We start from the raw sequence: 56,610 nt of genomic DNA on the forward strand, positions 1-56,610 counted from the left end.
CAGGCACGCCCCGCGTCATACTCCTTCATCTTGGAATCCGGTTCCAGCGAGCTGTGGTCGAAACTGCCTTGGACGGTGCCCGGCTCGATCAACGAAACGCGGACGTTGAAGCCGCGGATTTCGTGGTCGAGCGACTCCGAATAGCCTTCGAGTGCGTACTTGCTCGCTGCGTAATGCGCCGAGTACGGTGCCGGCACGAACCCCAGCGCCGAACTGAGGTTGACGATGCGCCCCTCTCCCCGACGACGCATTGAAGGCAGCACGGCGTTGGTCATCCGCATGACACCGAACAGGTTAACGTCGAACAAGCTCTGAACCTGAGCGACGGAGGACTCTTCGGCCCCACCAAACATACCTAGGCCGGCGTTGTTGACGAGAACGTCGATACGTCCGGTATTTGAGAGCACCGTCGAAACGAGCGAAGCCACAGAGGCTTCGTTGGTCACGTCACAAGCCAGCATCGAGAATTGGCCCGAGCTCTCGCTACTCGGCTTGCGGCTCGTGCCGAAGACTGTGAAGCCGGCTCGTGCCAAGGCTGCGGCACTCGCAAGACCGATGCCGGACGAGGCTCCCGTTACCAGAGCGGTCTTTTTGGAATTTGAGGTCATCGCTGTCTCCGAACCCCTGAGATTTTACCAGTGGTGCATCATTGCAGTACGATCACTTATACACATTACAATCGTAATACAATGGCGCAGATTGCAAGGAGTGGCGATGCGTTACAAAAACGGCGGAAGGACAGCTCCGAATGCGGCATTGTGGAGATTGCAGCGCAGGAGTTCCCAGCCGATAGCATCGCTGTCGCGGGACTCGTCGGCGTCACGAGCGACGCTGGCCTGACGAATGGGCTTCTATCCCCAATTCAAGCCGAAGGTGGCGCTGATCGAAGAGCGTCGGGACGACGATGAACGTATAATCGACTCAGTTGGACGAACGCTATCAGCAGATGGAATTGAAGTGGTCATCACCGCCCACCTGTCACCTCAGCACCCAACTGGATGTGCTTCACCCCACAGTTCCATAATAGAACTTACGCAATATTTTTTAAGTATCTGACATATAACGATAAAATGTGCTTATCTTTTATCGGGCTGTCGGTGCCTGACGCGCCGAGCGACGCGCTGAATCTGCGATTGATGGTCGTCGATCGAGCGCCAGCATCGAGCAGTTCGGAAACACTCCAATCCCGCTTCTTGTGATGGCGTCCTGGACCAGGCCCGGTTCTCCGTCGATCAACCCTCAAGGGGTCGGCTAGCAAGCTGCCGCCGCTCCGTCTTCGCCTCCGCGGTGATCGCGACCGTACCTGTTCCTTTGAGGAGCCATCAGCGGGAATTGGCCCGCTTCCGATGGAGCACCTCAACATGGCACACGATCTTTCCCTCGCACGGTCCCACGCCTTCCACCTCTGCAACGATCTGATGGTCCCCATCACTCTCTTCAAGTCCGGCGACGAATTCGGCGTTCTTCCGTCCGACGAACTCGATGACGAAGACGATCTTGAGATCGTCCACGAATATCTCCCCCGCGGGTCTCATTGAGACCCGCCTGTGGCTGCCGCTGGCGACCTGTCGGCCGCAAGGGAAGCTTCGCCGCAGCATATTGCTGCAACTTTTGTCAGTTGCATGCAGCGCCCTTGCACCCTTCGCTCTTCGCGGCGGGTGGAAGGTGGCCCGCAAAATGCGGGAAGCAAGAAGGGACAGCCGCTGCGCGGCAGGAGAAGAAAATGAACCGAGAAGAATTAGAGGCGCTGCGCGCGAAGGTGAGTTGCGAAGCCGTTCTTGAACGGGCCGGATACCAACTCGATGTGAAGAAAAGCACGCGACGTGCCATCAAATACCGACAGGGCGGCAATATCATCATCGTCACGCATGAGGGACGAGGCTGGTTCGATCCGCTCGGCGATGAAAAGGGCGACGTCTTCGCTCTGGTCATGTTTCTGGATAGGAGCCCTTTCCCGCCCGCGGCGGAAGCCGTCGCATCGCTAATCGGTTTTCGACTTTCCCGGCCGGAATGGAAAAGCCAGCGGACGTCAGCGCCAGTGGAAGACATTGTCCAACGCTGGCGGTACCGGCGCACGCCTTCGCCCGGGACCAGCGCCTGGCGCTATCTGTGTTGGGAGCGCTCAATCCCGTCTGTCATTGCCCGGCAGGCCATCCGGGAGGGTCTTCTTCGGGAAGGACCTTTTGGCAGCATGTGGGCGGCGCATCTCGACAGCAACAGTCGGGTCGTCGGCTGGGAAGAACGAGGACCCGAATGGCGCGGGTTTTCGACCGGGGGCTCGAAGGTTCTTTTCCGTTTGGGACAGGGCGATGCCTCTCGTCTCTGCGTCACCGAGGCGGCGATCGATGCAATGAGCCTCGCAGCGCTCGAAGGCTTGCGGGCAGGAACTCTTTATCTCAGTACAGGCGGCGGGTGGTCTCCGGCGACCGATGCGGCAATCTCCGAACTTGCTGTACGGCCGGGCCTGACACTGGTCGCCGCAACGGATGCGAACTCACAGGGTGACGTCTATGCAGGGAGATTGCGTGCGCTCGCCGAAGCGTCCGGGTGCGACTGGCAGAGGCTACGGCCTTCGGCGGACGACTGGAACGAGGTTCTGAAAGTCAAGGAAAAGGAGAGACGGGAGAGGAAATGGAGAAGAAGTTGAGGCCTGCCGCATGCGCGCCGGCCGCATCAAGGGAGGCTTCGCCCGGCATGCGCCGGCCCTTGACCCGGCCGGACACGAGGCCGGCAACGAAGGAGGGGTCATGAAGGACTGAAGAGAATGGTGAGGTCGAGACGACATCGCTGCCTTCGGTCCCCAAACCCCGAAAGGACCAGGCTGATGACCTCGATATCCCTCCCCCGCAAAGTGTTTCAAGGTGTAGCCAAACGCGCCGACATGTTCCGAATGTTCGACCGGCACGCCGAGCGCCCAGATCGTTCAGATGGTGATCAGTCTGCCACCTATGCCGGCGAATGGTTCGAGATCGACGAGACCTCCTACTCCTACATGCTCGACATCCTGCCGCCGCTGTGGATGCGGGGGCCGATCTTTGCGATGCGCGAGTTCATGACCGGCTCCGTGACCTCGGTCTTCTACGCGATCCGGGTCGATGACGCCGTCCGCTATTTTCACACCTACTGCGACCTCTCCGATCCGAATTCGGTAGAGGCGATGCGTTCCTCGATCCTCGACCGCGAAACCCGGCCGGTTCGGGCGATGAGCCGCGAAGAACGGCTCGAGCATATCTGGAGCACTACTGCGGTCGACTATCGCGGATACGCGGGCGACCGCTGGCCGAAGCCCATGCAGGGCCATCGCACGATCATCCTCTATGGAGGGAAGGAAGGGACGTTCCTCAAACTCCTTGACACGCTGAGCGACGACGAGATCGCCGCCAAGCTGCCGGTGCATCTGCGCCATCTCCCTTCACCCCTGGCCGCTTAAGCCAGACCAATCCCCGCAATTGGGCAATGCAGCCGGTCGAGGTCTCGACCGGACGGTTGCGCACGCCCTCGTTTCAAAGGAGCTTTCCCATGAGTAATGACCCCTTTACCTTCGACATGTTCGGCAGCTCGGCCATGTCCTCCGGCCTGGGGCTCGGTGTTACCGCGTTTGGCGGTTTCTCACCTGATGCTGCCAATGATGACGACCCGGAGCCCACTCCGCCCGCGCCCGCGTCCGCCCTGCCGCCCGTTGCCACGCCTGTCCGCCGGGCAGGAATTCGGTCAAACTTCTATCTTGATGGTGATCGAAATCTTGGTGCGTCCTGGAAGGATCGCGCTCGCGCCAACGTCGCGGCGATCCTCGTTGCTGAAGGCATTGCCAAGCAGGACCGGCCAGCAACGCCCAAGGAGCAGGCGCAGTTGGTCCGGTTCACCGGCTTCGGCTCCGGCGAGCTCGCCAACGGCATGTTCCGTCGGCCGGGCGAGGTTGATTTTTGGCAGGGCTGGGACGATCTCGGCTCATCGCTCGAGACTGCCGTCTCCGAAGCCGACTACGCGTCGCTCGCCCGCTGCACCCAGTATGCTCATTTCACGCCCGAGTTCATCATCCGGGCGATCTGGGCCGGTATTGGGAGACTCGGTTGGCGCGGCGGCCGCGTCCTGGAGCCGGGAATCGGCACGGGCCTCTTTCCTGCCCTGATGCCGCAGCCCTACCGCGATGCCACCTATGTCACCGGGATCGAGCTCGATCCAGTCACCGCCCGTATCGTCGGTCTCCTTCAGCCGAAGGCCCGGATCATCAACGGCGACTTCGCCCGCACCGATCTGGCGGCGATCTACGATCTCGCCATCGGCAATCCGCCCTTCTCTGACCGCACTGTCCGCTCGGACCGCGCCTATCGGGCGCTCGGTTTCCGGCTGCACGACTACTTCATCGCCCGGTCGATCGATCTCCTGAAGCCCGGCGCGCTTGCCGCCTTCGTCACTTCACACGGGACGATGGACAAGGCCGATATGACGGCGCGTGAGCATATTGCCAAATCCGCCGATCTAGTCGCCGCGATCCGCCTGCCCGAGGGCAGCTTCCGCCGCGACGCCGGCACGGATGTCGTCGTCGACATCCTCTTCTTCCGCAAGCGCAAACTCGGCGAGCCGGAGGGCGATCAGCTGTGGCTCGATGTCGATCAGGTCCGGCCCGCCACCGATGATGAAGGGGCCGTCCGCGTGAACCGGTGGTTCGCCCGATACCCCGACTTTGTGCTCGGTACCCACGCGCTGACCTCCGGACCGTTCGGCGAGACCTATACGTGCCGCCCCCGCAATGGCGAGGATCTGGAAGCAGCCCTCGCCGCTGCCATCGATCTCCTGCCGGCCGATCTCTATGACGGTGAGCCGACGCCCATCGATATCGACCTGGAGGACGAGTTGGGCGAGATCGTCGATCTGCAGCCGAAGGGCGGGCCCGTTCGCGAGGGCAGCTTCTTCCTCGACCGCTCGAAGGGCCTGATGCAGATGCTGGACGGCACGGCCGTCCCCGTTATGGTCCGCAAGGGCCGCTCGAGCGACGGCATCTCGGAAAAGCACGTCCGGATCATCAGCAAACTCATCCCGATCCGCGAAGCCGTGCGCGAGGTATTGAAGGCTCAGGAGAGCGACCGGCCCTGGCGCGATCTTCAGGTGCGGCTGCGCATCGCCTGGTCGAGCTTCGTCCGCGATTTCGGGCCGGTCAACCACACCACTGTCTCGATCCAGGAGGATGCGGAAACCGGCGAGGTCAAGGAAACCCATCGCCAGCCGAACCTTGCCCCTTTTCGCGACGATCCCGATTGCTGGCTGGTCGCTTCGATCGAGGATTACGATCTGGAGACTGACACGGCAAAACCTGGTCCGATCTTTGCCGAGCGCGTGATTGCGCCGCCCGCAGCGCCGACCATCACATCTCCCGCCGATGCGCTCGCCGTTGTGCTGAATGAACGCGGGCATGTCGATATCGACCATGTCGCCGAGCTGCTGCACAGCGATCGAGTGGCGGTGATCGACGAGCTGGGCGACGCCGTCTTCCGCGATCCGACAGATGGGTCCTGGAAAACGGCAGACGGATATCTCTCCGGCGCTGTCCGCACCAAGCTCGCTGCCGCGCAGGCTGCCGCCGAACTTGATCCGACCTATGAGCGCAATGTCCGCGCCCTGACCGATGTTCAGCCGGCCGATCTTCGCCCCTCCGACATCACCGCGCGTCTCGGCGCGCCATGGATCCCGGCTTCCGATGTCGTCGCCTTCGTGAAGGAGAAGATGGAGGCGGACATCCGCATCCACCATATGCCCGAACTTGGGTCATGGACGGTAGAGGCGCGTCAGCTGGGCTACAGCGCCGCTGGCACATCCGAATGGGGCACCAGTCGCCGCCACGCCGGCGATCTGCTCGCCGATGCGCTGAACAGCCGGGTCCCGCAGATTTTTGATGTGTTCAAGGATGCCGATGGCGAGCGTCGGGTCTTGAACGTCGTCGATACCGAAGCCGCCCGTGATAAGCTGCAGAGGATCAAGCAGTCTTTCCAGGATTGGGTCTGGACCGATCCCGACCGCACTGATCGGTTGGCGCGGGACTATAATGACCGCTTCAACAATATCGCGCCGCGCAAATTCGACGGCTCCCATCTCAAACTCCCCGGCGCCTCTGGCGCCTTTGTTCTGTATGGGCACCAGAAACGCGGGATCTGGCGGATCATCGCCGATGGCTCGACCTATCTCGCCCATGCCGTCGGCGCCGGCAAGACGATGACCATGGCCGCTGCCATCATGGAACAGCGCCGGCTTGGCCTGATCGCCAAGGCGATGCTGGTCGTGCCGGGCCATTGCCTGGCGCAGGCCGCCCGCGAATTTCTGGCCCTCTATCCGAATGCCCGTATTCTCGTCGCCGACGAAACCAATTTCACCAAGGACAAGCGCGCCCGGTTCCTGTCACGCGCGGCGACGGCAACCTGGGACGCGATCATCATCACGCATTCGGCCTTCCGGTTTATCGCCGTCCCAACTGCCTTCGAGCAGGAGATGATCCAGGACGAGCTGCAGCTTTACGAAGACTTGCTGACCAAGGTCGATAGCGAGGACCGCGTCTCACGCAAGCGGCTCGAGCGGCTGAAAGAAGGATTGCGGGAACGGCTTGAAGGCCTCGCCACCCGCAAGGACGATCTGCTGACGATCTCGGAAATCGGCGTCGATCAGATCGTTGTCGACGAGGCGCAGGAGTTCCGAAAGCTCTCCTTCGCCACCAATATGTCTACGCTGAAGGGCATCGACCCGAACGGTTCGCAGCGCGCCTGGGATCTCTACGTCAAATCTCGCTACATCGAAACGCGGAACCCCGGCCGGGCACTGGTTCTGGCATCCGGCACGCCGATCACCAACACGCTCGGAGAAATGTTCTCCATCCAGCGGCTGCTCGGCCAAGAGGCACTTGCCGAGCGCGGGCTGCACGAGTTCGATGCCTGGGCATCCTGCTTCGGCGATACGACGACCGAACTCGAAATCCAGCCATCCGGCAAGTACAAGCCGGTCAGCCGCTTCGCCTCCTTCGTCAACGTCCCCGAACTCATCGCCATGTTCCGCTCCTTCGCCGATGTGGTCATGTCGGACGATCTCCGGCAATATGTGAAAGTCCCGAACATCTCGACTGGCCGACGTCAGATCCTGACGGCCAAGCCGACGGCTTTGTTCAAGAGCTACCAGCAGACACTCGATGGCCGGATAAAGGCGATCGAACAGCGCGAGGGCCCAGCCAAGCCCGGTGACGACATCCTGCTCTCGGTCATCACTGATGGCCGCCATGCGGCGATCGACCTGCGCTTCGTCATGCCGGCTGCCGAGAACGAGGCGGACAACAAGCTCAATCTGCTCGTCCGCAATGCCCACCGGATCTGGAAGGAAACCAGCAAAGCGATCTATCGCCGCCCCGACGGCAAGGAGTTTGATCTCCCGGGCGCCGCCCAGATGATCTTTTCGGATCTCGGCACGATCAATGTCGAGAAGTCCCGCGGTTTCTCGGCGTATCGCTTCATCCGCGACGAGCTGATCCGGCTCGGTGTTCCGGCCGCGCAGATCGCCTTCATGCAGGATTACAAAAAGACCGATGCCAAGCAGAGGTTGTTCGGCGACGTCCGCGCCGGCAAAGTGCGGTTCCTGATCGGGAGTTCCGAAACCATGGGCACTGGCGTCAATGCTCAGTTGAGACTCAAGGCGCTCCATCACCTCGATGTGCCATGGCTGCCATCGCAGATCGAACAGCGTGAGGGCCGGATCGTGCGGCAGGGCAATCAGCATGATGAGGTCGATATCTTCGCCTATGCCACGGAGGGCTCGCTCGACGCCTCGATGTGGCAGAACAACGAGCGCAAGGCCCGGTTCATCGCCGCAGCACTTTCGGGCGACACCTCGATCCGGCGGCTCGAAGACGTTGGTGAAGGCGCTGCCAACCAGTTCGCTATGGCAAAGGCCATCGCATCGGGCGACGAGCGGCTGATGCAGAAGGCGGGACTGGAGGCCGATATTGCTCGGCTTGATCGCCTCAGGGCTGCCCATGAGGATGATCAATATGCCGTTCGCCGGCAGATGCGCGACGCTGAACGCGAGATCGAGGTCTCGATTCGGCGCATTGGCGAAATCGGCGTGGACATCTCCCGCCTACAGCCGACCACCGGTGATGCCTTCACCATGACGGTGCTCGGGCAGGTTCACACCGAGCGCAAAGAGGCCGGTCGCGCGCTGATGAAGGAGATCCTCACACTTCTACAGCTTCAGCAGGAGGGGGAGGTTCATCTGGCGACGATCGGCGGCTTCGATCTCCTCTATGAGGGCGAGCGGTTCGGCAAGGGCGACGGCTATCGCTACGAAACACTGCTTCAGCGTACCGGCGCCGACTGCGAGATCGATCTGGCGATCACGGTCACGCCGCTCGGTGCCATCTCGCGACTTGAGCATGGCCTTGATGGCTTCGAAGAGGAGCTGCGTCAGTATCGTCGGCGTCTCGAAGAGGCCGAGCGCCGCTTGAGTTCGTACCAGTCGCGCATCGGCGGTGCATTCCAGTTTGGCGATGAGCTCGGCGCTAAAAGGAAGCAACTTCGCGACGTCGAGGAGCAACTGGCGACCTCCGCTATCGCCGATGCAGAACCGATTGCTGCATGAGAACGAAAGCCTGGCCCGACGGCCCGGGCTCCGGTCCCGTCGCTGCAATGATGAGGTCGAGACTTGTAATTTCTCGACCTAATCCATATCTGAAAATCACTTCCCGTTCAGATGATGTCCTGCCGCCGCTATCGCTGTGGTTTTCGACGTGGTCCGGGATCAGCAAAAGGGCGCTCCCCTCACGGGTCGAGCGCCCTTTTGCGTTTTCGTTTCCTGGTAAGGTCCTGCGTGCCATTCGCGCCGCAGCATTCGCCGCCCCGCCTTTCAACATAGAAACGGAGGAGAAGGAGGAGGAAAAGGAAAAGAACCGATCGCTGATCGGTCCTCCTGCCGACGCGGTTGCTCAACCGCCACCTGTGCCATCCCGGCCACTCGTCCTTCGCAGGGCTGTGAGCCCCGCTTGTCCTTCGCAGCAGGGATGCTCGGTCGCAGTTGCGTCAGTCCGGCCGATCGGCGGTCCGGGAGATGTCTTCGAGAAAAATGAAGACAGGAAGGGCTGGCAGGGCGCCGGTCCGGAATTCTCCCGAAAGGAATGACACCATGCAGATTGTGAAGGTTGACCCCCGCGCGCTGAAGGAAAATCCCGACCGGATGCGCCAGTCGAAGTCTTCGCCGCAAGCCGATGCGCTGATGCTGGCCACGATCAAGGCCGTCGGCATCGTCCAGCCACCTGTGGTCGCGCCGGAACCGGATGGTGGCAATGGCTACATCATCGACGCCGGCCACCGCCGGGTCCGACTTGCCATTGCTGCCGGCCTTGAAGAAATCGACATCCTTGTCGTGGATGCGGCTAACGACAACGGCGCGATGCGCTCGATGGTCGAAAACAGCGTCCGCGAACCGCTCAATCCTGTCGATCAGTGGCGCGGCATCGAACGTCTCGTGGCTCTTGGCTGGACCGAGGAAGCGATTGCGGTCGCGCTTGCCCTCCCGGTCCGCCAGATCCGCAAGCTGCGCCTCCTTGCGAATGTCCTGCCGGCCATGCTCGAGCAGATGGCGCTCGGCGACATGCCAAACGAGCAGCAGCTGCGGGTGATTGCGGCCGCCGGCAAGGTCGACCAGAAGGAAGTCTGGAAGGCGCATAAACCGAAGAAGGGGGACACTGCGCCTTGGTGGCAGATCGCCAATGCCCTGACCAAAAAGCGCATGTACGCCAAGGATGCAAGCTTTGGCGACGATCTGGCTCAGGCCTATGGCATCGAGTGGGTGGAGGATCTCTTTGCACCGGCTGACCAGGATGGTCGCTACACCACCAATGTCGAGGGCTTCATGGGTGCCCAGCACGAATGGATGACGAGCAACCTGCCGAAACGCGGCGCGATCGTTGAGATCAACAGCTGGGGCCAACCGGAACTGCCGAAGAAGGCAAGCCAGGTTTACGGCAAGCCGTCAAAGTCCGACCACACAGCGATCTATCTCGATCGCGACGGCAAGGTGCAGACGGTGCATTACCGGATGCCAGAGGCGGCAAAGCCCAAGGGGATTGCTGGCGACGAACCGGTCACTGGCGGCGATGACGCCGATACGATCGTCACGTCGAAGGCCCGGCCGGATGTGACCCAGAAGGGCCATGATATGATCGGTGATTTCCGCACTGACGCCCTGCACGACGCCCTCGGCCGCGCGCCGATCGAGGATGACATGTTGATGGCGCTGCTGGTGCTGGCCTTCGCCGGCCAGAATGTCCGCGTCGAGTCCGGTGCGGACGGGACCTTCTATGGTGGGAAACGCTTCTCGCGGCATGTCGTGGGCTTGTTCGATAAGCATGGCAAGCTCGCCTTCGATCAGGATACGCTCCGGGTCGCCGTCCGCTCCGTGCTGATCGACGTTCTCTCGTGCCGCCGCGGAATGTCGAACAGCGGCATGATCTCGCGCATCGCCGGCGATGCGATCGGCGCCGACGAATTCCTTCCGAACATGGGTTCGGAGGATTTTCTCTTGTGCTTGTCGCGCCAGGCGCTGGAAGCGTCTTGCACTGAGGCGTCGATCCAGCCGCGGCAGAAGGTGCGCGAAACCCGTGCAGCACTCATCGAGCACTTTGCAACTCAGCACTTCGTCCATCCCGCCGGCCGCTTCGCCCCGCCGGCCGACGAGCTGCTCGACTGGATCCGCGCAGGTGCTGCCACGGACGTCATCGGCTCGGCCGGGCATGAAGATGACGACGGTGATGGTGCGAGCGTCGATGAAGAACAGGATGGGCCGGCCGATGAAGATGCAGAACAGGTCGACCTGCAGGGCGTCAACGTCGACGCCGACGACGAGCATGATCAGGATTTTGATCAGAGGGCTGCCGCATGATCGCCGTCCTCCACTCGCACATGAAAGCGCCCACCCCCGATGTTTCGGGGGTGGAGTTTGCCACCAGTGCGGACGGCCTGCCCGTCGCCCGCATCGATGACCTGGTCCTTGCCATGGTCACATCACCCAGCGGCTTCGCGTTCCTTGCGAGCGCAGTCTTTGTCCGCAGGCCGCTGGCAGATCTGACGCGCGCCGACTTCATCGGGCATGATGGACGGGTGGCTGACGAAGCCGAATTCCGGGCGCGCGTCGCCGAGACCGCGGCGCATAAACGCGATCTGGCCAAGCTAAACCGCGTACAGACCCGGATGTCGGCCAGTACGCCCTGGGGCGGATCGCAGATGGCGGTCATCTATGCCGAGGGCGTCGTCGCCCATAGCACGGCCGGCCACGGTGGCTTTCACCTCTCTTCCGACCGTAATGCAAGGGTTCATCTCCTGCTGCGGAAAGAGACGCCCTGGTATGAGGAAGATTGTGAGTGGGCAATCGTGGCGATCAGCTTTCCGGAGCTGTTCACCGGCTACGAGCGCTCTTTGGCCGAAAGGACCGTCCGCAATACATGGCCGGATGCCTGGGAAGTGATCCAAGGCTGCGTGCTGGCCGAGGGTGAAAGCTGGGCGAAGGATCGCCGGGCGTTCGATAAGCGCCATGCGGCCGACTTCGTCGTCACTTCCGCGATCTTCTCCAATCAACACGCAGGTATGACCGAGGTCGTGGCGGTCGTCGGCGGTGACCGACGATCTGGCGATGAACGCCGCTTTCTGGTGCCAAGCGACGAGTATGCCGGCCGCGGCCGGTTTGGCTTCGTCATCGATCCGTCCCGTCATGTTGAATATCACGGGCCATCCTCCTTCATTGGCTGGCGAAGCCGAGGGAGCGGGTTATGATCAACACCTTCGCTTTGGGGCCTCTGGCTAAGGCAGTCAGTGCACGGCGCGAGACCCAGCGGCATCTCGATTGTCTGAGCCGGCAGATTACGGCGCGCGCTGGACGGCAGGCGATAACAGTGAAGGTGCGGAGCCGGGCGCGTCGCCGAAGCGGTCCACGGCACTACCATCGGGAGCTTGTCGAGCGGCTTGTCTTCGAAAGGTGGGGCGAACTCGACGGACTCATCAGCAGGCTGGCGGCGCAAGAGCAAGTCATCGACGAACTCGAGCATTGCGATCACCCTCTCGCGCAATAGTCACCAGGACGGTCGGTCCGGACTCAGTGTGGAGGCAGGCCAGTCTGGCGAACATGGCGATGTCGTCCCTTTACGGTTTGCTCGTGTTGTCGGCTCCGTGCCGGACTGCCCTTCTTCTCGCTGCGGTCTGAACCGGCGGCCGGTCGTTTCAAGGCCGCTGTCGCGCCGCGGAGCGGCCGATCCAGCCTCTCTGCGCCAGGGCAGGCTCGCGGTCTGCTCAGGTCGAGACCTGCTGGCCCGCAAACCTGTCCTGCTGGTTCAGCCGGATCGGACCTGTGAAGCCGCCCGTCCTTTGCCGGTTCTGGTCGTCCGCATCGAAGGGCAGACCGGCACGGGGCCGGAACCGCTTCGGAAGCCACGGAAGGAACAGACATGGCCAAGCCCTCAACCCCCAACCGCTCCTATCCCCGGTCGTCGCAATCCCGCCGCGGCACCACCCTCGAAATGGTCCGCCTCTCCTGCCCCGACGCCACGCAGGCGCAGAAGATCGCCGAAAGCTTCGGCACGGCCATCGTCGACAGCGATGGCATCCGCAGCCTCCACGAGCGGCTGATCGTCGAGACCGCTGAAAGCCTCTCCGAAGGCCTTGGCGAAAAGGCCATGCAGATCCACCTCCAGCGCATCGTCGGAGCCTTCGTCGGGTCCGCGCATGGCGCCGGACAGTTCTACTCCCGCGCCGTCACCGAGGCGCGCGACGCAACCGCCAAGGCATCCAATGATCTCCGCGACGAGGATCTCGACGGTCCGGTCGGCTATGACAGCGCCGCCCAACGCAAGCGGGAGTTTGCGGCCGACATGGGTGTCCAGTCCCACGCGCTGCGCATGGCGGCCGAAGGGGCTGTAGCCGCCTACGAACAGGTTGTCTGCGAGACCTGGAAGCCATTCGACCGGCCGGTCGAGAACCCGGGCGCATCGCTCGACCGCAAGGCGGCCGAAGCACAGATGGCCGCTCTCGGATGACACCATCGGCGGGGCAACGCCCCGCCCTCATTCTTTCCCCCAGAGGCCGGCGCCTGCAGTGCTGGCCTTTTCTTGTGTCGAAAATGAAGGCTGAAGACGTGCCTGTCCCGGCCCGTCCCGCTCGGCGGTCCTGCAGGAGCCGGGCGCCCATGCAACGGCTATGCCGTCCTCCACGCTGTTGCGGCCGTTCCGGTGCATGGCCACACCATCGGCCCCTGACTTCGGACTTCCGTGACGGACCGCGATAGGCGCGGTCTCTGAAGAAGGAGAAAGAAGTCATGGCCAGGAAAGCGGAATCTGAGCGTATCGACATCTACACGCGGATCACAGATCGGATCGTCGAGGATCTGGAGTCGGGCGTGCGTCCCTGGATGAAGCCATGGAACGGCGCCAATGCCAATGGGCGGATCACCCGGCCGGTGCGACACAACGGCCTCCCCTATTCCGGCATGAACGTGCTCCTCCTGTGGTCGGAGCAGATGTCACGGGGTTTTTCCGTCTCGATGTGGATGACCTTCAAGCAGGCCCTGGAACTGGGCGGGTCCGTGCGGAAAGGCGAAACAGGCTCGACGGTCGTTTTCGCCAGCCGCTTCACCAAGTCGGTGGCTGACGGGAGCGGCAACGATGTCGATCGGGAAATCCCGTTCCTGAAGGCATACTCGGTGTTCAATATCGAGCAGATCGATGGTTTGCCCGACACCTATTATGCCCCGCCGGTAAAGGTGCGGGATCCCATCGAGCGAATTGAAAGCGCTGATCGCTTCTTCCGCAATACCGGCGCGGTGATCAGGCACGGCGGCAACCAGGCCTACTACTCGCCGGTTATGGACTATATCCAGATGCCGCCCTTCGAGGCGTTTCGCGACGCTTCCGCATACGCGGCCGTCCTCAGCCATGAGGCCACGCACTGGACCGCGGCTGAACATCGGGTCGGACGTGATCTATCTCGATATGCCAAGGACCGGACGGATCGCGCCCGCGAAGAACTCATCGCGGAACTCGGCAGTTGCTTCCTTTGCGCCGATCTTGGCATCGCGCCGGAGCTCGAGCCACGGCCGGATCACGCATCCTACCTGCAGTCGTGGCTATCGGTCCTTGCCAACGACAAGCGGGCCATCTTCCAGGCGGCGGCCCATGCGCAGCGGGCGGTGAGCTTCCTGCATTCCTTGCAGCCGGAAGCGGAGTTGAAGGCTGCAGCCTGACACTCAGGCGCGGTCGGCACCACCGGTGGCGGTCGCGTGATCCATGTCGCGCTGGTCTTGAAGACCTTGTGCAATATCAGCATCCAGCCTTCCCCAGATCGACGGTTTTGCAGCGTCGGGTTTTGGTTTGCGGGATGGTTTGCGCTCAATGATGAACGGCTTGGTCTGCTGACGCATTGTTCCTCCAGGCTGCGATTCGCGTGTGCACGATATCGCACGGCGCATAGCGGGCAAGTCGGCCAATGTTTACAGGGTAGCGTTTCCCCAACTGAAGCATGCGGCGACGGCGGTGCGAGTGCGGCGATGGAACGGATGCCATTCGTGCCCAGGGCAAATGCGGCGGAATGCCATTGCCATATCCCTTCACGTCAGAGTTTCCGGCAACCCATCTGCGGGCTCGATGAGGCATGTCTGACCGGAGACCGGCTGCGCCTCGATCGTCTTCCCGCAACGACAAGGCACAGATTTCTTACCCCGGAAGGCTTCGCCTTCCTCCTCTCCCACTAACAAATCTGCGACTTGTCGCCCTCCATTTCATTGCGGCCCAATCGCCACCCCACCGCGCAAGCGCGATGGGGACCCCGGCTGGGTGCGGTCCGATCGTCCCCGGTCTTTGCGACTGCCATCGAGGCCGCGATGGGCGCGGCCCGAACACAGAAAAGGAATACGACAATGGCTACCATCGGCACCTTCACCTCCACCGAGAACGGCTTCACCGGCTCCATTCGCACGCTCGCCCTCAACGTCAAGGCACGCATCGCCCGGGTCGAGAACCCCTCCGACAACGGCCCGCAGTTCCGCGTCTATGCCGGAAGCGTTGAGCTCGGCGCCGCCTGGCAGAAGACCTCCGAGCAGGGCCGCGACTACCTCTCGGTCAAGCTCGACGATCCGAGCTTCCCGGCTCCGATCTACGCAACGCTCGCCGAAGTAGAAGGCGAGGATGGCCTCCAGCTCATCTGGTCCCGCCCGAACCGCGACTGATCAGGATCACAGGGCTCCGCCACCGGCGGGGCCTTCTCCTCTCCGGAGAACCAAAGCCGGACCCGGCATCGAGCCAGGTCCGGCTTTTTTTGTGGCATACGGAGAGGTGGGAAGCTGCTCAGAATGCACGATGGTGCCAAGCGGCAATGCCGGCCTCAAGGATGAGCGGTTCCTCCAATTTGCTCCACCCGCCTGAAAGGCGGCTTCCGCAAATCGGCTCCCCCACTCCCCGGCTCTGCCGGTCGCATACGCGGTCCTTGACCCCGCCATCACCTCTCGGACCCGCCGGTCATCTTTCACAAACGTCAAGGAGACGAAGATGACCTACGAACTCGAAATCCAGATCGAAGAACTGCGGGTCGAGCTGCGCAACGCTGTCGATGACGCCGAGCGTCGCCAGATCCAGGCCGAGCTTGAAATGGCTCAGGCAGAGCTGATTGTCGCGGACGCCGAGCTGGACGGCCTTGCAGAAGTCGAACCGCCTTGCTGAGGCGGTTTCCATCGTCCGCGGTCTTCGAAGTCGAGCTGCCGCAATTCTCCTGTCGATCCCATTTCATCGACATTGGGAATGATGCGGATCGTGCGTCCTGCCGCAACCTGATGCCTGCAGAATTTTCCCCGCCTTCGGCTCCTCGCGGCCCAAAATTCAGCCGTCCCCAGGTCCTCCGCTGCGCTCCGGCCGTTACCGGTGCGGCACTCCTTTCCGATCCGCATTTCATCCCCGCGACGAAACGCAATCGACAGGAGAAATCATATGCAACAGCTCGCTAAATTCTTGACAGCAACCGGCCGTCGGCTTGGCACCCTCGCAAAGGTCATCGGTCACCTTTTTCGCAAGGGCAAGCTCGGTCTGAAGGTCGCGATCAAGATCCCGTTTTTTATCGAGATCGAGATCAGCTACGAAGTCGACGACAAGCGACCCGAGTAAGGCGCCATCAGGGCCGCTTCGGCGGCCCATAATCTCTACCGTCCACGGTCAAATATACGCTAGTTGGCTACTTTGAGACCTTGGGCGCTGGGACGATAGCCCTTGGCTCGCTTTTGACGGGTGAGGGTGAGGAACAGGTTGACCGCATCTTCTTCCCGCTCGAAATGATGGTTCATGCACTGCCCCCGTCGACCGATCCGCCCCCATGAGCGGATCAGGCAGGCTTCCCCGAACAGTGTGCCGGTGATCTCCATCGCGTAGTAGCGAGCCATGTTTTTCGTGGCATCGGTGCGTTCGACATAGAGATGATAGGGCTGAGCGATCATGCCCGTAGAATCTGAAAATTCGCGATCGACGTCCAACGACACTTATGAATCGGTGAATGCGTATCGATTCATTTCAGTGAAGTTTTTCCGGGCGAGACGTCTTCGTCGTGCGGCTCTAGTCGCGGGGCGACCGGAGCCCGCACGCGGTCTCCGCCCCTCCGGGTGACGATCCTCTCGCAAGCTTCCAGTCGCACGGCATCATGTTTCCTTTGGCTTCAGTCGATGCGTCATGCCCGATAAAATCGACGACCAACAATCAATCCCATTACAGTGCAGGCTCACCTGTGACATGGAAGCTCTGAGCTCGCGCGCTGCGGGACGTGATGAGAGAAATTCCGTCACGAATGCCTGCATCGATGCTGCCTTTGCTGTGGGGGGTAGAAAGGCAAGAAGAAAACTGAAGCTCCTCAGATGAACTGCCCTGACGATCTTCATGCCAGCGGGTGTTTCGTATCCGACGAACCCGACACGATTGATGGCAGGCCTCACAGTCATCGGCACTCCGTCGTGCGCTTCTTCCTCAGTTAGGTGGCTTGGATATGTCATCTCCAGGAAGAGCTTGACGCTCCGCCCGATCGACTGGTTTTTCCCCATTATGTAGGGCAGGAGCGGCTGAAAAAGCGCCGCATCGGAACTGCTCATACGCGCTGAGTTGTACGACATCTTCAGAAGCCATCGCTTCAACAAGTGGTAGTCGTATTCCAGTTTCACCTCCTCGCCGCGCTCGCGGATCAAACTGAATTCACGATCAAACACCCGGCAGATGTAGTTATCTAGGCTCGACAGCTCTCCGTTGTTGCAGGTCGCACAAACATCGCGAATGGTTGGCTCGTTGGATAATGCCTTGCCCAAACGCGCTATCCAGAATTTTTGCTCTCCCCCATCAAGAAGAGCAGCCACCCGTCGATGCAGGCTCGCCGGCCAAAGGTGTTCCCTGGTTCGCTTTGCATCCGTCGGTCCGCAGAATGCACATTCCCATTCGCTCACTGTTCCCCCCAAATATTGGACTGCGCACGACGTAGTCTGCCTATCGGGCGCGTTGCATCAACCGCTAGAAATATGCTCATCATATCTGTCTAGTTGCAAAGCGTCTGCTGCTCTCACCCTGGAGCGAGTCGCATTGCATCGTTTCGCACAGGTTCAATAAATGAAGTCGAAGACACTGACCGGCGAAAATGCCGTAAAGCTGATTGAAAGCCAACTTGCTCAGCATGCCGGCGGCGTGTTGGAAGCGTTGGCGAGGTTCGAGCCTCACGCGACCGTCAGATCCTGGTTCGAAACAATCAGGGCGATTGAGGAGCTCATTAATCTGCCCGGAGAAATGGATGATGAGGTACTTGCTTCAGCGCTGTTCGGTCTAAATCTTGAACCTCACAAGTTCGGTCCACGTAGGCTAAAATTCGTTCTTCACTACCTCGGCTATTATTATGGAGCCGCATTCGAGCAACGGCAGACGTTGCTCCTACTGCAGCTTTCGCGGATGCAGAACAGCTTCGCGATGGCGGGACACATCCCCGCTGCGATTGGCCTGTCGTCGGTAGCGCACGCAGTCGGTTACCTACAGTCCCGGCGTCGTCACTTGATGAGCTTGCTCTACATAATTCCCCAGGCATGCAGGGGGACGGTCCGCATGCCCCATCCCGATGCGCTAGCCTGGATGCTGCCACAGGCCGAGATCAGCGGGACGACGATCACCGGGCTCTTGCAGCAACGGGCGATGAGCGAGCTTCATGATGACTTCAAGCTCTACGTCGAGCCGCACGGGTTCACCGCTTCCCACCATTATCATAGCCTCGACGACATGTCCCTTGAGGCCGAACGAGTGCCTATCATCGACCTAGCCTCCGACGCCGCGCCCGTAGAATATGAGCCTGTCCCGTCGGATCGCGTTTTCAGTGCCGCTGAGTTGCGCAACGACATCGCATTGATGGAGGCAGCCTTCGCTGAGTTCAAACTTGAGGATACCGCTTTCGCCGGCCTGGCGAGCGTGGTTCGCGACCTCTCCTGGCAAGTTGAGGACGATTTCTGGGTAACGATATCACCGCAAGATCTGGATGCACTCGCGGACAAGCATCGTGTCTCGCATCCACATAGACGTCTGCTGACAGCATCGAGCCCAACATTCGTTTCTGCGCTCAACTGCTATGCTGCTTTCGTTCCCTTCGAGGGGGCACTGCGCAGCTCCGTCACGTCGCTAAGCCGGTTCCTCTACAATTTCAAAAATGTCTGCCTCTACAGCAAACGCCGATTTCAGATCCGTTCCGGCTTTATCTTCGAAGAGCGCATCAAGGAAGAGCTTGCGAAGCAGGGGTTCGTGGTCCATCCGATCAAACGGATCGACCGAAAAGAGTTTGACGTTGTCGCAACTCGCGACGGCATCGTTTTCAATATCCAGTGCAAGAACAATCTGGTAGATCCGTCGTGGATCGATCTCGACCCCGCACGCTTCATCCGCACAAACCGGACGTTGGAACGCTACTATGAGCGGGCGATCATCAAAGAACGCTTGCGAGAAGAACTGCTCAAAAATCGCCTTGGCATGGACAGGGTAGAGCCGTTCGTGATCACCCGGTTCCCAATCGTAACGAGTAACCCGCGTATCTCCTCTCTGTCCCGCATTCGCGAGTTTTCCATCAAGGCGGATGCGATATTGAACGCCAATCCCGTCACCTAGCCACACCAACCGCGCCGCGCACCTGTCCACGGCCTTGCCAGCTTCGCAGCGATCAGCATCCCACCGATGGACTGCCCATTCCGGAGAACAATGCGAAGTTTGCGGCCATATCGATCAGCGTCGCGATCGGCTGGTGCCAGCGTGAACGGTCCAGCATTCAAAAGGGCAAACAACATCTGTTTCGCGGCCATGCCACTCCGTCGCTCGGACTCGCATCGCGGCGGGCTGAGTTCGGGCGCATCCACATCCGCTATTCGAATTTTCTGGCGCTTAAACCAGAACGTATCACCGTCGACCACACAGTTTACCCGCCGTCCTTCGCCGCAAATCGTAAAGTCAGCTGACAGGTCGTCTGCATTCGCGGGTGCAACGCAAGTGCCAAAAGCCGTCGCAACTATCGCCAAGAGCATCGCAGTTCTCCCGACGATGCCATAGCGCCGAATGCGCGCTGTTTTTGAGTTCATTGCGGGTCTGCCTCGCGCGGTTCGAGTGACGCATTTGACGATGTGGAAAAGCGATGGAAGCGGTTTTGCCCTACGCAACTTTCCATATCGTTGCGCCGGAACCAGATTGCGCGGCCGCAGCGTAGCGGTGCATTGCCAGCGGTGAACACGATCTGCTCATCCGCCCTCATGCGTAGCACCTCATGGGGCTGGATGAGTGGCCGGGCTGCCAGCTGTTTCGACCGTGTCCGCGACGAGCCGCGTGACTGAAAGTTGCGGCTGACCTGATCGATCTCGACCGTCGTCATGCCACAGCGACGTGAGATGTAGTCTGCCGTTTCCGGATCGTTGATGGCCGCGAAACTGATCCAGCTTGCGCTCTCGAACCACTTGCTGGAAGCATCGCGTCCGCCATAGGTTTCGCGCAGCTGGCCGATCGACTGGTAGATCATCGTCAGCGTGATGCCATACTTGCGCCCGGCGTCACGCGCGGTCTCCAGAATGCGCATGTAGCCGAGCCGGGCGACTTCATCGAGCAGGAACAGCGCTCGTCCCTCCATGGCGCCATTTCGATTATAGATCGCGTTCAGGAATGAGCCGATCACGACACGCGCCAATCCGCTATGGGTCTCCAGCGTCTTCAAGTCGATGTTGATGAACACATCCGTCGTGCCCGATGCGATGTCCTCGGTTCGAAATGTCGAGCCCGAGACGAGCGCCGCATAGTTCTGGTAAGAAAGCCAGTGTGTTTCCTTGATGGCGTTGGCGTAGACGCCGGAGAATGTTTCCGGCGTCATGTTGACGAATGCGGCGACGTTCTCTTTCACGAAGTCCGATTCCGAGTTGTCGTAGATATCCTGCAGGCGCTGTCGGAGCTTCGGCTCGGGCTCCGATAGATTGCTGCGCACCTGGCGCAGCGTCTGCTGTTCCTTCGGCGTATGTCCAGACAGGCAAACGTCGGCTATAATCGCCGTCAGGAGCTGCAGGCCCGAGGCACGGAAGAAGTCGTCGCGCACTCCGTTCGCGCGACCGCTATCGCTCATGATCCATGATGCGACCGAGGCGATATCCTCCTCTTTGGTACCGCCATACTGACCGACCCAGTCGAGGGCGTTGAAGCCGGTCGCGGGCATACGCGGATCGAGGATCCTGACTCGCCGGCCCGCTTCTTCACGATGTTTCGATACCATGGGCGCGACCTCGTTGGAGGGATCGAGCACGATGAGCGATCCGCCCCACTTCAACGCTGTCGGGATCGTCACCGAGGTCGTTTTGTAACCGCCCGATCCGGCGAACACGATGCCATGCGACGAACCGAACGATCCGTCGAAGCAGAGCAGCGGGGACTTGCCGCCGGCGCCCCATGTCTCGCTGTTATCGGCACGGAACGAAACGCCGGCGACAGTGTCGCGATCGACACGATACCGCTCGCCGACCACGATACCGCCCGCGTCCGAGAAGAGCTTCTGCGCTTCGGCAAGTTTCATCCAGTCGGCCTCGCCATACAGGGCACGCTTGCCGATGATGCGTTTTGGCGTTGCCCGGGCGAAGGCGGCGTTGCCGATCATCGCCACGCGCAGTGCGAAGCAGCCGGACATCAGCGCAGCGGCCGCGCCGATCATGGTAGAAGGATCGAGATAGGATAGCGCGGATTTCCCCGAGGGCACCTGGGACGATAGCGCTGCAAGCCGGATGCCTTCGCGGACGCAAGCTGTCAGGATGACGGCCGCGTTTCCAATTGCAGCGCCAGCGCCTGCAGAGCGAATGCTTGCCGACCCCGCCGTTGCAAACAGAAACGTTAAGCCCAGAGCTGCGGCCGTCACGAATGGCGCCGCGACACCTGCCCGTCCCAAGGTGAGCTTTGCCGCCTCGGTCTTTCCAAATCCGGAAAGCCACGTCTCCATCCCTGTCATCGCGAACACGGTGGCTACCATCATGACCGCGGGCAGAATCACGAGAATGATCCTATTCACCTTCATTGCCGAACGCCTCCGCCCCGATCGCTGTCAGTCGGGATCGCTCGCTATCGTCGGACTTCAGCCGCTTTCGCAGGTCGATCAAAGCGCCGAGCAGAAGCGCTCGCTTCTCGAAGCGAAGGCCGGCTTTGACGATCAGGCCGCCAAGCTCGATCTTGTCACGCGTGTCCTTCTTCCTGGCATCGGATGTTGCGTTCCTGCTCATCCTGTCAAGCCTCAGTAGTGCCGCCCGAAGTCGCGACAGATGCGAGCGCCTCGGACTGCCCGCTGCCCGGGCTGCTTTCCCCTGCCCCTTTCCGTCCGCTCGTGCCGGCCTTGCCTCCGCGAAAGCGTTTCGCCAGTTCCTCGAACGCCACTTGCAACTCGGTCTCCTCTATTTCGATTTCGCCAAGGCCTGCCCGCAGTGCGATGCGACCGATACGCTCGGCCTCTCTCGTTTCCGCGTGCTTGAGCTGCTCCTGGAGTTTGGCGATTTCTTCGCGGATCTTGGAGGATGGTTTCTTCATCTCTGGATTGTCCCTGTTGCTGCATGTTGTGGTTCACGCAGCCAGAGTCGTTCAGATCGGCGTGCCGATCTACTAACAGAAATGCGAGTAGGCGGAGCCTACGCTTTTGAGCATCATCCCGACCGTTCGCAAGGACGGATCCGAAGGGCGCAATTATACGTCGCTGATGCGACGCTCTGCTTCTCGGCCCTGGCGGGGCCTTCTGCTCCTCACGAACACATTGATTTTGTTCAATCGCAGGAGCGACTTCAGTCATGGCCGTCCCGCATTTCTCAGTCAGCATCGTTGCGCGCGGCTCCGGCCGCAGCGCCCTGCTGTCGGCGGCCTATCGGCACTGCGCCAAAATGGACTACGAGCGGGAAGCCCGGACGATCGATTACACGCGCAAGCAGGGGCTCCTGCATGAGGAGTTTGTCATTCCCGGTGATGCACCGGAATGGCTGCAATCATTGATTGCCGATCGCTCTGTGTCGGGAGCATCGGAAGCCTTCTGGAATAAGGTCGAGGATTTCGAGAAGCGATCGGACGCGCAGCTTGCCAAGGACATAACAATCGCACTGCCGATAGAGCTTTCAGCCGAGCAGAACATCGAACTCGTCAGGGACTTCGTAGCACGACACATTACGGCCCAGGGCATGGTGGCTGACTGGGTCTTTCACGACGCGCCGGGCAATCCGCATATCCACCTGATGACGACGCTGCGACCGCTGACCGAGGACGGGTTCGGGTCGAAGAAGGTGGCGGTCACAGGACCAGACGGTAAAGCGCTGCGCAATGACAGCGGCAAGATCGTCTACGCGCTTTGGGCCGGTGGGCTCGATGACTTCAAAGTGTTTCGCGATGGCTGGTTTGCCTGCCAGAACCGGCATCTGGCACTTGCCGGTCTCGATATCAGGATCGATGGCCGGTCCTTCGAGAAGCAGGGCATCGAGCTGACGCCGACCATCCATCTCGGCGTCGGGACGAAGGCGATCGAGCGGAAAGCAGCGGGTGCGGAGGAGAATGCTGCGCTCGAACGGTTGGAGCTGCAGGAGGCGCGGCGGGCAGAGAATGCCCGCAGGATCCAGCGGAATCCGGCAATCGTGCTCGACCTGATTACGCGGGAGAGGAGTGTCTTCGATGCGCGCGACGTCGCCAAGATCCTGCATCGCTATATCGATGATGCCGGTCTCTTCCAAAGCCTGATGGCGCGCATCCTGCAGAGTCCGGAAACCCTCCGGCTCGATCGCGAACGTCTGGACTTCGTGACCGGGGTCCGTGCGCCGGCAAAATACACGACACGCGAACTGATCCGCCTCGAAGCCGAGATGGCCAACCGGGCAATCTGGCTCTCGCAGCGGTCGTCGCATAGCGTCCGGAAACCAGTGCTCGAGGCGACGTTCGCGCGCCACGAACGGCTGTCCGACGAGCAGAAGGCCGCCATCGAACACGTTGCCGGTGGTGAGCGGATCGCCGCCGTGATTGGCCGCGCCGGCGCGGGCAAGACCACGATGATGAAGGCGGCGCGCGAGGCATGGGAGGCGGCCGGCTACCGTGTCGTCGGTGGCGCCCTCGCCGGCAAGGCGGCAGAAGGTCTGGAGAAGGAAGCGGGTATTGTCTCGCGCACGTTGTCGTCCTGGGAGCTCAGCTGGAGCCAAGGTCGCGGGACGCTCGACGAGAAGACCGTTTTCGTTCTTGACGAGGCCGGCATGGTTTCGTCGCGGCAGATGGCGATGTTCGTCGAGACCGTCACCAGAGCCGGCGCCAAGCTCGTGCTTGTCGGCGATCCGGAACAGCTTCAGCCGATCGAAGCGGGTGCTGCCTTCCGCGCCATTGCCGATCGCATCGGCTATGCGGAACTCGAAACGATTTACCGTCAGCATGAGCAATGGATGCGCGACGCATCGCTTGATCTCGCGCGCGGCAATGTCGGCAAAGCCGTCGCAGCCTATCAATCCAATGGCAAGGTGATTGGCTCAGAGCTGAAGGCCGATGCGGTCACCAACCTTATCGCCGACTGGAACAGGGAGTACGATCCTGCCAAGTCCACGTTGATCCTGGCGCACCTGCGCCGTGACGTCCGCATGTTGAATGAACTGGCGCGCGCCAAGCTCATCGAGCGCGGCATCATTGAGCAGGGTTTCGTGTTCAAGACCGCCGATGGCAACCGCAACTTTGCAGCCGGTGACCAGATTGTCTTCCTGAAGAACGAGGGCTCGATCGGCGTCAAGAACGGCATGCTGGGCAAGGTGGTGGAAGCAGCACCCGGTCGCATCGTCGCTGTCATCGGCGAGGCTGAGCACCTGCGCCAGGTTATCGTCGAGCAGCGCTTCTACAACAATGTCGATCATGGTTATGCCACCACGGTGCACAAGAGCCAGGGTGCGACCGTTGACCGGGTCAAGGTGCTCGCGTCCCTGTCTCTCGATCGTCATCTTACCTATGTCGCTATGACGCGTCACCGCGAGGATCTCGGCGTCTACTATGGCCGCCGATCCTTCGCCAAGGCCGGCGGTCTGGTCGAGATCCTGTCGCGCAGGAAGACCAAGGAAACGACGCTCGATTATGCCGGCGGCAGCATATACCGCGAGGCACTCCGCTTTGCCGAAGCGCGGGGGCTCCACCTCGTCAACGTCGTCAGGACCGTCGCACGTGATCGTCTCGAATGGACAGTCCGGCAGAAACAGAAGCTCGTCGATCTCGCCGGCCGGCTCGCGGCCCTCGGTACCAGGCTCGGCTTCGCAACCTCGACAGCCAGCACAATTCGAACGTCAGCAAAGGAGGCCAAACCCATGGTGGCCGGTATCACGACCTTCCCGAAATCGATCGATCAGGCAGTCGAGGACAAGCTTGCATCCGATCCGGCATTGAAGAAGCAGTGGGAGGAAGTCTCGATGCGCTTCCACCACGTTTACGCGCAGCCCGAAGCGGCGTTCAAGGCGGCGAATGTCGATGCGATGTTGAGTGATCCGGCGACCGCGGCGAAGACGCTTTCACGGATCACTGCAGAGCCGGAGGCCTTCGGCTCCTTGAAAGGCAAGACCGGTGTGTTCGCGAGCCGTGCCGACAAATCGGACCGCGAGCGGGCGCTCAGGAATGTGACGCCGCTCGCTGACAGTATCAGCGACTATCTTCGCCAGCGCGGCGATGCAGAGCGGCGAAACCACGCCGAGGAGCTGGCAGTACGCAGGCAGGTCGCGCTGGAGATCCCCGCTCTGTCGTCCAATGCGAAAAGCGTGCTGGAACGGGTGCGTGATGCCATCGACCGGAACGACCTGCCCTCGGGTCTCGAGTCCGCGCTCGCCGATAAAATGGTGAAGGCTGAACTCGAAGGTTTCGCCAAGGCAGTCACCGAACGCTTCGGGGAAAGAACGTTCCTGCCCCTCGCAGCGAAGAACACCACCGGCGAGGCTTTCCAACGGGTGACGTCGGGCATGAACGCCGCTCAGAAAAGTGAGGTGCAACAGGCCTGGAACACGATGCGGACGGTGCAGCAACTGTCTGCCCACGAGCGCAGCGTGACGGCACTCAAACAGACTCAAGCGCTGCGGCAGACACGGTCTCAGGGGCTCACTCTCAAATGAAAATGCGTCATCGACATAGAGTGCTACGGCGCATGAAACGGCTCGTCTGGTTCTATCGGATAAGCAGCGTCAGCCTTTTTACACTTGGCTTCATCGTGCTGCTCGGAAGTCAGGGCTTCAGGGTCAATCTGACGCCGAGCGAGCCGCTGGGTCTGTGGCGGATCGTCGAGCCCGATCGTCCGATCCTGGTCGGCGATCTGGTCTTCATTTGCCCACCGAACACCGACGCGATGCGCAAGGCGCGGGCGCGTGGATATCTGCGCTCCGGCCTCTGCGCCGGCCGCGTCGCGCCGCTGATCAAGACGGTTGTGGCGACGTCCGGACAGGTGATCGAGATCCATGACGATGTCCGCATCGATGGTCGGCTACTCCCTCACTCGCGCGTTGCGCGGACGGACGGCCAGAGGCGTGAGATGGTGCACTACGATGGTGGTGTCGTTCCGCCTGGCGCGGTCTTTCTCCATTCCGAGTTCCCAGGTTCGTTCGACAGCCGGTACTTCGGTCCTCTGCCCATGGATGGGATTCTCGGACTGGCGCGAGAGGTCTGGACATATGCGCCGTGAGCTCTTCCGAACGGGTGTCCTTGTCGCGCTATCGACGAGCGCCGGATGGATCGGTTGGAGTGGTCATGTGCTTCTCTTGCCCGTCGCAGGGGCCTTTCCCATGCTTTGGTCGTTGGCACGCACGCGCCTGCAGGCAACGGCGATCTCTGCGGCCTACTTCCTCGCCGCATCGCGAGGATTGCCGCAGGGTGTGGCGAGCTTCTATTCATCGGATATCTGGCCCGGTCTCTTGCTATGGCTGGTCGCCTCCTCCGCTTTCGTGGCCGTTCATGCCGCGCTCTGGAACGGTCGCAAGGGATGGCAGAAGCCGCTTCGCTATCTGGCTGCTTGCGTCGTAATGGCGATCCCACCTTTCGGTATTTTGGGATGGGCGCATTCGATCACCGCCGCGGGCGTTCTATTTCCGGGCTGGGGATGGTGGGGTCTGGCAGTGATGGCAGCCGGCCTCGGCGTCATGACGACGGGATATCGGCCGGCTGCAGCCATGGCCATGACAGGCCTCTGGCTCTGGTCCGCCGCTGGGTGGACGACACCGATCCTACCGACGTCATGGACCGGTGTCGATCTTGAAATGGGAGTGTCACTCGGCCGCGAAGCGGGCCTCCAGCGGCAACAGGACCTGATTGATGTCGTTCGCGCCCGACCGCCCGGCACGACGATCGTGTTGCCGGAAAATGCTCTCGGTTTCTGGACGCCGACGGTTGCTCGCTTCTGGCAGAAAGGGCTCATCGGGACCGATATCACGGTCATCGCTGGAGCCGCACTCATCGATGGTCGCGGCTACGACAACGTGCTCGTGACGATATCCGCTGAGAAGACGGAGATTCTCTACCGGGAGCGAATGCCGGTGCCCGGATCGATGTGGCAGCCGTGGAGAGCCTGGATTGGTGGTGGTGATGATTCTGGCGCGCGGGCACATTTCTTCGCCAATCCCGTCGTAGAGGTCGCCACCGCAAAAGTCGCGCCGCTGATCTGCTACGAACAACTCCTCGTCTGGCCGGTTTTGCAATCGGCATTCCACCGCCCCGACGTTATCATTGCTGTCGGAAACGGCTGGTGGACCGCGGGGACGTCGATCATCGAAATTCAACGGGCGAGCAGCGAGGCCTGGGCCCGCCTGTTTGATCTTCCTCTCGTTATCTCATTCAACATTTGAAACATGGAGCTCGCATGCTGGATGCTGCGTTGATCAAGGAATGTGCCGATCCTTCGTTGAAGCCTGCAATCGTCGAGCAGTTCGTCCAGGCGGTCGGTTCGGACGATCCGCTTGCCATCACGGTGAAGTCCGGAGGCCGTCTGATCCTCGTTCCCAAACCGAAAACACCCGAGGAAGCGATCGAGATCGTCCGAGAGAACATTGCCGGCTCTATCGTGCGGGTTGGTCTCACCCAGATCCCGGCGGGCATAGGAGTGAAGGATGCGTCGGAGCTGAAAGTAGATCTTGTCGAACCCTGCGCCAATCTGCGGACGGGTACGGCAATGTTTGCCAAGATCCTCCGCATCGTTGCGAAGTGGTACGGAAATCCGACGAGCGAGGAGGTATTCCCGCAGCTGTTCGAGGATGCGATCCATGCCTGGCGGACGGGCAAGTTCGAGGGTGAGAGCGTGTTCCAAGCTGAGGATCCGGGTGGCGCGGTCGCGCAGCGTTCGGAGGTGGAGGTTGAGAATGCTGACAAAGCCGAGGATGATGCCCCCTCTGAAATGCCGGAGGAAACGCCGGTCAAACCCGACGACGCCGGCATCCGGATCGATCTGACGAGGATCGGGGGCCAGAAATAGTGGCCGCACGGGGTCTCCGCCGTTCGAATGAGCGCTGTTCTCAGATTGCCGGGAGAGAATAGCGAGTGAGAACCGCCTCATCGCCCTCGATGCTGATCTCGATCACCTCGTTCAGGAGTACTTCGCCGCCGGCCACCTCCTCCAGGATGAGTGTGAACAGGTCGCGCTGCAAAGCCGGAACAACTTGAGGCACGATGATGATCAGTCCGGCATGGATTTCTTCATTACCGTAGAGTTTTCTGAAATCACGCGCGTTGTTGGTGACAAAGGTGTAGTCCTCCGCAACAATGCGGGGCATCAGATCCCAATCCTTTTCGCCGCTCAATCCCAGCCAGTTCACATGGAAGCCATCGTGGCCGTTATCCTGAGCAACGGCCACGAGAGAGGTGTGCAGGCATTCATCAATCAGGAACTTCACGATATCAGCTGCCGGAAGTTTTGCTGGCGGCTTTCGGAAGTGAGAGACGCTTTGCCGATTTCACGGTTGCGCCAAGGTCCGAAAGCTTGCGAGGCCGGCCTCGTGCCGGGTGAGCGGCAGTCCAGATTTCCGCGAGTTCAACCATACGCGAGGTGAGCGAAGGATACCCCTCGACAATTTCCTCGGTGGTCGCACCCTGAGCCTTCATAACGGCGATCGTCCTGACTGGAACGCGGGTCTTGCTGAAAACCGGTTCGCCGCCAAGAACACCCTTTACGCTTTCGATAACCCTTTCTGCTTCCCGAAGTGCCTCCGCACGTGCCGCAAGCTGTTGGCGTGCGCGGGCAACATCCACGATCAGATAGTCGTCCGCTCGAACAGTGTCGGCATCCGGATTCTGGTCAATCGTGTCGAAGAGCCGCTGGCGACGCTCGGCCGACAGAATCGAGCCAACCCCATACCAAAGCTTAAGCCGCAGCAGGTCATCGTCAGATAGTGCTCGCCCCTCATCTTCGGCAAGGCGTCGGGCGATGATCCGTTTGTCGATTGCGTTGTGCACCGATTTCACGGCGATCTCGCTGACGGCAGCTGCTTCCGCAGGCGTGTAGGCGCGTACCAACTGAGTCATAATCATTCTCCTTGTGGAGAATATATAATAGCTTTGGTGTGGGAAGTGAAGTGGGCCTTCCACGATCTGTGAAACAAGCAGACTGAGGGTATCCAACTCGCGGGGAAAAGCGTTTTCTTTCAAGTCTCTTTTTCGGGCGTGACCAGTTCGACGTGGCTCACACCAAGCGCCTGGGCAATCTCATATATAGTGATGACAGAGGGGTTGCGCTTCCCTCGTTCAAGGCCACTGAGATATTGCTGGCTATAGCCGGAGCGCGCTTCCACATCCTCCTGTGTCAGGCCTTTTTCCCGACGGAGGCGGGCAAAATTCCGGCCGACCAGCTTGCGCATATCCATGCGCGGAAGATCGACGTTTACATACTTTAAGTTTATCAACTATAGTATGTAATTGAGATTTAAACCGATTTGCCTTCGCGGATACCTCATTCCAAAGAAGGTTTACACCGGCAGCATATAGGCGGTAATTGGACCGATAATGTTCAAAGCAAGTGCAGACGGGCCTGTGTCTGATACCAAACTCATATTGCGCCCACTTATCGGATTGATGAGTGACCAGCCGCCCGAAGAGATAGAACGCCACGTCGTGCGCGAGATCGAAAAACATCGTCGTTTGCGCGATGGCGCCGTGATGCTCGAAGCGGAGGTCGATGCCGCAGCTGACCCGGAGACGGCTCGCGAGGCAAGTCAGGCCTATATCACGGCGATGATCGCCGTCCACGCGCAGCAGACGGTCGTATCGACGCTTCTCGATATCTTGGGCTACATACCGGACATGCCGAAATCAAAGGGCCACTGAGCTAGATCAGACCAAACTCCTTGGCCATAGCTGTTGCCTGCGGCAAGCTCGTCGCTCCCAACGCCGACTTCGCGTTACGGAGGAAGAACGCGACATTGGCGTATGTAGTGTTCTCGATGATAGCAATGGCCTTCATCGATTTGCCCTCTGCAGACCAGCGCAGGCAGGTCAGTTCGTCGGACTTCATGCGAATGGGAGTGTGATGGGTCGGCTTCGCTCCCAGACCTTCAAGCCTCGAGTGCAGTTGCGCGACCGCAGAAGCAGCAAGAACCGGGTTCAGCGTTTGCCCCAGGGCAAAGTCAGCTTCTTCAGAAGCCAGGGTGAGCATTGCCATCCGACCAAAGCCGGTCTTGATCGGAATCGTAATCCCGGAGCGGATCCCGAACTCCCCGGCTTCTCCGTAGAAGTTCCTGCGCTCCTTGCTCATCCTGAGCGATGCTTCGTTGGACCAGGCGAATGCCTCAAGCTGATCGCGTGCGCTCCGCACGACGGGATCGATCAGAGCGTAGGATTTCTCGAAGTACCGCTGCTGCCACTCGACTTCATAGTTTGAGATCGCCGTCTGCGTCTCCGCCTGAAGATTGAGATAGGCATAGGCGCCAAATCCCGCTTCACGGCTTAACTTTTCCAAGGTCGCTTTCACCGTGGCTTCGTCGTGCGCCAGGGCGACCTGTTCGGTCAAACGCTCAAACCATTGGTTCAATTCATGGCCTCCTTTGAGTGAGGGTATGAACGCAACAAGGTTGCAGTCATAAGTGGCAGTACCCTTTGTCGAGGGCGCGGTAGCTCCGAAACGGAGGCGAAGCACACAATTGTGCCCGCCTAAAGGTGAGTATTAAGAGAAAGAAATTGCCCACGCAAGATTGTATTATGTCATCGCGATTCAATTACATAGGTGATGACCAATTTGCGCCAAGGTCTGTTCTACTGCCGATATGAACTGGGGAAAATGATATCTTGATCGACCAACACGTTGAATTTGTAGCCGGGCCGGATCTTGATGGTTGGCTGCACATTCAGATTTTTTGAGATCGTCTGTTCCGCCACACGGCCGAACGATTCGGCAAAATTCCGCCGCGCTGCATCTGACGCCGTATCCTGCGTGGCCAACGTCGAACTCTCCGGCATCGACATATCGATCCCCGTGCCGATGATGGCAACGAGCGCGGCAGAGCCGAACGTGCGCCAGAGATGGCGATCAACCTTATCCTTGAAGCCGCCATACCCCTCGGCATCCGTGCCGGACATGCCGCCGATCTGAAGCGTCGAGCCGTTGGGAAAGATTATGTCGGTCCAAACGACCAGCACGCGCTCCTGCCCGAACGACACCTTGGAATCGTAGCGACCGAACAGCTTCGCTCCCTGCGGGATGAGCAGCCGGTGGCCGGTAGCGCTGTCATAGACATTCTGGCTAACCTGTGCCGAAATCCTCCCTGGAAGATCAGAGTTCAAGCCGGTGATCATCGTCGCCGGGATCACCGATCCCCGCTTCAACTCATAAGGCGACAGCTGCGGAACGACCTGGTTCGGCAGATAGCCAAGATCCTTGATGTCCTGGTTGAAAAAATCCTCCTTCGATGTCTGGCCATTTTGATCGACGTTCTGTCCGAGCAAACCGGACTTCATCGCGGCGCTGTAGAGATCGGATGCACTGTTCGTCGTGGCATTGAGCGGTTGACGCGCGTCGGCTCTGGTTTCGGAGGCGCTCTTCTGCACCTCAGACACATCCACTTTCAGTGGAGAATCGAGTGCTGTCGCCCGTGCCTGGAGGCTTGCCATCCGCTGACGCTGCGCTTCGCGGAGAAATTGTTCGTCCTGTTCCCGCTTTAGCCGGGCCTTCCACTCGGCTTCCGGTTCGAGTTGTGAGCGCCGTTCCGTCCGGACCTCATTCTGCCGCTCCACGACGGCCTCTCTCACCGGCTCGCGCTCTACAACGACGGGGGTCGGCTGAAACACTTCGCGTTGCTCCGGTTCGCCTATGATCCCGTCCGACACGCCTCGTTTCAGCTGATCGCCAAACGTTGTCGCCGGCGACGTCGAGGTGCTGTCGAGCTCGTTCCCACGGTTGGAGGAGAGACCACGCCACGACAGGCCGACGATGACGACGCCGAAGAACAGAACGATGATGACGATCGCGACGATGATCGGCAGGCGATTGAGGCGTCGCATACTCTGTTGATCATCAGCATTGCCCGTCGTTCCGAGCTGAAGTGATTGAACCATGTTCTCCCCTCCCCTCAGTTACGCTGCATGATCGAAAGCGGACTGGCGGGCGTCGCGCCCACTGACGTTGCCGTGTAGGCCCGGCCGAGCGCGATAGCCGGCGTGCTAATCCGTGCAAGGACCTGCCCGTCGAAGCTGTCGATCGACCACGCAACCTCGACCGGCTTCTGATCCTTGCCGATTTTTCCATCGGCGATGACCGTGTATCCCCATCCCTTCAGCGCAGCCTCAAGAGCAGCCGCATATTCAGAGGTGTCCTTGTCGATTTTGAGCGTTGTGGTACCGGCTGGCCCGGCCTGTTCGGCGAGGCGACTTGCCATGTCGCCGGCGATGGCGCTCGCGGTGGCGCCAGTGACGGCAATCGGCGTGGAACTCGTGGTCAGTGTTTCATCCGCAGTCTGGCAGCCGGAAAGGAAGGTGGTCATGATGATGGCAGCAAGGATTTTTCTCATCGGTCAACCTCCGCGCCGGATCGTGATTTTCTGCTGGCGCCAGCCGACTCCAGAGACGAGCACGGCCTTATCGACGGTGTAGTCGACGATCATCATGTCGTTCTTCATGCGATAGTTGACGATACGGTTCTGGCCGCCGCTGACGACGAACAGCACCGGCGCGTCCTGTCCGGAGATGGACCGAGGAAACTGGATGTAGGTTTTGGCGCCGTCGGAATAGACGCGCTTTGGCCGCCATGAGGCGCTACCGCTGATCGAGTAGGAAAAATTCAGCTTGTCGGGGGCGGTCCCCGGAATGCCTCCGGTCTCAAGCCGGGCATTGATGTCGGCCAGTTTGGTCGACACATCCTCCGGATATTCAAACCCGATGCGGGCCATGTACTGGCTGGGATGGGATTTGAGTTGGACATGATAGGTTCGCCGCGAGGTCGTGACGACCATCGATGTGACGAGGCCGGCCTCCGACGGCTTGACGATTAGGTGGATCGCCTGCCCGCCAGTTGCACCCGACGTCGCTGGCTCGACCTTCCAGCGGACCGTGTCCCCGACGAGCACATCACGGACGATCTCGCCGCCCTGCAGCTCGATATCGCAGACCTGAAGTGGCGAGCACACCACGGAGGGCTGGGTCTCGCCAAACAGAAAGATGACTTTGCCGTCTGGCCCGGTCGTCACCAGACCCGGCGTCCCCCGCCATTTCCGCGAGATGTTGGTCCCCTTCACCTCGTTCGACGTCATGCTCTGCGCGACTGCGCAATCCGCAAGGACGAGTCCGGCCATGCAGCCGGCGGCCGCGATCAATCCTGTTCTGTACATGTGATTTCCCCTGCCCTTAAAGCTGTGCGGTCCAGTCGAAGTCCTGGACATAAAGACCGATCGGGTTGAGGCGGATAATCGCCTCGTCCTGCGGCGCGGTCAGCGCGACCGTCGCGATGCCGCGGAACCGCCTCGTGCCGGTCTCCTTGCCCTTACGGTCGCGCTCGTATTCGGTCCAGTCGATCTGATAGGTCTGGTTGGATAGCGCCACGATGTTGTTGACCTCGATGGCAACGGTCGACGTCTTCGCCTTTTCGAACGGCGAGTTGCCGCGAAACCAGGCGTTGATTTTCTGGGTCGAAGGATCGGACGTCCTGAGCAGCGCATAGGTCCGGTCGATGTATTGCTTCTGCACCACCGCGTCGGGCGTGATGGACTTCAAGCTGGTGATGAAGTTGCCGAGTGTCGCGCGGACGACGCGGGCATCGGCATATTCGATCTGCTGGGGGAAGCCTGCCGTCACCGATGTGCCGAGCTTGTCGACCTCGACGATATAGGGCACCAGCTTGACCTGCGTGCTGAGATACATGGCGTAGGTGAAGCCGATCACGGCCATCGACAATCCGAGAATGCCGACGATCCGCCATGCGCGCGCGGCTTGGACATAGGATCCATATCGTTCCGTCCACTCCTGCCGCGCGGCAAGGTAAGGGCTATCGGGCGGCCGGTTTGCTGCCATCGCTTTTTGCCTTCCTGTTGATTACTTGTCGTTTCGTTCCGGTGGCGTCTTCGGCCCGCTTTGTCCGGTTCGGCTCTGATCGAGCTTGGCGTTGGCGAGCCCCATGATCGAGCCGGCGTAAGCGCCGGGCGAACCGATCGCCTTTTCCTTGGCGGCTGAGCCAGCTGCTTTTCCGGCCGATCCGATCCCGGCTCCCATGCCGCGAAGTGCCGCGCCCGCAAAAGAGGATCCGGCCGCTCGTGCGGATTGTGCTGCCGCGGCTCCGGCTCCGAAGGCGCCGGCGGCTAGAGAGGCTGCTCCAAGTGCAAATGATGCGGCCTGCCCACCGTGACGGATGGTTTCCATTCCACCTGTGACCGATGCCCCTTGCACCACGCCTTGAATGATGTTCGGGACATACATGGCGATAATGAAGACCACGACCGCGATCCCGGCGATCGCCAATGCGGTCTGAAACTGGTCCCCGACGTCGGGCCGGTTCGCCAGACCGATCAAGACCTCGGAGCCGATCCGCGAAATCATGACCAGAGCCATGAGCTTCATGCCGACCGAGAACGCATAGACGAGGTAGCGGATTGCGAAGTCTTTGGTGAAGGACGAACCTCCCAATCCGAGCATGATCATTCCCGCGAGCAGACCGAGATACATCTCGACCATCACAGATACAAAGATCGCAGCAACGAGCGAGAAAGCGATCACCGTAACGACCATTGCAAACGCGGCCGAGATTGCGAGGGCGTTGTCCTCGAACAGCCCGAACTGCACCTTCTCTGACATCTTGGTCGCGACGGTCAGACCTGCATTGAACACATCGGCTGGCGAAGCCGTGCCTCCACCGGCGCCGATCTGAAACAGGCTATCGACGACCGCCTTCGCGAACGTCGGACCCTGCGCGAGAACGAATGCGAAGAAGCCCACGAACATGATGCGCCGGACGAGTTCAGCGAACCAGCTGTCAAGGGACGCGGCCTGAAGCGCCAGCCAGACGGCAGCAATACCGATTTCGATCCCTGCGAGGATCCAGAACAAAGATCTCGCCGCATCCATGACGGTGGTCTCCCAACCCTTGGCTGCAGTTGTGATCTCGTTCTGGAGGGCTGTCAGGACCGACCCCTCCTGCGCTATCGCCGGCTGGAACGACACGACGATCAATGCGACGAGCACCGCAATGCCCCTGATTTTTTTGAGCTCAGAGGTCATGCGATCACCACTCGATCTTCATCTTCTCGCCGCCCGACGTCGGATACTCCTTCGTCGACCCAAAGAACCTTTCGTGCCGTTCTTTTGCGTTCTGTCTCTCCGAGATCAGGAACCAGAGGCCCGTCCCTCCAACAAAGATCACTGCGGCGAGGATGGCCAAGATCAGTTTCGTTCTCACCATTCCACCTTCATCTTCTCACCGCCGGATGTTGATGGCGCAGTTGATTTGAAGAATTGCTCACGGCGCGCTTGCGCGAGGTCCTTGTCCGTCTGCTCGGTCTGAAGCCACGTCCCCATCATCGTCATTTGCTGGGAAACCAGTCCTCGCAGCTTCTGCATCTGGGAAACCTGCTGGGCTGCGATCTGGTGTCCGACCTGGAGCGCCTTCATTTGGCCGTCGGCCGACTCCGACATGGATCGCAGTGAACTCATCGTGCCTTCTTCCGTGTCGAACTGATCCGCTGTCAGGCTCGCCGCCTTCAGAGTGCTGCCGATCGTGTCCCGGTTCGTATCCGACCAGGACTGGTAGGTGCTTGAGAAGGATTCAGCATTGGGCAGATTGGTTTTCAGGTCCGCATAGCTTTTGAACCGCTGCTGCAGGACATCGTCCGCATTGCCCATCGAAAACGAGATACTCTGCCCCTGATCGACAATGCTGCGTAGACGGTTGAGATCGCTTTCGACCTGACCCCAGATATGGTCGGGGAGCTGCGCCGTGTTCTGCAGCATGTTTTCGTAGATCTTCAACTGGTTCTGGATTTGCTCCGCCAACTGACCGATTTGGGTCAGCTGGTTGTCGACCTGCAGGCCGGAGCTTTTGAGAAGGTCGATGAGCTGAGCATTGTTGGCAAGCTGCGTCCATTCGGTAGCAGCGCCCGTTGCAGATCCCGCGTGGGCGGGAGCAACCGGTGACAGCGCGATTGCCGCGGTCATCGTTCCGACGATCCAGCTATTGGACGTTGAGGTGCGACGTGGCATCGTGAACTCCTCTCGATTCAAGCCAATGGGTAGGCCAGTTCTTGCCGTGTTCCGCCTTCAGGGCGCGGATCCGCTTCAGGTCTTCCTTTCCGGATGCGCCCACAAAGCTCAGAGCCACCGGCCCGAGCGACATATCGAAGAGCCGCCGTCCGTCTGGCGTGGCGACGTAATATTCGCGCTTGGGGATGGCACCCGAGACGATCTCGATCTGGCGCTCGTTGAACCCGATCCGCTCATAAAACTCGCGCGTGCCCGGCTCGCGTGCAGCGCCATTCGGCAAGCAGATCTTGGTCGGGCAGGATTCCTTCAGCACGTCGATAATGCCAGAGCGCTCTGCATCGGAGATCGATTGCGTCGCCAAGACGACGGCACAATTGGCCTTGCGGAGAACCTTCAGCCACTCCCGGATCTTGTCGCGAAATACCGGATGTCCAAGCATCAGCCAGGCCTCGTCGAGGAGGATCAGGCTCGGCGAGCCGTCGAGCCGCTTTTCGATCCGGTGGAAGAGATAGGTTAGGACGGGCACCAGATTACGCTCGCCCATGTTCATGAGCTGCTCGATTTCGAAGCATTGAAACGCCCGGAGCGTCAGGCCGTCCTCTTCCGCGTCGAGAAGCTGACCCATCGGGCCATCGACAGTATAGTGATGGAGCGCATCCTTGATCTCGCGCAGCTGCACGCCGCTGACAAAGTCCGACAGCGACTTTCCAGGTGCCGTCGCCATCAGCCCGATTTGGCGGGAGATCGCATTACGGTGATCAGGCGTGATGGTGACGCCTTGAAGCGCGACGAGCATTTCAATCCACTCGGTCGCCCAGGCTCGATCGCCATCTGTCGAAAGATCGAACAGAGGGCAGAACGCCAGTGCTCTCCCCTCCCCGTTCTGATCGTTGCCGATCTCGTAGTGATCGCCGCCGGCAGCAAGCGTCAGGGGGAGGAGCGAGTTGCCCTTGTCGAAGGCAAAGATCTGGGCGAACTCGTATCGGCGGAACTGCGCGGCAATCAGAGCGAGAAGGGTTGATTTGCCCGAGCCCGTCGGTCCAAAGATCAGGGTGTGGCCGACATCGTCGACATGTAGGTTGAGGCGAAACGGGGTTGATCCCGAGGCCACCTGCATCAGCGGAGGAGAGTTCGGCGGATAGAACGGGCACGGCGCCACCGGATTGCCTGACCATACCGAGTTCAACGGAACGAGGTCCGCCAGATTGCTTGTGTTGATCAGCGGCTCACGGATGTTGGCGTACCAATTCCCGGGGAGGCTTCCGAGAAAGGCATCGGTCGCGTTCAGGGTCTCGACGCGCGATCCGAACCCCTCGACCTGGACGAGCCGGCGGATGGCCTCGGCCTTTTCCTGCAGAGCTTCTCGGTCCTCATCAAACAGGATGACGACCGGGGTGTAATAGCCGTAGGCGACAAGCTGGGACGAAGCCTGTGCGATGGCGTCCTCGGTCTCGGCGACCATCGTCATGGCATCCTGATCGACCGATCTGCTCTGGGTCTGGAAGAGCTGATCGAAGAATGGCCGAACCTTCTGCTGCCATTTCTTTCGCGTGCGCTCGAGCTTCTGGCGCGCCTCTTCCGCATCCAGAAAGATGAACCGCGACGACCAGCGGTAGGTCAGCGGCATCAGGTCGAGATTGTTGAGGATGCCGGGCCAGCTTTCGGCCGGCAGGCCATCGATCGCGACCACGGCGAGGAACCGGTTCTCGACCTTCGGCGTCAGGCCATGCTCGAGCTCCGCCGTCGCCAGCCAGTCTAGATACATCGGGACTTCGGGCAAGCGAACGGGATGGCTCTCCCCGGTAATGCAAAAGCGGACGAACTGTAGGAGATCGTCATAGCGTGCGACCCGCTCCCCTCCCCTCTCGCGGACTTCGCGGGTCTGCATGCGAGCAATCGACAGCGTGTTGGCGAGGTACTGTTCGATTTCCCGGATCGCATTGCGGAACACAAACAGGACAGTGTCCGCATAGGATTTCTTCCGGCTCTCCTCGTCCGAGTAGATGTATTTGCTGAGCGCGGTCTTCTTCGACTCGAGCGGCCGGTAGGTGAGAATGATGGCGTGCTTGCTCTCGAAATGGCCCTGCTCGCGCCGGAAGTGCGTCCTGCGCTCGGCATCGATCGCGCGAGTGACAGGGTCTGGAAAATGGCACTGGTCTGGGGACGGATAATCAACCGTCGGCACCCGGATCGCCTCGACCTGGATCATCCAGCCGGTCCCCAGGCGCGAGAGGATCGCATTAATCTGCCGGGAAAGCTCATTGCGTTCGAGGTCGGTGGCGCTTTCGGCGTCCGGGCCGGCAAAATACCAGCCGGCCATCAGGCTGCCGTCCTTCAGGAGGAGAACGCCGTTATCGACCAAGCCGGCGTAGGGAACGAGATCGGCGAACGAGGGTCCGGTCGTGCGGAAACGTTTGAGGGCAGCCATCAGGTCTCCTCTAGTATTTGCGCCACGGCGCGGCCGTTGGACGGTAGCGGGGCTTGTAGGAAATGTGACGGGCATAGACCTGCCGCATAAGCGGATCGGACTTGGCCATCATGCGGAGTACACCAACGATGACGATCCAGACCGCAACGCCAAAGAGAGCGGAATACACCGTCAGCACGACGAAGATCAGGATCACGGCCGCAAGCCCAGTAATCAGCACCAGCTCGCGGTCGGCGCCCATCAGGAGGTTCGGACGCGACAGCGCGCGATGAATGCGATTGCGGCGGAGGCTCATCAAGCCCCCTCCCCTTCGCCGCTCGATTTGAGGCGTGTGACCTGCTCCGGGGGCAGGCCGATCGACGCACCGGTGGCGCCAAACAGACCGACGATTGTCGTCGCACCGAGCAGAATGCCTGCGACCAGGACCACGTACATCAGCCTACGAGCGAAATCGTTGAGCTCGCCACCAAAGATCAACATGCCGCCGGCGATCGCGACAGCGGCCAGAGCAATGTAGCCTGCGACCGGACCCGTGATAGATTCCTGGATCTGCTCGAGCGGTCCCTCCCACGGAAGACTTCCGCCGGAACTGGCGAATGCAGGCGAAGCAGCGACGATCGCTGCGACAGCGATAACGGCAAGTGTCAGGAATGATCTCTTATGCGGCATCGCGGCTCTCCTCTGCGTAGGGTTCCGTTTGGTACTGGCCGCCTGCGAAGCGGGTGACGTGAAGGATTTCGCTGATCCGCCGGCCCTTGGCCGTTCGCACGATCGAGATGATCAGATCGACGGCGTCTCCGATGACAGCCTGCATCGGCTGATGGCTGGCCTCGGCGGTCAGCTGCTCGAGGCGCTGTAGTGCAGAGCGTGCGCTGTTGGAGTGGATCGTTGCGACTCCTCCGGGGTGTCCCGTATTCCAAGCCTTCAGCATGGTGAGCGCTGCGCCGTCGCGGACCTCGCCGACGATGATCCGATCCGGTCGGAGGCGCATCGTGCTCTTCAGGAGACGCGACATGTCGACCGCGTCGCTGGTGTGCAGGCTGACTGCGTTATCCGCAGCGCACTGGATCTCAGCGGTGTCTTCAAGAATGACGAGCCGATCGTCGGGAGAGCTCGATACAATCTCCGCGAGGATTGCGTTGGTGAGGGTGGTTTTGCCCGAGCCCGTGCCACCGGCGACGAGAATGTTGAGCTTAGAAGCTATTGCGCTTCGGATGATCTCGGCATGCTTTGCCGTCATCACATTGCTCGATACGTAGTCATCCAGAGGAATAAGGCGAGACGCGCGACGACGGATCGTGAAGGATGGTGCAGACACCACCGGGGGCAGCAATCCCTCGAAACGATGCCCGCCGATTGGAAGTTCGCCCGAAACGATCGGACGATCATCATCGACCTCCGAGTTCAAGACATGGGCGACGCTCCCGATGACGGTCTCGGCCGCAGAGCGTGTCATCTCGCCAGCTGCGGCCATGCCGTGGCCGAGCCTTTCGATGAACAGGCGACCATCAGGATTGAGCATGATTTCGACGACGCTTGGGTCTTCAAGTGCGATGCACAGATGATCTCCCAGTGCGTTTTGCAGCTTACTGACGAGACGGGGGAGTGAGCGGTTTTCGGTGCTAAGCATGATCAGGCCGCTTCCTTCTGATGGTGAGAGAAACTCGACGAGTAGATGCTGGGGCGAAGTCGATCGAAGCTCACCCAGTCTGCGGGGAGCAGGCCGGCGACGCTCTTCGTTTCGTTGATCTGGGCAGGTGGGCCGAGGCGTCTTAGCGGCCAACCGGCCCGACGGAGGATGCGCTCAAGCCTGACATCCGTTGCGGTTACAATTTCTCGGTAGCCATTCAGGATGCTCCACTCGATGATGCCGGCGAACATGGCGAGTGTTGCTGAGTGGAGGCCCGCTTGCTCCCGCTCGGCAGCCGCGTTCGTATCCACGCAAAATCGGGAACTTTCGATCATCCGATGGTGAGTGGCGAGACCGTCCATCTCCAGGAGTTGAGGAAAAACCTTCTCCAGCATCGTGCCGCCGGTCGCCGGCAAGAGCCGAGCGCATCCAATCACTGCGTCAGAACGGTCGATGCATAGGACGTATGTCGGGCTTAAATTGTCGAAGCTGTCTATTTCGAGACCTGATGTGCAACGAACTGTCCATGCCAAGCGACCGCGGAAAATGCGGGCGCGGAGCCTGTGCATTTCGTGGATGAGGCGGCGCTCAACTTCGCTCTTTGGGTTCTTGATGGCGACGACGCGCATCGAGCAAATCTCCCTTGCGTTGGTGACGCATGGAGGTTTGCCGGGGCCGAGAAGTTCGATCTACTGCCAAAAGTGTTAGCGAGTGATTCTCGCCGAGGCATGAGTTTTTGTGCATCGGACCGCGCTCAGGCCATCGAATTCACTAGCAAAAGTGTTAGTTGGCCAATTGGGCCGACACTGCGAAACGACAGGCAAAATCCTGAAATGGTTTGATAAAGTGGCGATTTGAAGTGTCCGCCGAATTCCCCGCTTGTGCATGTTAAGGTCTTGTTAACCCTATTTCTCTTGCGGCAGGGTTAGAATCGTGGCTTAGCTTGAGACGGTAATAGCGCGTCTGACGCCGATAAACCGTCTGAGAACAGAGGCTAATGTGAACGTGATCGACCGGCACATCCTAAAGGCATCAACTTCTGCCCATATCACACAGCGGGCGGAAGCGCTGTCTGCCCGCTTGCGTGCAGTTGGAGAACGCGCATTCCCGCCAACGGCGCAGAAAACTCTTCGGTCATTTTCATCAGGCGAAGTCGCGGAGATCGTCGGCGTTTCGGACGGCTACCTGCGTCAGCTATCGATCGACGGTCTAGGTCCAACGCCGGATCTTGGAAATGGCGGACGGCGGTCTTACTCGCTCGAGCAGATCAACGAGCTGCGGCAGTATCTCGCAATCGCTCGCCCTAAAGAAGCGACAAGGTTTTTTCCACGTCGGCGCGATGGTGAAAAGCTGCAGGTCATTACGGTTGCCAATTTCAAAGGCGGGTCCGCAAAGACCACCACTTCGCTTTATTTGGCTCAAGGGCTCGCGCTGCAGGGTTATCGCGTCTTGGCGATCGACCTCGATCCGCAGGCTTCACTCTCGGCCATGTTCGGTTACCAGCCTGAGTTTGATGTCGCTGAGAACACGACCCTCTATGGCGCGCTTCGTTATGACGATCAGCGCGTCACGATGAAGGATGTCGTCCGCCCAACATATTTTACAGGGATCAGCATCGTTCCTGGCAATCTCGAACTCATGGAATTCGAGCATCAAACCCCGCGCTTTATGCTGCAAAATCGTGGTCGGCCAGAGGATTTGTTCTTTAGACGGGTCGCCGGCGCAATAGCCCAAGTTGAAGACGATTTTGATGTCGTCGTCGTCGATTGCCCGCCTCAGTTGGGCTTTCTGACCATGGGCGCTCTGAACGCTGCAACGGGCATGATCGTCACCGTCCACCCACAGATGGTCGATGTCGCATCGATGAGCCAGTTCCTGCTGATGACCTCGGACCTCGTGTCCGTCATTGAGGAGGCCGGCGGGCGCCTTGATTATGATTTCCTGCGGTTTCTCGTGACCCGTCACGATCCACGCGACGTTCCGGAGCAAGAGATCGTTGGACTGATGCGCGATGTGTTCGCATCGGACGTCATGGCGGCAACCGCGTGGAAATCGACCGCGATAGCGAATGCTGGGTTGACCAAACAATCACTTTACGAGCTGACGAGAGGCGCCGTTGGACGCTCTACTTACGATCGTGCAATGGAATCGATCAATGCCGTCAACCACGAGATTGTCGAGCTCCTGAACGAGGTCTGGCAGCGATGATCTCCATGGCTATCCAAAAAGAGCAGACACTTAACATGTCGTCAGCTGACTACATCTCGGATCATAAGGCCGGCCGTGATGGGGAGGTCCATGCATGAGCAAGCGAACACAGTCAATCCGATCTCTTTTTGCAGGTGGCACCGAAGATGCGTCCGCCGACGAAGCTCGACAGCCCATTCAGCGTGTTGCTTCAGGTGCGGTCCGGTCGCTCAAAGACACATTTTCTGAAGTCGAACGCGATTACGAGGAACTGAAGCAGCAGGTCGCGAATGGTGCCCTGCCCGTTGAACTCGATCCCGGCTTACTAGACCCCTCCCCCTTTGCTGACCGCTTTGTCGATCAGGATCTGACGGCAGTCGAGGCGCTGAAGATTTCACTGACAGAACACGGGCAGGAAATCCCTATCCTTGTGCGAGTTCACCCCACTGCACCCGGGCGTTATCAGATTGCCTATGGCCATCGCCGGGCGCGCGCTGCGTCAGAACTCGGCATTGCGGTGAAAGCCTATGTCCGCGAGCTGGATGACGATCGTCTAGTCGTTGCCCAGGGTGTGGAGAATTCGGCGCGCGAAGACCTGACGTTTATCGAGCGGGCAATGTTCGCCTTGAAGCTTGAGGACAGCGGCATCCAGCGCTCGCTGATCCAGACAGCACTCTCTGTCGACCGCCAGGAAGCCCAGAAGCTTCTGAGTGTCGCTCGCGGTGTGCCTCGCTCGCTGATTGATGCAATCGGGCGCGCACCAAAGATCGGACGGCCGAGGTGGCTCGATTTGGTCGAGAGCCTCAAGGTAGCCGGCGCCGAGAAGAAAGCGCGCAAGGCAACGGAAGACAAAGCTTTCGCCCACAAGGATACCGATGATCGCTTTTCGGTCGTACTGAGAGCTGCGAAGACAGGCGAACTTGGAAGCTTGGCAACGCCTGAAGCTCCGGCCGTTGCTCAGTCATCCGATGGCAAACAGATCGCGACCTTGTCGTTGACGGGGAAGCTTTGCAAAATTCAGATCAATCGAGAACAGGACGAAGCCTTTGCATCCTATTTGATGGAAAGGCTTCCTGAACTCTATGCCAATTTCAGGAGCAATGCTCCGTCAACAGAGGACTAAGTCGGAAGGCAGGCGCAAAAGAAAAAGGCCCCCAAACGTTGCCGTCATGGAAGCCTCTCTCATAGGTCTAAGCAGCCTGAGAATCGCATTTCCATGAATCGCAGTCAAGAGTCTTTGGCACCGTTTTGGTGAGCGGATTTCTTTTGCCTTTTGAAAGGTGAAGGAAAATGCAGGTTGGAAATGTGACGACGCCCTTTGGGCGGCGGCCGATGACGCTCGCCCTGGTGAAATCGCAGATGCGGGCCGCCCAGGTCAAACCGGGCAAGTCAGTCGATAAGTGGAAAGTCTTCAGGGACGCTTGCGATGCGCGCTCACTGCTGGGCCTGCGTGACCGCGCCCTTGCAGTCCTTAACGCTCTCCTAACATTCTATCCAGAGGCGGCTTTGAGCGAAGGGAGAAATCTGATTGTCTTTCCGTCGAATGCCCAGCTGACGGCTAGGGCGAACGGGATCGCGGGATCAACGCTCCGAGAGAACCTCGCACATCTTATCGACGCAGGCCTTATCCAACGCTGTGACAGCCCCAATGGTAAGCGCTACGCCCGTAAGGGCACTGATGGAGCTATAGAGACAGCCTACGGCTTTAGCCTTTCGCCACTTCTTGCACGCTCTGAAGAACTCGCTCTGCTGGCTCAGCGGGTCGTGGCGGCTCAGCGGCATCTGAAGATTGTCAAAGAACGCATCACGATCGCCCGGCGCGACGTCCGCAAGTTGATTACGGCTGCTGTTGAAGACGGCGTCTTTGGCGACTGGGGGAAAGTGGAAGCCGTCCACATTGCCTTGATGGACCGACTTCGCATCACCAAGACCGCCGAGGATTACGAGCGCTTGCTTGAAGAGTTGGAACTTCTGCGCGAAGAGGTCATCAACCGATTGGAAGTTCAGGGTATTCAGCAAAAATCCGACACCAATGATGCCGATATCCGGCAGCACATACAGAATTCAAATACCGAATCTATCAATGAACTTGAACCTCGCTCTGAAGATGAGCAGGGCGGAAAGCCGAATCCGGATATTGGACGTAACATCGAGCCGATAAAAGCTTTCCCATTGGGCATGGTGCTTCGTGCCTGCCCGGAGATCGCGATGTATGGCCCCGGAGGCAATATCCAGAACTGGCGCGATCTGATGGCCGCCGCCGTTGTGGTGCGATCTATGCTCGGGGTGAGCCCGTCAGCCTATCAGGACGCTTGCGAGGTCATGGGGCCTGAAAATGCCGCCGCCACGATGGCGGCGATCCTCGAACGCACCGGCCATATTTCGTCGGCTGGAGGCTATCTGAGGGATCTTACGGGGAGGGCACGTCGCGGCGAGTTTTCGCTCGGTCCCGTACTGATGGCATTGTTGCGTGCGCACGGACAGGAGGCTAAGCGAGCGTGAATGTTTCATTCGCCTTTAGAATGGTGAAATTGAGGTGCGTAGTCAGCTGACTACAAGCTAAGTGGTTGATTTTCAGTATGTCGCGCCTGGCATTCCTATCTTGATCCACTACTCCCTGCGGCTTTTCGCGTGCGTCGCTTTGACAGTTAGACGCTCGCTCAGCAAGATTAGCGCTGTCCGCTCCGAAGGCGGCTGCGTCTCGGAGCGGATGCGCTTTCGATGAAGTCGGAGGCTTCGATGTCTCTGCTCTCATCCTTCGATTGGCGTGCGAACACGAGGCTTCTGCCGTCCCGTCTAGTTTGTCGAATGAGAGTTTCGAGGTGCTGCGTCGTTGCTCCGCGTGTCCCAATGTAGCCAGATCGGATTAGGTCCACGAAGGCATCCGCGCGCAGATAATGGCCCCTGAGGTCGCTATACCGGATGCGGAGACCGTCTTTGGGACCATTCAATTCGCCCCGTTCTAATAGGTGTTTGAAATGACCGAGGCTGAGAATAATGCTCGAGGCCGCGGTCGAGGCATAACGCTTAACCAACTTCAGGAAGAACGCGCCGCTGTTCAAACGGTACGGCCCATCAGGTGCAAAATCCTTGTCGAAATCTGTCATACGGGCTACTTCGTCAATGAACTGAGAATTGATAGGCACGCGCCATTGCTTCTCGTCGTTCTCCTCGAAGGTATAATTGTCGATTGTTCGAGTTCGCTTACCGCGTGGTTGCTGGTCCATCATTTTGTATTGGACCATGACAATCGAGTCCTGCAGACGGTTCTGATAAATCAGATCGACGCCGAGAAGCGTTTCGAGCGGCTGCTTGTTGGCTGTGATGACCTCAAGTCGCTCGCCATTTTGCGTGAATATGGCACGGCCGGTGATGTCACTTTCACTGAGTATCCAGCCTTCCACGAAGCGGGCATCGTGCTCGATTACTACGTCCTCGCGGAGCCGAACTCGCGCAAGAGCAGTTTCTCGGGGCAGGTAGATTTCACTGGCGCCGTTCGTTGCGCCGAAGGCCTTCAGTGCGAGTTCCACGGCGTCCTGCTGGGAGCCCCGGGCATCTTCATATCGGGTGGGTTTGGTCATTGGCGCCAGGATAAGCTGGAGCACTGAATAGTTTCTCGGGTCGCTCGCGATACGTCGGATAACGCCGTCTCCCAATTTTGGGCCGGCTCGTTTCAGTTGGTGCTCGTCTGCACCGAATGCGGAAGCTGAAGCCTGGAGTGACGTGCCTACAAATTCGCCTAGCAATGACTCTAATGACGAAGGCGAGATGGTTCCGATGTGATCAAAGGATACGCGAGAGTCGAAGGTGGAAACCGTCTGTATCGAACGGATATATCCAAGCCGTAGCGAGGCCAACGCTCCAGCTACGGTGACGAGCACCAATCCACCACGCTTCCCTTGCCTGGCAACCTCGTGCGGGAAGGTCAGAGAGAATTTCCGGCCGCCCCAGCGGGTCTCGGCAATATTCTGCCACTCGTCCTCGCTTAAAGTCAGAAGGCTAATACCCTTAGAGCAGAGTAGGGCAGCATCTTTTTCGTCTAGCATTCAGGACATCCCCTTCGGCCGCCTCACTTCGCGTTACTCGCCGTCTATGACAGAAGGTCCACCGGGGCGGCCATCTCAATCATGGTTTTGGTACGCTATTTGGCAGAGCGTATTAGGGGCCATCGACCGGTATCACTTCAATGCTTTCTGGATTCGGGTCCACGCTGGTATCCGATCGAGCCGGTAATTCTTAAGCGGTGGTATTTTTGCGTGGCGATCAAACCTGTGAAGAACCCTGAGAATGAGTATCGCAGGATTAAACGCTGCCATCAGAACGCCGCCTATTACGCCTCGATTAGACTCGACGAACGCGTTCAGGTAGGTGCGCTCCATCGCCAGGTCGACTGTCCAGCCGCCTTTGGAAAAGGTAAAAGTTGTCGAGACGGACAGTGCGGCGGGATGCACGATTTCGCATAGTTTCGAATAGAGCTCGCGGGCGCCGTCAATCTTCATCTCTTCGAGGAACCGAAGATATTCAGCAGACTGCCTGGCTTTGTGGCTAATCGGTACTTCTTCTGCTTTCGAGACTTTACGCGCGTGGCTGTAGTGGATGAGTGCATCCTCGATATCTGAAGATGTTAGAAAACTGTCGGCCTTGCCCTTCAGGGCTGCAATCACTGGCTTGTGAATCTCAGCCAGTGTTATCGGGACGACTCCTAAACTATGCCCAGAATCTGCAGCTGCCTCAACCAAGCTGCGCGTCGCAGCTGCCCAACCAAACAGATTGCCTGCTTCATACTCGCGCATCGATGAATCGACCCATCGTGATGCGCGTATGATCGATGAAACAGAAGCCATGTGAGCTCGATCCAGCATCTCTTCCCAATAAATGCGGGCTCCTTTCTCAAGCCCATCATCTTCAGTTAGCATCATCTGCTCGTATTGATGATTGTCCATGAAGCTGTATTGGTCGCGCAAAAGATAAGGCGCGATCGCGTTGCCAAGGCTTCCGTAAATCACACCGGCTTCGCCGAAGAGCGACTTCATCTTGGTTTGATCTGGGAATAGCTGCATATTCGGAAGACTGTCCTTTCCAACCGTACAGAGCCGTAAAAGGCCTATAACATCCGAGTCGCGCGACCGCTGCGCCGAGATGCATTGTTGTAGTAGCTGGATGCCTGTTGAACCGAACGATGCCGTGACTGCTCCATGGCCTCGGGAAGGGGGATGCCGCGATTGGCGGCTTCCGTAAGATACCCGGATCGCAACCCATGCGCCGAAAACTCCCCCGCCTCCAACCCCGCCATCTCCGCCCGCTGTTTGACGATCGCGTTGACCGACTGCGGATCCAGCGGGCGCTTCGATACCGTGCCCCATCGCCCGATCCCCCGAAACACACAACCGTCATCAATCTTGGCCGCCGCGAGCCAGGCTTTCAACGCATCGACCGGCCGGCCAGTGAGATAGACGACATCATCCTGCTCACCGGTGGTCGTCTTTGTGCGGCCGAGATGGATGGCGAGAGAGGGGAGGGGAGGGCCGTCCGCAACTTTGATTGGCGCCTCGACGCTCAGTTGCTCGATACGAAGCCGTGCGATCTCGCTGCGCCGGCGGCCGCCGGACGCGAAGGCGACCATCAGGATTGCCCGGTCCCGCACATCGCGCAAACTGTCGGTGGCACACGTCGCCAGCAGTTTGGCCAGCACATCGCCAGTGACCGCCTTGGTGCTCTTCCGGCTTCGCTTCCGAGGGACGGCGCGTACGGCGAGCCGAATGGCGGATTTGAGGGGAGGGGAGGCGAAAGCGCCATCGAGGCCGCGCCACTTGGTCAGTGTCGACCAGTTGGCTAGCCGACGGCGCACGGTCGCCGGCGCATGCGGGCCTGTCGATTTCAGAAAATTTTGGGCGCGTAGATTGTCCGCCACATCGGCCGGCATACCGTGATCCGGATCGGCGGCGCGCTTTTGCGGATCCCACAGATGCTGCGCGACGAATTTTAGGAGCAACGCCTCGGGTGCCGGCCAGGGTAGAGATCGTTTCGTCGCGGCGAGGGCCCAGGCTTCGATATAGGCGAGATCGGAGGTGATGGCGCGCAGCGTGTTGGCGCCCATGCCCTCGTTGACGAGATGGCGCAGCGTTTCGATGTCCGCGTCGGTCAGCAGCTCGGCGAGTTCATCACGCCGGTCGATCGGCAGCACCGAGGCAATCGTGTCGAGTTCGACGGCTCGCCGCTCCACACCGGAGAGGCTGGCAGGTTTCCGGACAGGTGCCATCAGACTGTCATGGCCTGTGGGCGCCAGCGCGCAATAATCTGTTCGATCTCGCTGCGATAGTCGTGGGGATAGTGAAGGTCCTCTTCGCGCGCCAGCCAGGTGAAGACTGTCGCCATATCTTCGGCGACCTCGCGATCGACATTGGCGAGATCCGCAAGATCGAAACCGCCATGCACGTTGGCGTTCCACCAGGCGAGAATAAAGTTGCCCACGCGCCGGCCCTGGCCGGTATCCTGGTGGGCGATGTTGAGCAGCTTTCGAGGGCGAAACGGACGCGATCTTCCATGAGATTGAGCCTTTGCGGACGGTGGGATTGCGCGACGATAGAGTGATTTGCGAGTCCTGTCGATCTACCATCGATAAACGCTTGTTATCGATGGTTATAAGGTCAACCAGCAATCATACCATGTGGCGAACTGCAATATTAAGATAGAGTTCGTATAGGAAATCATTTACCATGATTTCAATGGCTTATGATCTCGCGAAAATCAGCATGACAGCCCTGATGCGGCCGGCTTTCGACGCCGGTGTCGCGCTCGCGCGTCTCGACGAGCGCATCGCCCGTTCGCCCGTCGGCGCGGGCTTCCTCGAACGATCCCAATTCACCGACGCCTGCGCCTCGCTTTGGATCGACGGAGAACTTGTCCACCTCGAAGACCTCGTCCTCCACGACGCCACGAAGGATATTCGCACACCGACCCATGAGCTGACAATCGCCCGCGACGTCCTGCGAACCCGTCGGCGGATCGCCGGCCAATCTCCGGATTGGGCGTTCTCTACCGACGGCATCCGCTCGCTGCGGAAAACCTCGGAGATCGGGTCGGGCGGCGCGGACGAGGCTACGACGACCGGAGTTATTCGGCCGGCGATCGCGATCGACGCGGAAGGGGAGGGGGATGACGCCGACGACGCCCAAGATCTCCCCGGCGTCGACTATGCGGCTATCGATGCGCTGCTCGCGCGCTCTGACGCTGCGATCGAACGAGCCAAAAAGCCCGGCCGGGCTCCGGCCGATCCGCTGGTCTATGATCTCGACTGGGACGAGGATGCCCGGCTCAATGAATGGCGCGCTGTGTTGCGCCAGGCCGAAAGCCTGCCCGCCGTGCTGCAGGCCATCGTCGCCCTCGATGCCTGGAACGAGCTTTCCGTCCTTCAGCACGCTCCCTGGCTCGGCCGGCTGCTGGCCGCGTCGATATTGCGCCAGGCCGGCGTTACCACGGGCACTCATCTCGCCGCCGTCAACCTCGGTCTCAAATCCATTTCCGTCGACCGGCGCCGGCATCGCGATCGGGAGACCCGGTTGCTCGCGATTGCCCAAGGGCTTCTGGCGGCCGCCGAGACCGGTATCAAAGAACACGACCGGCTAACGCTGGCGAAAACGATGATGGACCGAAAACTGGAGGGGCGGCGGACGTCTTCAAAGCTGCCGGAACTGGTTGAGCTCGTCATGGCAAAGCCATTGGTGTCGGCTGGCATGGTGGCGAAAACCCTCGACGTCACGCCGCAAGCCGCGCGGCGCATCGTCTCCGAGCTTGGCCTGCGGGAGATGACGGGCAGGGGAAGGTTTCGGGCGTGGGGGGTGATCTAGGCAAAGGATTATCAACGTCGGCCAAGCCGAGGGTATTATAGGGTGGACTGGTCGTCAGGAAGGGCGGCGAGGAACGATTGGTATGCTTCCGGGAGGCCGTGATGCGACGCGCCGTCGCGCAGATGTTTTAGGTATGCACTGTTCGGCAGATGCGAGCCTTCTTGCGGAGACGCTACGTAAGTTTCTGTCTCCAGCTGTCTGCCATTCAAGTTGATAGTCACGGTTATCCGGTTGTACGCGTTTGCCGTCGGATCTCTATCACGACGGTAGCCTTCGCTTTTATCAAGCGCAGCCAGATCTGCTTCGCTCAGCTTCCAAACTATTCCCCAAGTGTCGTGTCCGATTTTCGGTTCGACGGACGACACGCCGCAACCACGGTTTTTCGATCGGCGCGGGAAGCAGAGGACATGATCTGGAAGGTAGCCAAATCCTACGAGCGTCGCCCCTGGGCAGCGTTCCATCATCTGGGTAAGATCCATGTTTGACCCATAAGCGAAATAAAGCACGTCTCCACCCTTTGTCAGCGTCGTCACGACTTGGTTTGTAGTCCATAATAAAAGCAAAGAAAAGCAGATGGTTATCAATCGAGTGGAAGAAATTTACTATTCATTATTGAATTCTCTTCCACTTTGAGTGAGACTGCAAACTGGCATACGAGGATTTCCACACATGACGATGGCAAAAGCGGATCTCGACTCCGACATTATCAGCCTTGCGCGCTTGGCGCTTGCGGGCCGAGCCCAGGATATCCAGATGCTGGTGCAGCGCATCGCGCGCAAGACGCGTGCAGACAAGCCAGAGCTTTCCCATTCGCTGACTGCTCTCCTTCGTGAGGCTCCTTCAAAGGAGACCCCACTTCGCCGGATGGCCGAGGTGCCAATGCCGGTGGATTCCGATTCTCGCCTTCACCTGCTCAAAATCGAGGAAGCGATCGAGCTGGACTATCCTCCAGTGCTAGCGTCAGAGGTATCGGCAGCGCTTGACCAACTGATCACGGAGCGTGGCCGTCTTGAAGCTCTGGACGCTGCGGGGCTAGATCCGACGAGAACCGCTCTTTTTGTCGGCCCGCCGGGAGTCGGCAAGACACTCGCCGCGCGATGGCTCGCAAAGCGGCTTGGCAAGCCGCTTATGATCCTCGACCTCGCTGCGGTCATGAGCAGCTATCTTGGACGAACCGGCGCAAACCTGCGCCAAGTTCTCGATTATGCCAAGCAGGCTGACTGCGTGCTCTTGCTCGATGAGCTCGATGCCATCGCAAAACGTCGTGACGACCGGGACGAGGTTGGTGAGCTCAAGCGACTTGTTACCGTGCTCCTGCAACAGATTGATGATTGGCCGGCGACCGGGCTTTTGCTAGCCGCCACCAATCACCCAGATTTGCTCGATCCCGCCGTTTGGCGGCGCTTTGAAATGAAGGTCGAATTCCCGATGCCTGAGCGACCGGCAATTCATAAGCTCGTGAGTGACCTGCTTCAACCTTACAACGACAAAGCTGAACATTGGGCGAAAGTGCTTTCGGTTGCACTCTATGGTCTTTCCTTCAGCGACATCAGGCAATCGGTCGAGCGAGCGCGTCGAGCAGCGGCGATCTCGGGAGAAGCGCTTGAGACACATTTACAAGCCCTGATTTCACTGGATCAGCTTTCGAAAGCGGAGCGCATCACTCTTGCAACGATGTTGGTTGACGGCGGACTTTCCCAACGCGGCGCCCAAAAGTTGACCGGCGTCGCGCGAGATACGGTACGTAGCCATTCACAGACTGAAGCTACCCCGCGCAAACGAAAGGGCGCTTGATGGTGAAGCAGAATTTTCTTCTTGGAAAAGGCGAGCGGCTGGTCTCTTCTGTCACAGGCATCCGGGGTGGTGCTCCCAAACAGCATCCGTATACGTTTTCCGAATCTCGGTCGCGTCTGGCGCCGATGCTCACCCGCGCCGTCTCCCTGGTGGACAGGTTACCGACGGCAGCGTGCCCAGACGACAAAGCCGTTTTGTCGGTTGTTCTCAATCCGGAATACATTGCCAAGTCGTTTTACCCTAAGGAACTTTTTCAGCAGGTTGGCGTCGAGGCCGTAGGAAGTCGTACGCGATCGATCACGCCGCAAAAGCGGTCGCTTGGACGTCCCTCAGAGGAAACCTTGACGACTGAAATCTTCGTGATGGGGCCGCGAGCGTCTCTGCGCAGTTGGAGCGCTGCCCTACCTCACTGGAACAACTTGTCCGCCGCGACAAACGGGATCATTTCCATCGAGGAGATCGGCGCTCCTGACGCGGATGACAAGCTGAAGGGGCATCTGCCAGATACCGGCAAGGTGACTTTTGAGGCGGTTCTGCATACGGACGAACTTCTCGGCGAGCAGAAGATCGTTGGCGCGTTTCGGACCTACCTTAAGGAGCTCGATATCGACGCTCCCATGGACAACAGATTTTATGCAGGTGGGCTTTGCTTCGTTGAGCTGACCGCGCCAAGTGAGCGCGCGGAGGAGATCGCGACCTTCACTGCGGTACGTGCACTTCGACAGATGCCGACCCTCCGCGTGCTCCGGCCGACAATTCGAGCCGCCGCGACACCCTCGCCTCAGATTCGCTATCCTTCGGAACCAGCACTGGACCCAGGGATCAGGGTCGCCATCTTTGATGGTGGTGTGCCAGACAATCATCCGTTGACAGCCTGGGCGACGCCGATCGATACCACGGGCGTGGGTAGCTCGCATGAGGATCTTCGCCGTCACGGTGTTCATGTCACATCGGCGTTCCTGTTCGGGCATATCGACCCCACTAAACCGCTATCGAGGCCTTACGCGCCGGTTGAACATTACCGTGTTCTCGACACTGACCCCAGCCAGGATCCGGATGGGCTCTACGAGGTTCTCTACCGGATCGATCAGACACTCCTCAACCGGCAGTTTGATCTGGTCAACATCAGCCTCGGACCAAATCTTCCTATTGAAGATGACGACGTTCACGCGTGGACCGCGGTGCTCGATGATCGCTTAGCTAGGAACGATACTTTGGCAACGATCGCCGTTGGAAATGACGGGGAGCGGGACGCGGCACTTGGCTTCAACCGGATACAGGTTCCTTCAGACTGTGTGAACGCGATGGCAGTTGGTGCCGCCGATAGTCCTGACATGGGTTGGGCGCGCGCGCCCTACAGCTCCGTTGGCCCCGGCCGAAGCCCGGGGCTTATCAAGCCTGATCTTGTCGACTTCGGCGGTTCGCTACAGCGCCCGTTTCTTGTTGCAAGTCTAGACGGGCGGCCGCAGCTCGAAGTAACCGGCGGAACGTCATTTGCATCGCCTAGCCTGTTGCGGGTGGCCGCAGGCGTGAAGGCTCACCTTGGCGCCAATGTCGACATGCTCGCGGTGCGGGCACTGCTCGTTCATACTGCTGAAGAGTCATCAATCTCTGCTGAAGAAGTTGGTCGGGGCCGCGTCGCCAGAACAATGGACGATATTCTGCTGTGCGACGACGACACAATCCGGGTCATTTATCAAGGGACCATTTCTGCGCGGAGCTATGTGAGAGCCCCGATCCCCGTTCCTGTTGAGGAAATGGCAGGCAAGGTCCAGATAACGGCAACCATCTGCTACAAGACTCTGACGGATCCTCACCATCCAGGTAATTACACGCGTGCCGGCTTGGAAATTGCGTTCAGGCCAAAGGACACGAAGCGGAAAGAAGACAAGAAACTTCATGCGGATACTCAGAGCTTCTTCGGCAAGGCTCAGAAGGGACTGACGGAAGGTGATCTTCGCCGTGACGCCTGGAAATGGGAGAATACACTCCACGCCTCGGTAGGGTTTCTTGGTAAAAGCCTACGCAACCCGACGTTCGACATCCACTATAATGCTCGGCTCGAAAGCCGAGACTTCGAGCCCGAAGACGAATTGCGTTATGCGCTCGTTGTCAGTGTCAAGGCAAAGCGCGTTGCCGACCTCTACGATCAGATCGTTCGTCGATATCAGACGCAGCTCGAACCGCTGCGTCCGGTTGTTGAGATACCGATCCGCAGGTAACCACAATCAATCGCACCAGCGGATTTTTCCGTTCTGAATGAAAAAATGGGAGCGGCAACCAACCTGCCGCCAGACAGAAGGGTGGAGCGTGCCTGTTCCATCCTTTTCCACCTTCGCGCGCCAGACGGCTTTCTCGTCAGGCACCAAGTTCATTTCGAGGACAGCTCCGCATCCGCACGGGCACATCATTGTCGCCTGCCACGGGTCTCCGTCTTCGTTCAAAATGTAGAGGGTCTTCGGGGCAAAAAACCGCGGCATGCTGCCTTCGCGGATCACGCCGCGGTAGGGGCGGCGTAGCAGTGCGCGGAAAGTCCCTGCGACATATTGAGCGGCATCTTGGAACCACGTCATGAACGCGCCTCCGAAAGTTCGGGCAAGCCAAGAAGCGGCGAAATCCGGCCGTGGCCAAGCCAAGGGCAAAGGAGTGCACAATCTTCCTGCTCTTCGTCTGCGGTCAGGCGCAACTGGCCCAAACTGAACTCTATCGAGCCGACATCGCTGTTCGGCATGTGGCGGTAGGAGTGTATCCTTGCCAGAAAATCGTTCACCGCCAAGGCTGCCGCGAACATATTGATGCTGATCACCGCGGGTCGGCTCACGCTCAGGCCGCGGAAATACTTGTCGCGAACTTGCTGTGCCTCCGCTTCCGGATCGGAATTGGCCAAGCCTTCCTGCGCAACGGTGCGGAGCGAGATCACGTCACGGGAAATCAAGCTCGATCGTCCGGGAACGATATAGTGGATCGTGCCCAGGATGTCGCGAATGCGTCCCGCCGCATTGCCATCACCAACCGCATCAAGCATGACGCCGATGTCAAAATACGGGATGATATGGTATGTCGAAACCAAGTTCATCGCGAAGCGCCCGGTATGCGTATCGACGCAACCGAAGATGACGTCGCAGACCGATAGCGCATTGATTGCCGCCGGTGACATCAACGTCGTTGGAATCTTGATAATCCGCGTAGGGAGCTCACTTGTGATCGCTGCGGCTTCAGCCACATCGACCTTGAGCCGACCGGCGCGGGCATCGCGGACGCTGCTATTCAAGATCCGGTTAAGATTGCGCTCCTCGACGGTATCAGGGTCGATGATGACGATTTCGCCGAAGCCGAGGCGGATGAGCTGCTCAAGCAGAGGGCTGCCGGTGCCCGAAATACCGACAATGCCGGCGCGCAGTCTCGCGAGCGTTGCGGTGGTTCCATCCCCGAAGGCCTGATCCTGAGATCGGGCGAACGGAGAATTTCGATTGTGAGCAGTTGCTGGGAAGAGCCGAATGTCAGGCCCTGCAACGCTGATCATGTCGAGCGACCACATCTCGTCGCCCTGCCAAAGACAGCGGCCAAAGAGCCGGCCACATGGTTGCATGACAATGCTGCCGTGAGGAATGTCGGCACCGACCCAGGAGCGGACCACCGGCAGGAGCTCGCGATCGCCGGCGTCGTCAACTTCGGAGAATTGCGGGAAGTTGCCGGGGTGGCAATGAACCTTCACCACGCTCAGCCCAAGTTCTTCCGCATGATCGAGATGAGGAATGATCAGGTCGGTCGGCCACGAGATGCGGTCGTCGAGCCTTTTGCACTTGTCATGATCGAGCAAGACAACGTCGCGAACGGAAAGGCGGTAACGATCTCCATGACAGCTTCCGCCGCAGAGCAGGAGGGCGGCGGCCTCAAGGCCGTCACCAGGGAAGAGATGATGACGCAGCATTTCATGCTGGTCGACCGTCATGCTGAGGGTAACGTTCATCGGGAAGCCTCCTGCTCGAAAATCTCCTCGATGAGGAAGACGTGGGTTTCCAGGCAGTCGACGCCGGGCACCCACAGGTTCGCACCGGAGCGATGACGCGACCAACGCTGGAAGATCCTGCCGTCGATCGGCTGCTCGACCTGCGTCTGCGGGATCTCGCGCCCGTCGATGCGGGACAGCTTGGGATAGATGTAAAGCATGTCGAGCGGCGTCATGGGGTAACCCTGTTCGATGCGGATCGCGAGAGACACGCTCTTATGGTCGAAGCAGGAGGGCACCGGGAAGTCATGAAGGATGGCCCAGGTCGAGCCATCCTTGACGATATCGAAGCGATGGCCATAGGCCTCCAGGAAGGCCATGTCGGCGTCCAGAAGCGGCGCATCGCGCCGCCCCTGAACTTCGCCGTCGGTCTGTTCCTTGCGGATAGCGCGGAACTTTTCAGTGCCCGGATGCCGGAGGTCCACCTTCTCGTCAAGCTCCACCTTCTGCGGCTTGTGGCCGGCGAGCTTGACGCGGAGCGTGTAGTTCTCTGGCGGGGTCAGGCCGGCGAGAACGAGAACCTCGCGGCCG

The 56,610-nt window shown here is 59.7% G+C and carries 55 protein-coding genes and 1 pseudogene (1 of these 56 only partly in view); 23 read left to right on the forward strand and 33 right to left on the reverse strand.

The annotated features are described in order from the left end of the window. Together CO667_RS28685 and CO667_RS35520 are read right to left on the reverse strand one after the other, a co-directional pair. The coding region (locus CO667_RS28685; protein WP_097621633.1) for an oxidoreductase at positions 1-608 on the reverse strand (608 nt) is incomplete at its 3' end. Between the two features lie 714 nt (positions 609-1,322). Then, positions 1,323-1,511 carry a hypothetical protein gene (locus tag CO667_RS35520; protein ID WP_179874238.1) on the reverse strand — a complete coding sequence of 63 codons (189 nt, stop codon included), beginning with the start codon at positions 1,509-1,511 and terminating at the stop codon, positions 1,323-1,325. A 419-nt stretch (positions 1,512-1,930) separates the two neighbouring features. Here CO667_RS35520 and CO667_RS28690 point away from each other — a divergent pair, with 419 nt between their 5' ends. The 8 genes from CO667_RS28690 (at position 1,931) to CO667_RS28730 (ending at position 14,253) form a co-directional block, all read left to right on the forward strand. Next, positions 1,931-2,647: a DUF3991 and toprim domain-containing protein gene (locus CO667_RS28690; RefSeq protein ID WP_245433327.1), complete on the forward strand. Its 717-nt coding sequence runs from the start codon at positions 1,931-1,933 to the stop codon at positions 2,645-2,647. A gap of 177 nt (positions 2,648-2,824) precedes the next feature. Continuing rightward, the gene (locus CO667_RS28695; RefSeq protein ID WP_097621634.1) at positions 2,825-3,430 is read left to right on the forward strand and encodes a DUF1419 domain-containing protein; all 606 of its coding nucleotides are present in this window, start codon (positions 2,825-2,827) and stop codon (positions 3,428-3,430) included. An 89-nt stretch (positions 3,431-3,519) separates the two neighbouring features. Further along, on the forward strand, positions 3,520-8,610 hold the full coding sequence (locus CO667_RS28700) for a DEAD/DEAH box helicase family protein (protein WP_097621635.1): 5,091 nt from the start codon (positions 3,520-3,522) through the stop codon (positions 8,608-8,610). 540 nt (positions 8,611-9,150) lie between these two features. After that, positions 9,151-10,908, forward strand: coding sequence for a ParB/RepB/Spo0J family partition protein (locus CO667_RS28710; protein WP_097621636.1), 1,758 nt, complete (start codon positions 9,151-9,153; stop codon positions 10,906-10,908). Continuing rightward, the gene (locus CO667_RS28715) at positions 10,905-11,795 is read left to right on the forward strand and encodes a hypothetical protein (protein ID WP_097621637.1); all 891 of its coding nucleotides are present in this window, start codon (positions 10,905-10,907) and stop codon (positions 11,793-11,795) included. Before CO667_RS28710 ends, CO667_RS28715 begins: the two co-directional genes overlap by 4 nt. Continuing rightward, positions 11,792-12,091 carry a hypothetical protein gene (locus tag CO667_RS28720; protein ID WP_097621638.1) on the forward strand — a complete coding sequence of 100 codons (300 nt, stop codon included), beginning with the start codon at positions 11,792-11,794 and terminating at the stop codon, positions 12,089-12,091. The genes CO667_RS28715 and CO667_RS28720 overlap by 4 nt, the downstream gene beginning before the upstream one ends. A 372-nt stretch (positions 12,092-12,463) precedes the next feature. Continuing rightward, a complete protein-coding gene (locus CO667_RS28725; RefSeq protein WP_097621639.1) occupies positions 12,464-13,051 on the forward strand; it encodes a hypothetical protein in 588 nt (195 codons plus the stop codon). 278 nt (positions 13,052-13,329) lie between these two features. After that, positions 13,330-14,253 (forward strand): zincin-like metallopeptidase domain-containing protein, encoded by a 924-nt coding sequence (locus CO667_RS28730; protein WP_097621640.1) that lies wholly within the window; start codon positions 13,330-13,332, stop codon positions 14,251-14,253. Between the two features lie 3 nt (positions 14,254-14,256). On the opposite strand, the gene CO667_RS35525 is transcribed toward CO667_RS28730, so the two are convergent. Further along, positions 14,257-14,430: a hypothetical protein gene (locus tag CO667_RS35525; RefSeq protein ID WP_179874240.1), complete on the reverse strand. Its 174-nt coding sequence runs from the start codon at positions 14,428-14,430 to the stop codon at positions 14,257-14,259. A 495-nt stretch (positions 14,431-14,925) separates the two neighbouring features. Here CO667_RS35525 and CO667_RS28735 point away from each other — a divergent pair, with 495 nt between their 5' ends. The 3 genes from CO667_RS28735 to CO667_RS35535 all read left to right on the forward strand — a co-directional run bounded on the left by CO667_RS28735 (position 14,926) and on the right by CO667_RS35535 (position 16,162). Continuing rightward, on the forward strand, positions 14,926-15,234 hold the full coding sequence (locus CO667_RS28735; RefSeq protein WP_097621641.1) for a DUF736 domain-containing protein: 309 nt from the start codon (positions 14,926-14,928) through the stop codon (positions 15,232-15,234). A 319-nt stretch (positions 15,235-15,553) separates the two neighbouring features. Further along, the gene (locus CO667_RS35530; protein ID WP_179874241.1) at positions 15,554-15,724 is read left to right on the forward strand and encodes a hypothetical protein; all 171 of its coding nucleotides are present in this window, start codon (positions 15,554-15,556) and stop codon (positions 15,722-15,724) included. 264 nt (positions 15,725-15,988) lie between these two features. Then, a complete protein-coding gene (locus CO667_RS35535; protein ID WP_179874242.1) occupies positions 15,989-16,162 on the forward strand; it encodes a hypothetical protein in 174 nt (57 codons plus the stop codon). A 59-nt stretch (positions 16,163-16,221) separates the two neighbouring features. Here the strand turns inward: CO667_RS35535 and CO667_RS28740 are convergent, their stop codons facing one another. Beyond that, complete coding sequence (locus CO667_RS28740) at positions 16,222-16,530, reverse strand: WGR domain-containing protein (RefSeq protein WP_348627817.1); 309 nt, start codon at positions 16,528-16,530, stop codon at positions 16,222-16,224. 156 nt (positions 16,531-16,686) lie between these two features. Then, the gene (locus tag CO667_RS28745; RefSeq protein WP_143540756.1) at positions 16,687-17,475 is read right to left on the reverse strand and encodes a hypothetical protein; all 789 of its coding nucleotides are present in this window, start codon (positions 17,473-17,475) and stop codon (positions 16,687-16,689) included. Between the two features lie 160 nt (positions 17,476-17,635). Between CO667_RS28745 and CO667_RS28750 the strand changes: the two genes are divergently transcribed. After that, positions 17,636-19,162: a hypothetical protein gene (locus tag CO667_RS28750; protein WP_097621643.1), complete on the forward strand. Its 1,527-nt coding sequence runs from the start codon at positions 17,636-17,638 to the stop codon at positions 19,160-19,162. Here the strand turns inward: CO667_RS28750 and CO667_RS28755 are convergent. Genes CO667_RS28755 through traC form a run of 4 tightly spaced genes read right to left on the reverse strand, consistent with a single transcriptional unit; the run spans position 19,159 to position 22,087 of the window. After that, positions 19,159-19,572, reverse strand: coding sequence for a thermonuclease family protein (locus CO667_RS28755; protein WP_245433329.1), 414 nt, complete (start codon positions 19,570-19,572; stop codon positions 19,159-19,161). The genes CO667_RS28750 and CO667_RS28755 overlap by 4 nt on opposite strands. A 50-nt stretch (positions 19,573-19,622) precedes the next feature. Then, on the reverse strand, positions 19,623-21,584 hold the full coding sequence (gene traG / locus CO667_RS28760) for a Ti-type conjugative transfer system protein TraG (protein ID WP_097621645.1): 1,962 nt from the start codon (positions 21,582-21,584) through the stop codon (positions 19,623-19,625). After that, positions 21,571-21,786, reverse strand: a complete 216-nt coding sequence (locus CO667_RS28765) for a type IV conjugative transfer system coupling protein TraD (RefSeq protein WP_097621646.1) — start codon at positions 21,784-21,786, stop codon at positions 21,571-21,573. The genes traG and CO667_RS28765 overlap by 14 nt, the downstream gene beginning before the upstream one ends. Positions 21,787-21,790: 4 nt before the next feature. Continuing rightward, positions 21,791-22,087, reverse strand: a complete 297-nt coding sequence (traC, locus tag CO667_RS28770) for a conjugal transfer protein TraC (protein WP_097621647.1) — start codon at positions 22,085-22,087, stop codon at positions 21,791-21,793. 254 nt (positions 22,088-22,341) lie between these two features. On the opposite strand from traC, the gene traA reads away from it, so the two are divergent. From traA to CO667_RS28790, 4 genes are read left to right on the forward strand one after another with little or no spacing between them, the layout of a single operon-like run. After that, on the forward strand, positions 22,342-25,650 hold the full coding sequence (gene traA / locus CO667_RS28775) for a Ti-type conjugative transfer relaxase TraA (protein WP_097621648.1): 3,309 nt from the start codon (positions 22,342-22,344) through the stop codon (positions 25,648-25,650). Positions 25,651-25,682: 32 nt separating this feature from the next. Then, positions 25,683-26,213: a conjugative transfer signal peptidase TraF gene (gene traF / locus CO667_RS28780; RefSeq protein WP_245433322.1), complete on the forward strand. Its 531-nt coding sequence runs from the start codon at positions 25,683-25,685 to the stop codon at positions 26,211-26,213. Further along, positions 26,203-27,369 (forward strand): conjugal transfer protein TraB, encoded by a 1,167-nt coding sequence (locus CO667_RS28785; protein ID WP_097621650.1) that lies wholly within the window; start codon positions 26,203-26,205, stop codon positions 27,367-27,369. The genes traF and CO667_RS28785 overlap by 11 nt, the downstream gene beginning before the upstream one ends. Before the next feature lie 14 nt (positions 27,370-27,383). Next, a complete protein-coding gene (locus tag CO667_RS28790) occupies positions 27,384-27,992 on the forward strand; it encodes a TraH family protein (RefSeq protein WP_097621651.1) in 609 nt (202 codons plus the stop codon). Positions 27,993-28,032: 40 nt separating this feature from the next. Here the strand turns inward: CO667_RS28790 and CO667_RS28795 are convergent, their stop codons facing one another. From CO667_RS28795 to CO667_RS28805, 3 genes are all read right to left on the reverse strand, one after another. Then, entirely contained in the window at positions 28,033-28,410 is a 378-nt protein-coding gene (locus CO667_RS28795; RefSeq protein WP_097621652.1) for a DUF5615 family PIN-like protein, read from the reverse strand. 4 nt (positions 28,411-28,414) lie between these two features. Next, complete coding sequence (locus CO667_RS28800; protein ID WP_097621653.1) at positions 28,415-29,038, reverse strand: DUF433 domain-containing protein; 624 nt, start codon at positions 29,036-29,038, stop codon at positions 28,415-28,417. Positions 29,039-29,157: 119 nt separating this feature from the next. Further along, the gene (locus CO667_RS28805) at positions 29,158-29,376 is read right to left on the reverse strand and encodes a helix-turn-helix transcriptional regulator (RefSeq protein WP_097621700.1); all 219 of its coding nucleotides are present in this window, start codon (positions 29,374-29,376) and stop codon (positions 29,158-29,160) included. A gap of 139 nt (positions 29,377-29,515) precedes the next feature. On the opposite strand from CO667_RS28805, the gene CO667_RS28810 reads away from it, so the two are divergent. After that, positions 29,516-29,836 (forward strand): transcriptional repressor TraM, encoded by a 321-nt coding sequence (locus CO667_RS28810; RefSeq protein ID WP_097621654.1) that lies wholly within the window; start codon positions 29,516-29,518, stop codon positions 29,834-29,836. 1 nt (position 29,837) lies between these two features. Here the strand turns inward: CO667_RS28810 and CO667_RS28815 are convergent, their stop codons facing one another. From CO667_RS28815 to traI, 13 genes are all read right to left on the reverse strand, one after another. After that, entirely contained in the window at positions 29,838-30,539 is a 702-nt protein-coding gene (locus CO667_RS28815; RefSeq protein WP_245433323.1) for an autoinducer binding domain-containing protein, read from the reverse strand. Between the two features lie 221 nt (positions 30,540-30,760). Then, a complete protein-coding gene (gene trbI / locus CO667_RS28820) occupies positions 30,761-32,059 on the reverse strand; it encodes an IncP-type conjugal transfer protein TrbI (protein ID WP_097621655.1) in 1,299 nt (432 codons plus the stop codon). A gap of 14 nt (positions 32,060-32,073) precedes the next feature. Next, the gene (trbH, locus tag CO667_RS28825) at positions 32,074-32,511 is read right to left on the reverse strand and encodes a conjugal transfer protein TrbH (RefSeq protein WP_097621656.1); all 438 of its coding nucleotides are present in this window, start codon (positions 32,509-32,511) and stop codon (positions 32,074-32,076) included. Between the two features lie 3 nt (positions 32,512-32,514). Continuing rightward, the gene (trbG, locus tag CO667_RS28830; protein WP_097621657.1) at positions 32,515-33,327 is read right to left on the reverse strand and encodes a P-type conjugative transfer protein TrbG; all 813 of its coding nucleotides are present in this window, start codon (positions 33,325-33,327) and stop codon (positions 32,515-32,517) included. Between the two features lie 16 nt (positions 33,328-33,343). Further along, entirely contained in the window at positions 33,344-34,006 is a 663-nt protein-coding gene (locus tag CO667_RS28835) for a conjugal transfer protein TrbF (protein ID WP_062428114.1), read from the reverse strand. Positions 34,007-34,027: 21 nt separating this feature from the next. After that, on the reverse strand, positions 34,028-35,206 hold the full coding sequence (trbL, locus tag CO667_RS28840) for a P-type conjugative transfer protein TrbL (protein ID WP_097621658.1): 1,179 nt from the start codon (positions 35,204-35,206) through the stop codon (positions 34,028-34,030). Positions 35,207-35,210: 4 nt separating this feature from the next. After that, the gene (gene trbK, locus CO667_RS28845; protein ID WP_097621659.1) at positions 35,211-35,387 is read right to left on the reverse strand and encodes an entry exclusion protein TrbK; all 177 of its coding nucleotides are present in this window, start codon (positions 35,385-35,387) and stop codon (positions 35,211-35,213) included. After that, positions 35,381-36,184, reverse strand: coding sequence for a P-type conjugative transfer protein TrbJ (trbJ, locus tag CO667_RS28850; RefSeq protein WP_097621660.1), 804 nt, complete (start codon positions 36,182-36,184; stop codon positions 35,381-35,383). Before trbJ ends, trbK begins: the two co-directional genes overlap by 7 nt. After that, positions 36,156-38,612: a conjugal transfer protein TrbE gene (locus CO667_RS28855; RefSeq protein ID WP_097621661.1), complete on the reverse strand. Its 2,457-nt coding sequence runs from the start codon at positions 38,610-38,612 to the stop codon at positions 36,156-36,158. The genes trbJ and CO667_RS28855 overlap by 29 nt, the downstream gene beginning before the upstream one ends. Positions 38,613-38,622: 10 nt before the next feature. Beyond that, positions 38,623-38,907 carry a conjugal transfer protein TrbD gene (locus tag CO667_RS28860; RefSeq protein WP_097621662.1) on the reverse strand — a complete coding sequence of 95 codons (285 nt, stop codon included), beginning with the start codon at positions 38,905-38,907 and terminating at the stop codon, positions 38,623-38,625. After that, the gene (locus CO667_RS28865; protein ID WP_097621663.1) at positions 38,907-39,281 is read right to left on the reverse strand and encodes a TrbC/VirB2 family protein; all 375 of its coding nucleotides are present in this window, start codon (positions 39,279-39,281) and stop codon (positions 38,907-38,909) included. Before CO667_RS28865 ends, CO667_RS28860 begins: the two co-directional genes overlap by 1 nt. Next, positions 39,271-40,242, reverse strand: coding sequence for a P-type conjugative transfer ATPase TrbB (trbB, locus tag CO667_RS28870; protein WP_097621664.1), 972 nt, complete (start codon positions 40,240-40,242; stop codon positions 39,271-39,273). Before trbB ends, CO667_RS28865 begins: the two co-directional genes overlap by 11 nt. Positions 40,243-40,244: 2 nt before the next feature. Then, complete coding sequence (traI, locus tag CO667_RS28875; protein ID WP_097621665.1) at positions 40,245-40,871, reverse strand: acyl-homoserine-lactone synthase TraI; 627 nt, start codon at positions 40,869-40,871, stop codon at positions 40,245-40,247. A gap of 370 nt (positions 40,872-41,241) precedes the next feature. Here traI and repA point away from each other — a divergent pair, with 370 nt between their 5' ends. The 3 genes from repA (at position 41,242) to repC (ending at position 44,931) form a co-directional block, all read left to right on the forward strand. Continuing rightward, on the forward strand, positions 41,242-42,450 hold the full coding sequence (gene repA, locus CO667_RS28880) for a plasmid partitioning protein RepA (RefSeq protein ID WP_179874243.1): 1,209 nt from the start codon (positions 41,242-41,244) through the stop codon (positions 42,448-42,450). 94 nt (positions 42,451-42,544) lie between these two features. After that, positions 42,545-43,552 carry a plasmid partitioning protein RepB gene (gene repB, locus CO667_RS28885; protein ID WP_097621666.1) on the forward strand — a complete coding sequence of 336 codons (1,008 nt, stop codon included), beginning with the start codon at positions 42,545-42,547 and terminating at the stop codon, positions 43,550-43,552. Positions 43,553-43,719: 167 nt separating this feature from the next. Continuing rightward, a complete protein-coding gene (repC, locus tag CO667_RS28890; protein ID WP_097621667.1) occupies positions 43,720-44,931 on the forward strand; it encodes a plasmid replication protein RepC in 1,212 nt (403 codons plus the stop codon). A 167-nt stretch (positions 44,932-45,098) separates the two neighbouring features. Here the strand turns inward: repC and CO667_RS28895 are convergent, their stop codons facing one another. The 4 genes and pseudogenes from CO667_RS28895 to CO667_RS28910 all read right to left on the reverse strand — a co-directional run bounded on the left by CO667_RS28895 (position 45,099) and on the right by CO667_RS28910 (position 48,974). Further along, positions 45,099-46,475: a hypothetical protein gene (locus CO667_RS28895; RefSeq protein WP_097621668.1), complete on the reverse strand. Its 1,377-nt coding sequence runs from the start codon at positions 46,473-46,475 to the stop codon at positions 45,099-45,101. A gap of 132 nt (positions 46,476-46,607) precedes the next feature. Further along, the gene (locus CO667_RS28900) at positions 46,608-47,462 is read right to left on the reverse strand and encodes a hypothetical protein (protein WP_143540757.1); all 855 of its coding nucleotides are present in this window, start codon (positions 47,460-47,462) and stop codon (positions 46,608-46,610) included. 71 nt (positions 47,463-47,533) lie between these two features. Continuing rightward, positions 47,534-48,688 (reverse strand): tyrosine-type recombinase/integrase, encoded by a 1,155-nt coding sequence (locus CO667_RS28905; protein ID WP_097621670.1) that lies wholly within the window; start codon positions 48,686-48,688, stop codon positions 47,534-47,536. Further along, positions 48,688-48,974 (reverse strand): annotated as a pseudogene (locus CO667_RS28910) (hypothetical protein). Before CO667_RS28910 ends, CO667_RS28905 begins: the two are co-directional and overlap by 1 nt. 171 nt (positions 48,975-49,145) lie before the next feature. Between CO667_RS28910 and CO667_RS28915 the strand changes: the two are divergent. Then, positions 49,146-50,276 (forward strand): RHE_PE00001 family protein, encoded by a 1,131-nt coding sequence (locus CO667_RS28915; protein ID WP_179874244.1) that lies wholly within the window; start codon positions 49,146-49,148, stop codon positions 50,274-50,276. A 35-nt stretch (positions 50,277-50,311) separates the two neighbouring features. Here CO667_RS28915 and CO667_RS28920 read toward each other — a convergent pair whose 3' ends face one another. Further along, positions 50,312-50,809, reverse strand: a complete 498-nt coding sequence (locus CO667_RS28920) for a gamma-glutamylcyclotransferase family protein (RefSeq protein ID WP_143540758.1) — start codon at positions 50,807-50,809, stop codon at positions 50,312-50,314. A 136-nt stretch (positions 50,810-50,945) separates the two neighbouring features. Here CO667_RS28920 and CO667_RS28925 point away from each other — a divergent pair, with 136 nt between their 5' ends. Together CO667_RS28925 and CO667_RS28930 are read left to right on the forward strand one after the other, a co-directional pair. Continuing rightward, positions 50,946-52,070 carry an ATP-binding protein gene (locus CO667_RS28925; RefSeq protein WP_097621672.1) on the forward strand — a complete coding sequence of 375 codons (1,125 nt, stop codon included), beginning with the start codon at positions 50,946-50,948 and terminating at the stop codon, positions 52,068-52,070. Then, complete coding sequence (locus CO667_RS28930) at positions 52,070-54,292, forward strand: S8 family peptidase (protein ID WP_097621673.1); 2,223 nt, start codon at positions 52,070-52,072, stop codon at positions 54,290-54,292. The genes CO667_RS28925 and CO667_RS28930 overlap by 1 nt, the downstream gene beginning before the upstream one ends. Positions 54,293-54,298: 6 nt before the next feature. Here the strand turns inward: CO667_RS28930 and CO667_RS28935 are convergent, their stop codons facing one another. The 3 genes in view from CO667_RS28935 to CO667_RS28945 are tightly spaced (each overlapping or abutting the next) and all read right to left on the reverse strand, a layout consistent with a single transcriptional unit that may run on beyond the window. Beyond that, the gene (locus tag CO667_RS28935; RefSeq protein WP_097621674.1) at positions 54,299-54,643 is read right to left on the reverse strand and encodes a DUF6527 family protein; all 345 of its coding nucleotides are present in this window, start codon (positions 54,641-54,643) and stop codon (positions 54,299-54,301) included. Then, positions 54,640-56,040, reverse strand: a complete 1,401-nt coding sequence (locus CO667_RS28940; RefSeq protein ID WP_097621675.1) for a ThiF family adenylyltransferase — start codon at positions 56,038-56,040, stop codon at positions 54,640-54,642. Before CO667_RS28940 ends, CO667_RS28935 begins: the two co-directional genes overlap by 4 nt. Beyond that, on the reverse strand, positions 56,037-56,610 hold the 3' portion of the coding sequence (locus CO667_RS28945) for a multiubiquitin domain-containing protein (protein ID WP_179874245.1). Its footprint extends 179 nt past the window's final position; 574 of the gene's 753 nt are visible here — the last part of the coding sequence; the start codon falls outside the window, past its right edge; it ends in the stop codon at positions 56,037-56,039. The genes CO667_RS28940 and CO667_RS28945 overlap by 4 nt, the downstream gene beginning before the upstream one ends.

It is taken from the genome of Rhizobium sp. L43, from assembly GCF_002531725.1.
Lineage (GTDB): Bacteria > Pseudomonadota > Alphaproteobacteria > Rhizobiales > Rhizobiaceae > Rhizobium.

Coding starts and splice junctions, on each gene's coding strand:
- CO667_RS28695 (WP_097621634.1), top strand. CDS start 2,825: ATGACCTCGATATCCCTCCCCCGCAAAGTGTTTCAAGGTGTAGCCAAA.
- traC (WP_097621647.1), bottom strand. CDS start 22,087: ATGAAGAAACCATCCTCCAAGATCCGCGAAGAAATCGCCAAACTCCAG.
- CO667_RS28800 (WP_097621653.1), bottom strand. CDS start 29,038: ATGACTCAGTTGGTACGCGCCTACACGCCTGCGGAAGCAGCTGCCGTC.
- repB (WP_097621666.1), top strand. CDS start 42,545: ATGAGCAAGCGAACACAGTCAATCCGATCTCTTTTTGCAGGTGGCACC.
- CO667_RS28835 (WP_062428114.1), bottom strand. CDS start 34,006: ATGGCAGCAAACCGGCCGCCCGATAGCCCTTACCTTGCCGCGCGGCAG.
- trbG (WP_097621657.1), bottom strand. CDS start 33,327: ATGTACAGAACAGGATTGATCGCGGCCGCCGGCTGCATGGCCGGACTC.
- CO667_RS35535 (WP_179874242.1), top strand. CDS start 15,989: ATGCAACAGCTCGCTAAATTCTTGACAGCAACCGGCCGTCGGCTTGGC.
- trbL (WP_097621658.1), bottom strand. CDS start 35,206: ATGACCTCTGAGCTCAAAAAAATCAGGGGCATTGCGGTGCTCGTCGCA.
- trbK (WP_097621659.1), bottom strand. CDS start 35,387: ATGGTGAGAACGAAACTGATCTTGGCCATCCTCGCCGCAGTGATCTTT.
- CO667_RS28700 (WP_097621635.1), top strand. CDS start 3,520: ATGAGTAATGACCCCTTTACCTTCGACATGTTCGGCAGCTCGGCCATG.
- CO667_RS28790 (WP_097621651.1), top strand. CDS start 27,384: ATGCTGGATGCTGCGTTGATCAAGGAATGTGCCGATCCTTCGTTGAAG.
- CO667_RS28715 (WP_097621637.1), top strand. CDS start 10,905: ATGATCGCCGTCCTCCACTCGCACATGAAAGCGCCCACCCCCGATGTT.
- CO667_RS28915 (WP_179874244.1), top strand. CDS start 49,146: ATGATTTCAATGGCTTATGATCTCGCGAAAATCAGCATGACAGCCCTG.
- CO667_RS28940 (WP_097621675.1), bottom strand. CDS start 56,040: ATGAACGTTACCCTCAGCATGACGGTCGACCAGCATGAAATGCTGCGT.
- CO667_RS28750 (WP_097621643.1), top strand. CDS start 17,636: ATGAAGTCGAAGACACTGACCGGCGAAAATGCCGTAAAGCTGATTGAA.
- repC (WP_097621667.1), top strand. CDS start 43,720: ATGCAGGTTGGAAATGTGACGACGCCCTTTGGGCGGCGGCCGATGACG.
- CO667_RS28805 (WP_097621700.1), bottom strand. CDS start 29,376: ATGGATATGCGCAAGCTGGTCGGCCGGAATTTTGCCCGCCTCCGTCGG.
- traA (WP_097621648.1), top strand. CDS start 22,342: ATGGCCGTCCCGCATTTCTCAGTCAGCATCGTTGCGCGCGGCTCCGGC.
- CO667_RS28900 (WP_143540757.1), bottom strand. CDS start 47,462: ATGAAGTCGCTCTTCGGCGAAGCCGGTGTGATTTACGGAAGCCTTGGC.
- traI (WP_097621665.1), bottom strand. CDS start 40,871: ATGCGCGTCGTCGCCATCAAGAACCCAAAGAGCGAAGTTGAGCGCCGC.
- trbH (WP_097621656.1), bottom strand. CDS start 32,511: ATGAGAAAAATCCTTGCTGCCATCATCATGACCACCTTCCTTTCCGGC.
- CO667_RS28905 (WP_097621670.1), bottom strand. CDS start 48,688: ATGGCACCTGTCCGGAAACCTGCCAGCCTCTCCGGTGTGGAGCGGCGA.
- trbJ (WP_097621660.1), bottom strand. CDS start 36,184: ATGCCACGTCGCACCTCAACGTCCAATAGCTGGATCGTCGGAACGATG.
- CO667_RS28930 (WP_097621673.1), top strand. CDS start 52,070: ATGGTGAAGCAGAATTTTCTTCTTGGAAAAGGCGAGCGGCTGGTCTCT.
- CO667_RS28690 (WP_245433327.1), top strand. CDS start 1,931: ATGTTTCTGGATAGGAGCCCTTTCCCGCCCGCGGCGGAAGCCGTCGCA.
- trbB (WP_097621664.1), bottom strand. CDS start 40,242: ATGCTTAGCACCGAAAACCGCTCACTCCCCCGTCTCGTCAGTAAGCTG.
- trbI (WP_097621655.1), bottom strand. CDS start 32,059: ATGGTTCAATCACTTCAGCTCGGAACGACGGGCAATGCTGATGATCAA.
- CO667_RS28710 (WP_097621636.1), top strand. CDS start 9,151: ATGCAGATTGTGAAGGTTGACCCCCGCGCGCTGAAGGAAAATCCCGAC.
- CO667_RS28730 (WP_097621640.1), top strand. CDS start 13,330: ATGGCCAGGAAAGCGGAATCTGAGCGTATCGACATCTACACGCGGATC.
- traG (WP_097621645.1), bottom strand. CDS start 21,584: ATGAAGGTGAATAGGATCATTCTCGTGATTCTGCCCGCGGTCATGATG.
- traF (WP_245433322.1), top strand. CDS start 25,683: ATGAAACGGCTCGTCTGGTTCTATCGGATAAGCAGCGTCAGCCTTTTT.
- CO667_RS28725 (WP_097621639.1), top strand. CDS start 12,464: ATGGCCAAGCCCTCAACCCCCAACCGCTCCTATCCCCGGTCGTCGCAA.
- CO667_RS28895 (WP_097621668.1), bottom strand. CDS start 46,475: ATGCTAGACGAAAAAGATGCTGCCCTACTCTGCTCTAAGGGTATTAGC.
- CO667_RS28735 (WP_097621641.1), top strand. CDS start 14,926: ATGGCTACCATCGGCACCTTCACCTCCACCGAGAACGGCTTCACCGGC.
- CO667_RS28865 (WP_097621663.1), bottom strand. CDS start 39,281: ATGCCGCATAAGAGATCATTCCTGACACTTGCCGTTATCGCTGTCGCA.
- CO667_RS28935 (WP_097621674.1), bottom strand. CDS start 54,643: ATGACGTGGTTCCAAGATGCCGCTCAATATGTCGCAGGGACTTTCCGC.
- CO667_RS28785 (WP_097621650.1), top strand. CDS start 26,203: ATGCGCCGTGAGCTCTTCCGAACGGGTGTCCTTGTCGCGCTATCGACG.
- CO667_RS28755 (WP_245433329.1), bottom strand. CDS start 19,572: ATGCTCTTGGCGATAGTTGCGACGGCTTTTGGCACTTGCGTTGCACCC.
- CO667_RS28765 (WP_097621646.1), bottom strand. CDS start 21,786: ATGAGCAGGAACGCAACATCCGATGCCAGGAAGAAGGACACGCGTGAC.
- CO667_RS28925 (WP_097621672.1), top strand. CDS start 50,946: ATGACGATGGCAAAAGCGGATCTCGACTCCGACATTATCAGCCTTGCG.
- CO667_RS28720 (WP_097621638.1), top strand. CDS start 11,792: ATGATCAACACCTTCGCTTTGGGGCCTCTGGCTAAGGCAGTCAGTGCA.
- CO667_RS35530 (WP_179874241.1), top strand. CDS start 15,554: ATGACCTACGAACTCGAAATCCAGATCGAAGAACTGCGGGTCGAGCTG.
- CO667_RS28860 (WP_097621662.1), bottom strand. CDS start 38,907: ATGAGCCTCCGCCGCAATCGCATTCATCGCGCGCTGTCGCGTCCGAAC.
- CO667_RS28810 (WP_097621654.1), top strand. CDS start 29,516: ATGTTCAAAGCAAGTGCAGACGGGCCTGTGTCTGATACCAAACTCATA.
- CO667_RS35525 (WP_179874240.1), bottom strand. CDS start 14,430: ATGCGTCAGCAGACCAAGCCGTTCATCATTGAGCGCAAACCATCCCGC.
- CO667_RS28855 (WP_097621661.1), bottom strand. CDS start 38,612: ATGGCTGCCCTCAAACGTTTCCGCACGACCGGACCCTCGTTCGCCGAT.